Below are 52,389 nucleotides of genomic sequence, written 5' to 3'. Positions count from 1 at the left end.
TGTGGTTTCGGGGTTAGCCCACGAGGGGTACGGGGAAGGGTATAGGCCTGCTGGTGGGCCTGATTTCGGGCCGGAGTTCCGGAGTAGGCAGAGCGCGTCAGGGGATTTCACGTGGGCCAAAAACTTCGTTTTAACGTAAGAAGATTATCTAGGGTGTACGGATTTATGGGATTTTTGAAAAGTGCCCTACACTAAAATAGACTCTCTTAGCCTATCCGTACACAGGGATAGATTATAGGCTATAAAAGTGTATATGAGGATGTAGCAAAGCATGCTAAAGGATTTTAGAAGTGGATCAGATTTTTGGAGTTACTCTTCTTGCTCTTCAGCTTTTATCCTGTGTCTTGATATATAAGAGTATAAAAAATAAAAATTACACTACTTATAGATTTCCTCGTTGTGGAAGAAGGGCATACACCATTGAAAGCTTTGCAAAATTTGGGCTGATGTGTTGCTTTATTTTGACGTCTATAACGGTTCTTTCAGTATTATTTGACCCAGAATTTGGTGGTGCATTTGTTATGTTGCCTCTAGGGTTTTTGGGCTGGTATTTATGTTTGTTTATATATTTGGACTGTAAGAATTTTTATTTGCAGACAACACCAGAGGGTATGATATGGGCAAACTTCTTAGCAGTTTCTCATCAGGCATCTTATAAGGATATTTTAAAATTCTCCTATGATCCACGAGGAGACTTTGATACAGACCTTACGTGGCTTGTAGTGAAAACTAATCATGGAAAAACCTTGCGTTTTGACCCTTTACTAACAGGTGCTGGTCTGTTGATTCCACAACTGGCATTTCGGGTTGAGAATGGTTATTGGGCAAAAAATGCAGATCCAGAAGACCAACAACTGCTTCAGAACTTTATTGATAAGCCTGAGAAGGCTCGTGAACTTCTTATGAGTTGTTCCCCTTGTGTTATAGAACGGTGATATAGGTATAGCTATGGAATTGACAGATTTAATACGAGCCCTTATACCGGTTCTTCCTGTTGTCATCATATCATTGGCAGCTTCAGTAATAACTCGATTTATTAGCACAAAACCTCCTGTTTTTGAGCTAAAGAAAGAGGTGATATTTCGGCTCCATTGGATATACAAAATTTCTGTAGTGGTCATTGATATTACTTGTTTATTGGTCGCTGTATTCTTGATATGGGGATCGATAACATCAGGTCCTAGAGTGCTTGTTGCTCCCATGTTTTGGGTTATCATAGCTATTTTCTCTATTCTTTTCATGTATATTCACAAATCTTTCAGTGATGTGTATGTGCGCATAGATTCCCAAGGTATAACCACGAGAAAATTCTATGGGCGCATGAAGAATGTACCCTATACAGATATTTCTGAGTACATCTTTAAACCACACAGCGATAAGCTCATCATTAAAGACTTTCGGGGCAGAAAAACTCTTATCCGCCCCTTAAAAACCTCTACGCAGTTATCCCTTTTCCACTTGGCTTTCCGCATGACTGAAGGGCGCTGGGCTCAACCGCATAGCACCGATGACCGGCGAAAACTTGAGGAATCTATCGAAACCAATAGTGGAGTACAGTATCTTCTCGACCACCCGCACGACAAACTGTAGTAACCGGCAAACAGCACTCGCTACAGTAGGCAGAGTAAACTGAGAGTATGCGTATTAAGATTCTTGATCACCCGCTGGTGGCGCACAAGATTAGTGTGCTCCGCGATAAAAACACTCCCTCACCCACGTTCCGCCAGCTCGTCGATGAACTCGTTACCCTGCTCGCCTATGAGGCTACCCGTGAGATTCGGGTTGAGCAGCGCCCTATCGAAACCCCGGTGGCGCGCACGATGGGAACCGTTATCGCTAACCCGAAGCCTCTGGTCGTGCCGATTCTGCGCGCCGGACTGGGCATGCTCGAAGGCATGACTCGTCTAGTGCCCACCGCTGAAGTCGGGTTTTTAGGTATGGCCCGTAACGAAGAAACCCTCGATATTGTCACCTACGCCGAGCGTCTGCCCGAAGACCTGACCGGTCGTCAGGTGTACCTGCTCGATCCTATGCTCGCTACCGGTGGCACCTTGATTGAGGCTATTAAATTCCTGCGCGAACGTGGCGCCGAATCCATCACCTGTGTCTGCCTGATTGCCGCCCCCGAAGGTATTGCGGCCCTCGAAAAGGGTGTTGAGGGTCTGCAGAATGTCGACCTGTTCCTTGCCGCCAAAGATGAGCGCCTGAACGAAAGGGCGTATATTGTGCCCGGTTTGGGCGATGCGGGCGACCGTCTCTACGGGCTGGCGCAGTAGCGCATCCTTAAGGGTCTGACGATTGCGCGTGGGCGGTCTTAGACGTCGGGTGCCGCAAACATGTGCTTTGGAGGCTTGATTCTTGAGATTGCACGCGGAGCGTCGGTTCCTTGTCACCTTCATACTGCGGTGTGCCCCCTTCACCACATGCATCTGCGAATGCGGCGAAAAACACTAGTAGTGCACGAGCTAACGGTACCCTTGGGAGCCTCCGCTCCAGAACGTGGAAATTGCGCCCGGTTCGTATGCGGTCAGGGGCTCTGAGCGCGCGGCTTTTTGGGGTATCGGTTCCGAATCTCCATGTATAATATGAGGGAGAAACGGTGCTTGTCAGCGTCGTTTCCCGGCACTGAATCAAAGTTCACGAGGGTGTGAAGCTGCGAGCAGAACGTCGCAGATACCCCAAGTTGCTTGATTTATGAGTCAAATAATAGAAATATTGATAGCAAAGGAAACGCCGCCTGTATCGTGCGGTGTTTGAGCATTCCGCATCATGCAGAATCAAGGGACCCGTACGCAACAAATCTTGAGAGAAGGTTGAACAATGTCAGGTGCAGTACCTGGATACGTCCACATCTCCCAGCGTGGTCGTGCTGCAAAGCGTCAAGTGCCGCAGCAGAACCGCACACAAGGGTCCGCAGCTACTTTGCGCCCGATGACCTTCTCCTCCGGGGATCAGCAGGGCACCCAGAAGGCAGGAGCTCAGGAGAACGAGGCGCGCGGGTTTGTGCTGTATGTGGGGCTCAATGAAGAACTTGCCGCAGCCAACGGCACATCGCTGGTGCGTATTGTGCAGGATTTGCGAACCTATGCACACCATCTGGCACCTGAGGCCGAATCCTATGCCGCCGTTGCTTTGGCTCCCGTCCATGCGGAGGGCAGCGATCTTGAGGTTGTGCGCAATGCGCTTGGCGATCCGACTGCCGTGTTCTACCAGGCGGAGCTGCACAAGCAGGCGCGGGAAGCCGAGCAGCCCGCAACTCCTAGTTCCAATGGCGTTCTGATCGATTTGGCACGTCGTGAGGTGTTCCTTGATGGGGAACAGCTGATGCTCACCTTCAAAGAGTTTGAGCTTCTGGCGCATCTGGTTGAGAACTCCACCCGCACCGTGGGGCGCGACGAGCTTTTGGAGTCGCTCTGGAGCGCCGGGGACGAGCATCCCCACGAACGCACCATTGACGTGCATATTCGGCGTCTGCGCTCGAAGTTGGGGCGTCTTTCGGGAACCGTGCGTACCGTGCGCGGTCAGGGGTACCGGTTCTTTGAGCATCCCGAAGTTGTGGTGTGGGCAGCCCCCGAATACTCCATCTAGTCTTTTTACGCTCGAAACCCCGCGTTCTTTCTTAAGAGCACGGGGTTTTCGCATGCCGATTTTGTGGCGCGCTATCACGCGGCAACCCGGCGTATCGGGGCGCCTACGTTGTACTATGAAGGTATGGTTGAGAACTCACTCCGAGACGTTAAGCGCCTGATTATCATGCGTCATGCCGAAGCCGACTGGGGTATGGATGATTTCGATCGCCCACTGACTAAACGCGGGCATCGTCAGGCTGCGGATGCGGGCTCCTGGCTCAAACAGAAGGGCTATATTCCCGAGCAGCTGATGTCCTCGGCGGCGCTGCGCACCCGGCAGACCACCACTTGGATATCTGATGCGCTCGGTGAGCAGGCACCTACTCCGCACCTGGACGAGGGGCTGTACGAGGTTCCTGCATCCCGGGTACTGGCGCGCATTAACGGGGTTTCTGAGAGCGTGCGCACGCTTATGGTGGTGTCGCATCTGCCTGCGGTGCAAGATGTGACCTTACAGCTTGCGAGCCCCGACTCTGACTACAATTCCCTGATGGACGCTTCCTATGGCTTCTCGCCTTCGTCCGTAGCAGTCTTTGAGGTGCCGGGGGAGTGGGCGCTTCTTGACGGTGCGGATGCGCGTCTCATCGACTTTATGAGCTTCTAAATTCCTACCCGCAGTCGGCACACTGCGCCCCCGTTCTTTCTTCCGCTGAACCGCAGCTTTTTCGACTGGGAGGGCAAGGTTAGCCAGGCGGAAACAAAGCTGCATCATAAGACAGACTGTAAAAATCTGATGCCCTACGCCCCTAGGACGCAGCGAACCCCCGCACCTTTTACAGTGTGGGGGTTCGTTCTTTGGCGGAGACGGGGGGATTTGAACCCCCGGTCGAGTTCAACCCCGACCCTTCATTAGCAGTGAAGTCCATTCGGCCGCTCTGGCACGTCTCCACGGTGCACGAAACGAGTGCATCCCTATAAGAATATCGGGAGTAAGCAGGCTGGTCAATTCGGAATTGCCGACCAAACTTCCCCCATGAGCGAAAAACAACGCGCTATAGTTAGAGTTATTGCCACGCCCATTCACGCAGGCTGAAAACGGTTCCCCAGATATTTCCTACAGCAGGTAGACAGTGGGCAGGTCTAGTTGTCGCTTCTTGTCACCGAAAGGAATAGCTATGTCTGAGCATCACGCGGGAGAGCAACCGTCTCAGTCGCAAAACCCCCATCAGGGTGAGGATGCCTACGAGAAAACTCGCCCTCTCTCTGACTCTCTGCCCGAATACACTAAGCTTTATCAGAACCAGCAGCAGCCCGCTCCTAGACAGCAGGACTATCAACAAACTGTTCCTCAGCAGTACTATCACCAGTCCGCCCCTCAACAGTATTACCAACAGCCTGCTCCTCAACACTACTATCAGCAGCCGGTATATGTGCAGCCCGTGCCCATGATGACTGTTGTCCCCAAAACCCCGCAGCAGATTGCCGGTGAGCAGGCGGCACAGACCTCTTTAGCCCTGGGCATTGCTGGTTTGGTGCTCGCCCTCTTCTGGGTTACGAGTGTGATTCCACTGGGTTTGGGGATCTGGGGCGCGGTTAAAGGTGCTCAGGCTTCGCGCGTTGGAGTTCCCGCCGGAGGCGGTCTGGCTACTAGCTGGATTGCCCTGTCGCTGGGGGCGATTGAGACTCTGTTCTTCTTTATTCCGATGGTGGCGTTCGTGATAGCCGCTATAGCCAGCACTCGGTAGCAGCTGTGGGCTTACAAGATGCAGCCCCGCGGAATATCCCGATGTCGGGAGGACAGCGGGGCTTTATTGTGCATGATCTGGGCGCTTTAACGTGTATGCCGTGTTGGTACGGATTTGTTAACACGGCATGTTGGAAAGCGTGTACTTATCTTTAACCCTGTACAGTAAATAAAGCCGATAATAAAACTGATCTTATGTGCAACGATAGGATCCTCTACCTCGAAGGATAGTAATGTCCGAAAACTATAACTTTCAGCCTCAGCAGAACCCGCAGGGCGGATACCCTCAGCAGGGTTACCAGCAGCCGTACCCGCCGACAATTGATCCTGAAGCAATCAAGGCAGAGAAAAACGCAAAAATCTATTCCATTACTTCCCTTGTTCTAGGTGCTCTCGGTATTGGGATTTTTACCATCGGTTTTGGCATTGTTGCCGTAGTTTCCTGTATTAGGGGTCTTATTGCTAATAAGGGAAAGAATGCTGGCTATACTGCTATGGCGCTTATCGGGGGTATCCTCGGTGCCTTTGATATTGTGCTGTGGTTCCTCTCGAGGTTGGTCTCGTAACCTGCAGATTCTACGCCGAAAAACCCCGCGATATACCTGAAAATTCAGGCACATCGCGGGGTTTTAGTGTGCGGATGGTAAGGGATTTGAACCCTTGAGACGGGGTTACCGCCTACTGGTTTTCAAGACCAGCTCCTTCGGCCGCTCGGACAACCATCCCGGTATTTTCCGCCCTTGAGCGGAAAAGGTACCCGCCGATTATCTCATGTTCTATGCTTTTCTGTAAATCTGAACATTGCGGTATGCCCCGAGAACACATGCTAATCTCGGTGCAGGAAGATACAGATAAGAAGGTTGTTGAGGCTACTATGCGCGCCATTGTCGAGAAAGAACATGGAGATCCAGAGGTTCTAACGCTCTCTGAGGTTCCGATTCCTGCCCCTGCACCCGGGCAGGTCTTGGTGCGGGTGCAGGCCGCCGGGCTGAACCGGGCGGATTCCCTGCAGCGGCGCGGGCATTATCCGCCTCCCGCGGGGGCAAGCTCCGTATACGGTCTTGAGATCGCGGGTGTGGTAGAGGCTGTGGGCGAGGGTGTTGATCCCACTCTGGTGGGCGAGCGCGTCATGGCGCTTCTTGCTGGCGGCGGTTACGCCGAGTATGCGGCGGTAGATGTGCGCCATACCCTGCCCGTTCCTAAGGGTATGAGCATGGTTGAGGCGGCGTGCATCCCGGAGGTCGCCGCGACGGTGTACTCGAATCTGGTGCTTCTGTGCGGAATGAGCCTTGATCCCGCGCAGAATAAACCGGCGGAAGATGAGCAGACTTCGCTCCTGGTGCATGGCGGTACTGGGGGCGTGGGTATGCATGCTATTCAGCTGGCGCGCGCCGCCGGTGTGCGGGTTTTTGCGACGGTCGGTGATGACGAGAAGGCTCAGGTGGTGCGGGCGTTGGGGGCGCATCCGATTAATTACCGCACGGAGTCTTTTCGTCAGGTGATTCAGCGTGAGAGTGCCGGTCACGGCGTGAATTATATTCTTGATGTGGTGGGCGCGAAATACCTGGAAGATAATCTGCGGTCTTTGGCCGATGGCGGGCATCTGGCGACGATTGCCGTGCAGGGCGGCCGCCGCGCGGAACTTGATCTGGGTCTTATGCTAACAAAGCGCCTGTCGGTGCACGGTACGTCTTTGCGGTCACGGTCTGCGGATGAGAAGGCAAAAATTATGGCGGGGGTACATGAGAACGTGTTACCGTTGCTTGAGCGTGGCGTTCTTTCGGCGAATCTTGATCGTGAATTTCCGTGGTGGCAGGCGCCGCAGGCTCATGAGTATTTTGATGCGGGTCAGCATCGCGGCAAGGTTGTTTTGCGCGTGATGTAAGTCGTATTGTGCCGGTTTAACTGGACTAAATGCGTGAATTTTTCGAGAGCTTAATCCCATATCAACATTTTTTGTACGACATCCTGTCACCAAAACGAGGTTTAGGGTACCCTAAGTATATAGAGCTTTCTAGACGCACGACCTGCTGAGTATGAGGAGAGGCTATGGGACTCAAAGATTTCCTGCAATCACGGCGTGATGATGCGGAACTTGGGCGTGGTCTCTGGCGCCGTGCGCATGACCGGTTTATTCGCGGTATTGATCGTTTCCATCAGGTTCTTGAACGCCTTGCCGATACCGAGATGATCGAACTTATCGTGCCGGATGCGAATACTCTTGCCGATCTTATTCCGCGGGTTCGTACCGTCGCGATGGAGGCGCAGCGTATTGCCCCCAGTGATGGCATGGATATTCCTGCCTCCCCTGAAGGCACGTTCTCGGATCTGCATCGGGCGCTCTCAAAAGCTGGTAATGCGGTAGCCCTCTGCGCTGAGGCGCTGGCGATGGCGCGGTGCTTTGGCGAGTGCAGTGTGCAGTGCCACCGCAAGATTACGGTAGAGCGCCGCGTGCAGAGTGTGGTTGAGCATGTCGAAAATGCGGAACGCCTGATCGCCCGCGCGCGTGATGAAAAAGCTGCACAGGCGCGCAACGAAAACCTGTCTCTGCAGACAACCTCGGTTTAACGTCATAAACGTGAAACTAGCGGCGATGTGCGAATAGTTGTGTAGTCGCGGGCTCCGTATAATTTCCCCGGTAATTTCGGGGGTTTAGTGTCTTTTGAGGGTTTCATGCCGCGAATTATCCAACATAAAACCATATAAATCCGCGTAAAAACCCACACGATATAAGGTAACTAGAACCTTAACTAAGGTTGAGCTTAGTATAACCATCATGGATCAGACACCTACACTAAAAGCTCGGACACCAGCACATCAGGGAAAAGACCAACCAATGCTCGAATTCCATCGCAATGAACGTGCACGCCAGCTACGCCCCAGTCTCTCTCGCTCCTGGCTTCTTGTACGCCCTAATTCAGCCGAAAAAGACTTTGAAGAAGCATTCGCCAGTGAAGCAGACTCCATTATTCTAGACCTCGAAGACGGGTGCCCCGAAGACGAAAAAGACGAAGCCCGCAGTCGAGTCGTCAAAATGCTCAACTCCGGCGTGGTCGCGTGGGTGCGCATCAACGCTATCACCACCGAGCACTGGTGGAAAGACGTTAAAGCCCTCAAAAACACCAAAGGTCTGCGCGGCGTTATGCTCGCCACCGCAGAGCACGCGACCGATATCGACCGTACCGCCTCCGAACTGCCCGCCGGAACACCCATCATCGCGCTTATCGAATCGGCTCTCGGGGTGCACAACGCCGTCGAAATCGCCAGCGCTATCGGAACCTTCCGCATCGCCTTCGGAGCAGGCGATTACCGCCGCGATACCGGTTCCAGCGACACCCCCATGGCGCTCGCCTATGTGCGCTCGCAGCTCGTGATCGCTTCAACTCTGGGTGGTATCCCCGGTCCTATCGACGGTCCATCCGTGGGAAAGTACAAGGCGGCTCTCACTGAAGCCTGCACCTACGCCACGGCCCACGGCATGACCGGCAAACTCACCCTCGATTCCGATCAGGCAGACACCATCAACCAGGCATTCTCACCGAGTGACCACGAAATCGCCGAGGCGCACAAAATGCTTGACGTGCCCATTGACGGGCCGCACGACGGCTCATATCTGCCGCGTTACCTGCGCGCCAAGAAGGTCAAAGAACTCGCCAAAGTCTACGGGCTGTGGGGAAAGACCGAAAGTGACGCCCAGCGCGCCAACGTCTAAAGTCTTGGTACAAGAACGTGAGCCGCGCATCCTGCCTCTGGTTAGGATGCGCGGCTCACGTGTTCTCTGTGCGGTACAGCTTCGCTGCGGGCGGCTAGTTGTACGGAGTCCTGCCGCCGGTAAAGGCATAGGCGCAAATATAGGAGGTCACAACCCCCAGCACGATGGGGACGGCAATAATGGTATCTTCACCGAAAATCCATCGATAAAAGAACCACAGCGCACAACACGGTATCAGCAGAAGCACGAATACCAACCCAAAACGCTGGGTCTGTTTTTTATGACGCATGATGCCCCTCTCGAACTGCAAACAAAACGGTAAAACTCTTTTCCTTATTGTACGGGTTTTCAAGGGTAATCCGTAGATGGGAAACACAAAACCCGCCGCACTCTGCCCGCTGGCAGAAGACGACGGGTTACGCTGAGCCCCCTGTGGGATTCGAACCCACGACCTTTTCTTTACGAGGGAAATGCTCTACCCCTGAGCTAAGGAGGCACACGATATACGACCTATATGGCGCGTATACCATCGCCAATATTAGCAGAGATTACAGGGCAGAGCGAATATGACCCATAACTCGAAAGGGGTGCGTTCCCCCGCAATATATGGGAGGATGAAAAGAAGATCTATTATCTTTACGGTAAAGGAACCCTCATGACATCTATGCTCAATCGCCGTACCGCGCTTTCGCTCGGGGTACCCGCTCTCGCAGTCGTATTCTCCGCATGCGCTAACACCACCTCAAATTCCGGGTCGAGTGCATCCGCAAGCGGTAGTTCAAGCTCTAACGCCAGCCCAAGCGGCTCAGCAAGCAGTGCTTCCTCGAGCGATGCTTCCGGCAGCGCTAGCGCCGGGGGAGAGACAAGCGCATCCGGTTCGGCTTCGGCCTCGGGTGACTCCGCCAAAATGACCGCCACCAAAGTTGGTGAGCGTGACGAGGTTGGATACCACCTCAACACCCCCAAGCAGGGTGCGCCCACCGTGACCCTGTACACCGACTACCAGTGCCCCTACTGCGCCAAGGCCGAACCCACCTATGAGAAGGTTGCCAAGGACCTTGAGGGCACCATGAATGTGACCGTGCGCAATATGCCGCTGTCCCAAATTCACAAGAATGCTATTGCCGCCGCGCAGGCCGTGCAGGCGGCAGAACTTCAGGATAAGCACCTGGAGATGGCGAATAAGCTTTTTGAAACTCAGGACAGCTGGAAGGATATTACCGAGCAGACCGAGTTTGCGGGAGTTCTCCTCAGCTATGCTCAGGAACTCGGGTTGGATGAGGAGAAATTCAAGACTGACCTGGTCGATCCAAAAACCATTGACTTGATCAAGGGCGATTTTGAGTACGGCCAAAAGATCGGCGTGAAGGGCACCCCCCAATTTGTGGTGAACGATAAGCCTCTTGAGAATGTGGATTCTTCGACCTCCGCTGAGGATATGGCCAAAGAATTCAAGAAAGCCGCAGGGCTGAACTAGTCTTTCGTGATGGATGAAAGACAGCGAGAGCGTGCCGCGCTGGGCGTTCACCTGAGTGTGAGCGGTCAGCGCGCCCGCATTCTTGAGGACGGATTCAGCGAGCACGGCTATGTGCTTGACATCGGTGGTGCCGAACAATCCCATGTTGATGCTGCTGATGCGACCGTCGTGTTTTACGAGTATCTGCGACGCATCGCCAATGTGCTGGATGTACTCGCACCGCCGCGCGAACCCGTGACGGCTCTTCACCTGGGGGCCGGGGCGCTCACGCTCGCCCGCTATGTGCAGGCCACGCGCCCGGGGTCTTCGCAAGTGGCCGTCGATTATGAGCCACAGCTGATGGGGTTTGTGACCGAGGTGCTGCCGTTGCCCGCAGGTACCCGGTGCGAGTTCGTGGTTTCGGATGCGCGCGCCGTGCTCCCCGAGATTCCCGCGCTTTTCGGCGCTCATGCCGCATCCGACGGCGGCGTTTTTCGCGGGATCGACGCTATTATTCTTGATATTTTTACGGGTATGGATGCGCCCGCCCACCTTGCCAACGCCGACTACTACGCCGAGCTGCGTGAGCTTCTGAGCGCCCGCGGGGTACTCGCCGTGAACGTGGGCGATGATGCCGGGCTGCCCTTCTTCCAGGGGCAGGCGCGCGCCCTATTAGACACGTTCGAGCATGTGTGGTGCCTGTGTGATTCTTCCATGCTGAGCGGTGAACACGAGGGGAACCTGGTGCTGATCGCAACCGCACGTGAACTCGACGAGGACACCGCCGATGCGCTGTTCGCGCGGGGACCGCATCCGGCGGAGGTGCTGGGTACCGAAGAACTGCGGGATTTTCTGGGGTACCTGGCCGGGCAATAGCCGCCCACGCTGCTCGCCGCAGAACCGACCCGGCACGCAGTGTAGTATCCCGCAGTCTATTCCGGCAGCGGCAGGGGAGAGGTTTGCTCGGGAGGTTCGTTCCTCTGGTAAGAATCAGAAGTTTCGTCCGCAGGCGCCGAACCCCCGGTTGTCTGGGTAATTCCAATACTTGCCGTGATCAGCAGGATAATCGCAACCCAGCGCATCAGACCGGTTTCCTGGCCCAACAGCGCCCATCCCGCGAGCGCCGCAATCGCCGGTTCCAGGCTGAGAAGCACACTGAAGACCTGTTCGGGAAGGTGCCGCAGGGCTGCCAACTCGCTGCTGTACGGTACGACCGATGCCAGCAGGGAGGTTCCGATGATGAAGAGCACCAGTTGGGTGTCGTGCGTAACGCTCCAGAGCGCCACGGGGCCGGGGAAAAGCAGGGCCCCGGGGGCCACGCAGGTGGCTCCCACGGTCATTGCTACGGCGAGTCCGCTTGCGCCGGGCACGAGTTCGCCGACCGAGGCGCTTGAGCGAATGTAGAGCGCCCAGAATGCGCCTGCGATCAGGGCGTATAGTACGCCCAGCAGGTCTGTTTCCTGCCCGTGTACTGCCTCGAAGCCGAGTACCGCCATGCCTGCCGCCGCGCAGAATACCCACACTAGGTCGCGTTTACGCCGCGTGAGGATAGAGGCCAGTACGAGTGGACCGGTAAACTCGATAGCCACCGCTAGCCCGAGCGGGATGCGAGCCAGCGCATTGTAGAAGAAGCCGTTCATGAGCCCAAGCGTGACACCAAAAATAAGCATGGCACGCCACTGGCGGGAAGACCAGCCTAAGAACCCGTCGGATGTCTTCGCGGGTACTGCCATATATGCGGTTTGTGCACCTGCCCGATGCGCCCGCCAGCGCCCGGCAATCCAGACCGCCGCACCCACCGTGATCGCGGCGAGAAGCAGGCGCAGAACTGTGACGAGCCACGGACCAAAAAGCGGAAAAAGGTGCACCGCGAAAGCCGCACCGAATTGCAGAGAAAGGCATGAGATGACCACAAAAATGATGCCGACGGTGGGGCGCTTGCGGTGACTATGATGGCTGAGGCTGGTCAAGAAACCTCCTAGATCACAACGACAACAGGCGGCGGTACCACGTGAGAATAATGGTAACGTAGCCTGCGTACTGTTGTAACCCAGGGCATACCCCAAATGTGAAGGATATTCTACGTTTGGGAGGAACCTTCTGGCCGGGTTTCCTTAGCCTGCCGGTCGAGCTTGATCTGCTCGGTGGTGGGCAGGGTAATCACCCCGGTCTTCTGCACAAGGTCGGCACCGATGCTGTCAACCGCGCCAGGCAGGAAATGCGTAATTGTCTCTGCCGTACCTTCCTCAAGGGCTCGGCGTTCCACCCGAGCGTGCGATATCGTAATCCCGATACTCGCCGTAATCAGCAGGGCAATTGCAACCCAGCGCACCGCATCGGTGGGTTCTTGCAGAATAATAACGCCCACCAGTGCCGCCGCCGCAGGTTCCAGCGAAAGTACCACGCTGTATACATTCGAGGGGAGCATGCGAAGCGCCGAAATCTCGCCCAGTGCGGGAAGCGCAGAGGCCAGAAGACCCATCGCAAAACCAAGCGCCAGTAAGGCGGGATCGGTGATAACTTTCCCTAAATTATTGCCCGTGATGAAGAAAGGGAAAGGGATAACCAAGAGTGTGGAGACAAGATTGCCCATCACCATACCGCCCATCCCCGGAATTGTGGCGCCCACACGCTCTGTAGCCAAGATATAGGCGGCACGAGAAACGGCGGTGAGAATAGCGAAAAATATACCTATCAGTGCGAAATCTTCGGGTTTTGACTGCGACTCTGCCGTCAAAATAGCCATACCAGTAAAGGAAAGGAGAATCCAGATCAGGTCGAGTTTTCTTCGTGAAAGAACCGTTGCCAACACGAGCGGACCCATAAACTCTATAGCCACCGCGATCGCCAGCGGAACCTGCTGAATTGCCACATAGAAGAAAGCGTTCGCGCCGAAAAGCGCAACCCCCAAGACGATCACGGCAAGCCACTGCGGGCGCGTCCATTGACGAACTTGCGGGCGGAAAAAGAGATACAGCAGAAGCGATGAGGTGATCATGCGCAGAGCCACCACGCCCCACGCGCCCAGATCGCCCATCATTGTCTTTGCGAGCGCAGAACCGAACTGTGCCGAAATGATGGCGCCGATAGCATACGCCATACCGAGGCCCTGAGTCGCCAGTGGCGAGCGCGCCGAAGCAGGAGCAGACATATAGGTTCCTTACTGTGTGAAGGCCGGTGTTAGTGCCATTGCTGAACACCGCAGAAGACGCGTCGGAGCGCCTGAGTGAACGAGTGTGTTGTGTAACCTAGCTCAATTCTAAGCCCTCGGGGCGAAAAGCTGAACTAAAACGTCATACCGTGAAATTTACTCCATCATAAAACCTGCCGAAGGTAAACGGCGGAAAGAGCTATGCCGCTTTGAGATACCAGGTCTGGGCTTGGGCGTATATACCGTACCGATGGGTTAGCGGGCAAGATTTATGTCATGTGTAGTGTGCACAGGTAGAGCCGGGAAAAGTAGTTCTTGACGCACTAAAATTCCAGGCCGGGGGCGTGTCATGAACGCGACGGAATACTCGCTGGGCGGAATAAGCACCGTTTCTGCAGGATGCGGTACCTACTTTGAGTCAGAACGTGCTTTACTGGCATTATGCTAGACCCGAAAAAGTCACTTTTTGACGATAACGGCAATCCCCGCCCGGCACTCACCAAAACGCTTGATACCGTTCTGCGCGTTCAGCGCCCCCTAGCGCTGTCGATGGTGAAAAGTTTGCGGGCGGCGCATCCGGATGAAACCCCCGAAAAGATTCTGCGGCGCCTTGAACGCAACTATCTGCGTGACGTGACCGCGATCGGCGGGGTGACGGGCGCATCCGCCTTCGTACCCGGAATCGGAACCGTGACCTCGATGAGCCTTTCGGCGCTCGCGGTCGGCGGGTACCTGGAAAGGACCGCGCTGTTCGCCCAGGCGGTGGCTGAGCTGCACGGCGTGCACGTGGAGAACCCCGAGGTTGCACGTTCGATGGTGATGGCGATTATGCTCGGCGAAGAAGGCTCGCAGCTGATGAACACCGTGCTGCTGCAGACCGGGAAGGCGAGCGGTGTTTCCAATCGGTGGGGAACGCTGCTGGGCGGTAAGTCGGCGGGCAAGACTTTTAGTGTGGAACGCACGATTCGCAATATGTTTATCAAGCGTTTCTTGACCCGCCAGAGCGGAGCCCTGCTGGGGCGTGCCCTGCCGTTCGGCGTGGGTGCGGTGGTCGGCGGCGGCGCAAACTTGGCGCTGGGGCGTGACGTGGTTAAGAGCGCCCGTAATGCGTTTGGTGATGCTCCCGCGTTTTTCCCGGCTGAGCTGATGCTTACCCCGCGCGCCCCCAAGTTCACGTCTGACGAGCAGAAAAACTCTCACGGACCCAAGGTTACGCGAGCACTGACCAGTAAGTTCAAGCGCACCAAGGCCGATACGAAGAACCACGATGCGCACGCTCACGGGCTGCAAAATCCTGGCGCGCAGCATCGCAAGACGATGGGGAACTAGAAGAAACTAGCCCCTTGCCCCTGCCCGCCGGTATTTCGCGGGTAATAGTGCCCGTTTTGCCGCAGTTTTCACGAGACATACACGGGAGATTGTTAGATTATCAGCCTGCTAATCTAACAGTTTTCCGTCAAAGTGCGAAAAGTTGTTAGATTAGAGCCTCCTTAATCTAACAACTTTTCGTGTTTTTAGGTAGACTTGATGGTGACGTTGGTCAAGAAGAACACTTTAACCACCCTGAAACCTACTGTTGTGGAGACGGCATGATACTTTCAGAACGCAGGCGAGACCTTGAAAAACAGGTCGCCGAAATCCTTGCTTCGTATCGAGACGGGCAGCTTCACGCGAATCGGGAGAGCGCATCCATAGATTTCAAAGAGGAAGCAGGACGCCGAGGCGCTGGCGGTATTCTTCTGCCCGGCGAAACACGCAACGCTGAAGCAGCATCAAAACTTGCAGATGAAGTCGCGTGCTTTGCCAATACACCCGGCGGAGGCGCCCTGATCCTAGGCGTTGAAGACAGCCATGGAACGGTACTCGGTACCGAGCTCGATACTGAATGGCTGCGCCAGCGTATTGATGAGGCGGTACAGGTCGCCCCCGATATTGTGGAACACCACCTTGGTGGAGCCCAGGGTCTGCGCGTGCTGGTTCTCTACGTACCCCAGGCCAAAGAGCCTGTGTATGATACCGGTAATAAGCTGCGGTGGCGCGTTGGGGATCACTGCAAGCCTATTGACCGTTCCCTTTGGTGGGAACACCGTGAAAATATGCGGGAATACGACGAAATGGCTCAAAGCACCCGCTACGCGCCTGAAGATATTCCACGCTCCACCATGAACTATGTGCGCGCCCTGCTCGGAGCCGATGCAGCCCTCACGGACCGCGAGGTCTTGCAGCGTTTGGGCGCACTGCGTTCCGATGGAAAGCTCTCGCAAGCCGCCGCGCTCACCCTGTGCCCCGCATCCCGAACCCTGCTTGAACTCACTATCTTCGACGTTCCCGCCGGGTCGATCCTCAATACTGTGCGGCCCGACGCCGACCTGTCTCTACTGGAACAAATACGGCAGATCGAGCAGGCTCTGCAAAACGTGAATACACAAATTACGCTTCCCACCGGGTTTGCGCACCGCACAGTCCGGCAGGTTCCCGAAAATGCTGTGCGTGAGGCTGTTCTCAACGGCATTATTCACCGCGACTGGAACAGCTCTGAACCTACCGATATCCGCTGGATCACACTCGATACTACCCTCGTGGTGCGAAGCCCAGGCGGATTTTACGGTGGAGTTACTGCGGATAATGTGCTCAGCAATCGTTCTGCACGATACCCCGCGCTCGCCGATTTGTTCCGTGCCCTGACCCTTGTTGAGAAACAGGGAGTGGGGGTTGATCGGATGTACCAGTCCATGATGGTTCTTGGGCATCTGCCCCCTATCTTCGAGGAGGTGGCGGGTCCGCATATTGAATGTACGCTCGTGGGAGGAACACCAGTACTGCCTGTACTGGAAGTCGCCTCTGCGATTGTTCCCACCGCACGTCAGAAAGACGTGGGAATCGCTATTATTCTCAGCTATTTGATGCAGCACCCTTTTATCACATTGAAAACTTTGGCCGAACGTCTGCAATCTTCTGAAGAATCAGCGGCGCTCACGCTGCGGGCTGCCGAACAGACCGTTATTGAGGGTGTTCCGCTGGTAGCCCGTCTTAAAGAGCAACAGGTGTGGGTTCTGGGCGAGGGCGCGCTTAACCTTGCTCAGAATGCTCGGGGTGAGAACGACCACTATGTGCTGCCCTATCTGTCACGATCCTCGCAGACTATGCACGATGTGATTCGGGCGTGGTGCGACCTCACCGGTGCAATCACAACGGGAGATTTGATGGAGCTGACGCATATAGCCCGCGGTACTGCCAAAAGAGCTTTAGATGCTCTAGTCGATGAAGGTACTCTAAGGCAGGAAGGACAGGGCCGTTCCACAAGGTACGTTATGGTTTATCAGGGGCGGTAATCTGCTGAATTTCTGTAGGTGGAGTAGTTGATGTTAGATTATCGGGATGCTAATCTAACAGTTTTCCGTCAAAATGCGAAAAGTTGTTAGATTAGAGCCTCCTTAATCTAACAACTTTTTGTGTTGGGAAGGAAAACTGGCGAACAAATGGGTGTTCTATAGCTCCTGCCGGAACCGTAAAAAGGCTCTTTATTCACATAAAGCATTGGAAAACCGCTTTATGTGAATAAAGAGCCTTTTTAGAACGTAGAGAGCGGGCGAAAGGAGTCGAAGGAATTTAGCCCTGCGCATCCTTCGCGTGATCCACCAGCTGCGCGGCGATGCCGTTGTACGTATGCGGGGTCAAGTTCGACAGCCGCTCCTGTGCCTCGGACGACAGACCCAGGGTGCCCACAAATTCCTTGAGGCGCACCGCATCTACCCGATGACCGCGCGTAAGCTCCTTCAGACGCTCATAGGGGTTCTCCATGCCGGGGGTGCCCGCGATTGCCTCTGCGCGCATAACCATCTGAATGGCCTCTGCCAGAACCTCCCAATTGGACTCCAGATCGGTGGCAATAACGTCGGCGGCAATATCGAGGCGCTGCAGACCCTTAATCACATTGGAAATCGCCAGCACCGAATGCCCAAACGCCACGCCAATATTGCGCTGCGCCGAAGAATCGGTCAAATCACGCTGCCAACGCGAAGTCACCAGCGTGGACGCCAGCGAATCGAAGACCGCGTTTGAGAGTTCAAGATTAGCCTCCGCATTCTCGAAGCGGATCGGGTTTACCTTATGCGGCATCGTCGAAGAGCCCGTTGCACCAGCCACCGGAATCTGGCGGAAGAAGCCAATCGAAATATAGCTCCACACATCGGTGCACAGATTATGCAGCACACGGTTGAAATGCGCCACATCAGAGTACAGTTCCGCCTGCCAGTCATGCGATTCGATCTGCGTGGTCAGCGGGTTCCAGCTAAGCCCCAGATGCTCCACGAAACCCCGCGAAATAGCCTGCCAGTCAGCCCCCGGAACCGAGGCGTAATGCGCCGCATAGGTGCCCGTCGCGCCGTTAATCTTGCCCAAAAATTCGGTGGCGGCAACATGGGAAATCTGGCGTTTTAGACGGTATGCCAGCACAGCCATTTCCTTGCCCAGCGTGGTGGGGGTCGCGGGCTGGCCGTGCGTGCGAGAGAGCATCGGAACATCCCTGCCGGTTTCTGCGAGATCCAGTAAAATCTGCACCAGATCGCGGGCGGCGGGAAGCCATACATTCTCGACCGCGTCCTTAATACCCAGGGCATAGGAGAGGTTATTAATATCTTCGGAGGTGCACCCAAAATGCACGAGCGGCACCAGATGCTCCAGCCCCAGCGCTTCGAGGCGGCGACCGATATAGTACTCGACGGCCTTCACATCGTGAACAGTGACCGCCTCAATCTCGGCGAGTTCGGTGACGGAATCGGCGTTGAACTCGGTCACGATAGCGCGTAAACCGGACTTCTGCTCATCGGTGAGCGGCGTGAGCCCGGGAAGAACGGCATGCTCGCACAGGTATATGAACCATTCGACTTCCACATGGATGCGGTCGCGGTTCAGCGCGGCTTCGGAGAGATAGTTCGTTAAAGGCGCGGTCACAGGGGCGTAACGCCCATCGAGAGGACCGAGTGCAAGATTACTGGTGCCCAGGTCGATTCTTCCCGAGGGCAGGAGCGTGTTTTCAGGGTGAGACATACCTCTATCTTCGCATGTTTTGGCGTAAAAGGTCAGATTGGGTGTCTTCTATGGCGGCTGGGGCGCCGTGTCTGTCTTGGTGCGGCGTATTGCGGATTCTGGATGTTATTTTCTTTGTTCCGCTAAGGCGTTATTTATGGGATGCGCGGTCTGCCACGCTTGTGCGGGCCCATGTCATATTCGGTCATGCGAGTGCGCGCATCCAACGAAATCGAAAGAAACAGCCTGTGGATAATCAGCGAAAGTGTCCCACTACGGCAGGTTATCCACAGGGCAACGAGAGAGCGGGTATTAACCTGTGCCGAGCCTTCTAGGGTGAAGGTAAACAGGTACAGCATCGGTCACGCGCACGGGTACTCAGGCGTACCCGTGCGGCCGCACACCGGGAGCCGCCCGCCGTACACAAAGAGCTAACGAGGAAGACATGACAGCCATCGCACCCGCACCAACGCCCCAGCCGCATACCGGCGATATTCCCCCGGGAGCGCATCCGCCCACGTCCGCAGATATTCTGCGTGCCGCCGGTGACATGGGGATCGGTACCAGCGCTGCAACCAGTTTTGCGGCGTCTTTGCAAGGGTTAGCGGGGCAGGCGCGCAGTAAGGGTCAGGAACTCGCCGCCAGCTTAGAACAACATGCCGCGAGCATTCAGACGATGCTTCACAAAGCCCACGGTATGCGTGCCGAACACTGGAAATCCTCGGCAGGGAGAGCCTATCGAAACGCATTAGAACAGCACGAAAAAAGCCTGACCGAAACTCACCAGCAAGTACAGCACGCAGCCGAGGATGCGCGCCGCGCTGGCGAAGAAGTTGCCGCAGCCTTGGAATCCCAAGCAAACACTATTTTGGGTACCGCCGCCGGATTAGACGGAATGCTCAAAGGCCTGCTGAACACCACCGCCGATACCCTCGAAAACCTGAACCCCGCAGACATCATCAAATCCTCCGGCGCACTGAACGCTCAGCATGCCTTAGATCAGTTACTCAATTATTCGCAGGTTCCCACCGGGCTCTTACAGAGCTCGGGCATTCACTAATCGCTAGACAACAGGGAAGGACTCACGATGAACACTCCGGGACAACAGATAGCAGCCGGTGGGGACGATAAAACCATTAGCGTTCTGCTGGAAGAGCTGCCGCAGCTCGCACAGAATGTACACCAGCTAGGCGGCGATTGCGGGTCATTACCCCTGCCGATGAGCGGTATCGCGGCGCAGCTCATGCTTTTTCTCGGCACCAACGAACATGGGCGGCAAGCCTCGGTCATGACCACCTCTGCCGCAGCGACGTTGGGGGAGCGGGCCGTTAAGCTGGAGGCAACCGCCAGTGCAATAGACGCCTGCTCGAAAGGCTACCATCAGGCAGAAGAAGCCGCGAAGGGACTGTTCAACCGCATCGGGCTCACTCAGGACGGGAAGATGCCTAACGGCATGTCGCAGGAAGAGTGGATGCGCAACGCGCTCATGCATCCGCAAGGCGCCTTCAACGACATGTGGTCCTGGGAAAAGTACGAGCTTGGATATAGCGCCGCAGAGAGCATTTTCGGGTGGGGTATGCGCAGCGGCAACCCCTATATTATGGGCTTTTCCGCACTGACGGCGATTACCCTCTTCGGGGCGACCGCCTACCAGGATATGCGCGCTAACCCAGAGATGGCGCGCAGACGTATAGCTCGAAAACTCGAAAAAATGGGTATTCCCCGTGAGATAGCCGAACGAATTGTGAACGGGAAAATGCCGTGGCTCGGGAAGAAAGAACAGGACAACAAGAACCGCGGTGAACTCAAGAACTGGCATCGTGATAAGGCAGAACCGACAGATAAAATGCCTCGCACCCGCGCCGAGATCGCCCAGAATATGGAGCGCGTGAGCAAGGGAGACCTCTCGAAAAAATACGAAGGCGAAGATAAAGACGGGAAGGGTTACTCGGGGATTGAGGTACAGGTATACCGAGACCCCCAAACCGGACGCAAAATCGTATACGCCTATATCCCAGGGACGGACTTTTCCAATAAACCTGGCGAACCCGACGGTATCCAAGGCACCCTGCAAATAGGCGCTGATACACCGAACGCTTCTATACAAGACAGCCATATCATGATGCGTGCCCTAGACCGTGCGCTAAGAGATCAAGGCGTAACCTCAGCCGATGATGTGATTCTTGTGGGACATTCCCAAGGCGCAGCTATCGCCTATAACGCCGCCAATAACAACGAATTTGCCTCACGCTACCACGTGAGCGATGTGTACACTTTTGGCGGCCCCGTACAAGCTTTACCAGACCGAGGAAATAAGACCTTCCGCGTGCATCAAACCAAAGATAAGGGCGATCCTATTCCCGCAATCATTAGCGGCCAGACGTGGAAGGAACGCCCAGGTGACTCGACCGTGATTACTGACCGTAGAAGTTTTCGCCAGGGCGGCGATCCTAAACCACATGAAATGACTCACGATATGAGGTTTTATCGTGAATCATTAGAACGGGATGCTAACGCGCAGAAACCTATGGCGGCTGTCCCTCAAGGTAACTACACCTACGAAGGCGGAAATGTCTATAACGCTACCTCTGAGGGAGGGCCTTCGTTATGGGAGAGCGGAGCCGCAACATTATCAAATGAGCGTGGTGTAAACCCTCAAGTACTTGGAAATATAGGGGTTGACTTGGCCCAAGATAAGGCACGGTCATGGACACCCGATTTTTTGAAACCCAGTATGGATGCGCTTGATCCACGAAAGCCCGTCGATTACACGGACCCGAAGATTTCGGGACTGCCCGCACCGGTGCAGAACCCCGGCACCACAGATACCCAACACTCACCCGCAGCATGGCATGCGCCCGAGTCGCTGGAGAACATATCGGGGCCGAAACCCATGCCGTACAGCCATCAAGGGGAAGGGATCATACCCTCCGGGGCAGGTTCCCACGCCGAACCGTATTATGCGCCGCGGCTGCTGGATGACCTGCATCTGCCCAAGCTCGGCGTACCCCACGGCACGGGCGGAGGTGAAAACCTGTTGCCGAACCTTGACCTGAAAACACAGGAAGGATACCTGCCGCCGCTGGGGGAGCACCTGCTGGGCAACCCCACCGAGGCACCGCACCTGCACATACCGCAGAATCAGCTGCAGCCTGATGGTGAGACCGTAACCCCTGCCGATACCGGCAGCCGTATGCCCACCAATACCCCAGACCCCGAGATGCGCACCTCACACGACCCCAGGCTCCTGGGCGCACCGGCATAAACACATGCGCGCCCGATCGGCAGAAACCCGCGTGACCTAGCGCGAAAATCCGGGGCGGGGAGGTTGGCGAGCACTATACTGTGGATATGAGTGAATCACACCAACCGCAGACATCACCGATTCCCCCGCGCCATATTTTTGCGAACCTTCCGGCCTATGTAGCAGGAAAACCCGCGCCGCAGGTTGCAGGACTAACCCAGTACAAACTATCTTCCAACGAGAACCCTCTCGGGCCCGTACCCAAGGTCGCCGAAATTCTCAGTACCTTCGATGCGGTACACCGCTACCCAGACCCGCTCTCAACGAAGCTGCGTGAAGCGCTCGCCAAGCGGTTCGATTTGGATGCCGAGAATATCGTGACCGGCGCCGGAAGCTTGGGCGCACTCAACCAGATTCTCAAAGCGTTTGCCGGAGTCGATGCCGACGGCGTGCAGGACGAAGTCATATACGCCTGGCGTTCCTTTGAGGCATACCCCATTCTGGTGGGGCTGCTGGGCGCAAAAAGCGTGCAGATTCCGAACCTGCCCAACGGTGCCCACGACCTGCAGGGAATGCTTAATGCGATCACCGACCGCACTCGCGTGATCCTGGTGTGCACCCCTAACAACCCCACCGGGCCCGCCGTCACCGAAAAACAAATCCGCGAGTTCTTAGCGCAGGTGCCGCCTCATATTGTGGTGGTGCTCGACGAAGCATATTTCGAGTTCTGCACGGTATCACCCGTACCCGACGGGGAAGATGCGCCGCTGGACGGTCTGCGCCTGTACCGCGAATACCCGAACGTGATCGTGCTCAGAACCTTCTCGAAAGCACAGGGACTTGCGGGGCTTCGCGTGGGGTACTCGGTATCGCATCCGCAGCTGACCCAGTATTTGCGGGTGAGTGCCACAACCTTCGCCGTCACCGCCGTGGCAGAGGCCGCCGCTGTCGCCTCCATAGAACATGAAGATCAGGTGATGGAACGGGTGCAACACCTGGTGTCCGAGCGTGAGCGCGTGGTTGCCCGGCTGCACGAGCTGGGGTACAACATACCGCAAACCTATGCCAACTTCGTGTGGCTCCCCCTGGGAGAACACACCGCAGAATTTACCGAACTGGCGCGCGCTAACGCCCTAGCGGTGCGTGCTTTCGACTCTGAGGGCGTGCGGGTGAGCATCGGTGAAGACGAGGCAAATGACCGCTTCATCAGCATCTGCGAGCAGTTCCCGCACAGAGTCTAAACTCCCTCAACTCGCGGGGTTGAGCTATGTCGCCGAGGGCTCGGGAAGAGACCGTGTGGGTTCTCGGCGACAACACTTAGAATGCTCCCCGCCCACGTAAGTATTCCGCGAACCAACATGCACACAGAAACGGTGCATTACGCCAGAAGGAAAGCATAGAAAACCGCACAATAAACCTTCACTTCGTTCTTAAGCGAGTAAAATAAGAGGAAATATGCCCAAGCCTTCCGCCCCGCGTGCCGAAACTCTCTGCGTGCGCTCGGCGTGAAGGACAGCTCGTATCTGCGTGGAGGATTGATGCACGAGAACGAAAAATATCCGGGAGTACCCGAACGCATCCAGCTGATGGATGAGAACGGCAAGGTACACGAGAACCCCACCTTCAGCTCTTATGTGCAGGACGTAGACGCAGAACAGCTTCGCGAGGCCTACCGCCTGATGTACATCACCCGCCGCATTGACGACGAAGGAACGGCACTTCAGAGGCAAGGGCAAATGGCTCTGTGGGTGCCCAGCCGCGGGCAAGAAGCGGCACAGGTCGGCTCCGCACTGGCATTCGCCCCCAACGACTATATTTTTCCCTCCTACCGTGAACACGCGGTCGCCTTTGCCCGCGGCGTAGATTTCCGCGAACTCATCACGATTTTCCGCGGTTCACAAACCCACGGGTGGGACCCTAAAAAACATAACTTCCACGTCTACACCAAAGTGCTTGCCGCACAGATTCCGCACGCAGTCGGCTACGCTATGGGTCTGAACTTTGATGCCGATATTGCGGCGGAAACCGGGCAGCTGCAGACAGGCCAAGGGCAGGCTACCAACCCCGATAACGACACCGTGAAACCCGCCGTTGGCGTCTACTTCGGCGACGGTTCCTCCACCGAAGGCGAAGCCCACGAGGCCATGGCCTTCGCCGCATCCTACGATGCCCCCGTACTCTTCTTCGTGCAAAACAACCGCTGGGCTATTTCGGTACCCTTCGACGTGCAGTCGCGCGTGCCCATCTCAACCCGCGCCCAAGGCTACGGCTTTGAAGGACTGCGCGTTGACGGCAACGATGTGCTCGGAACCCTCGCCGCCACCCGCTACGCGCTCGATAAAATCCGCCGCGGCGAAGGACCCGTACTGATCGAGGCGGAAACATACCGCCTGGGCCCGCATACCACCGCCGATGACCCCACCAAATACCGTGACGACGAAGAACTCCAGCAGCGTCTGAACGCAGACCCGCTGATTCGCCTGGAAAAATATCTGCGCGAGAACGGGCACGCAGATGATGCCTTCTTCGAAAAACTCGCCGAAGAAGCACAAGAGCTTGCCAACGGGGTGCGCGAGGCGGCGATTGCCTCCGAACCCTATGAATTCGACCGATTCTTCGACCGCGCCTACGCCGAAGAACACCTTCAGGTAGAAGAAGAACGCGAGTTCTACCGCAACTACGTCGCAGGTTTCGAGGAGGACTAAGAATGAGCGAGCAGAATGCACAGGTTGAGCGCCTGACCCTGGCGAAAGCGATCACTCGCGGCCTCGACGACGCAATGGCAGATAACCGCAAAGTCGTGCTGATCGGCGAAGATATCGGCAAACTCGGCGGCGTATACCGCGTAACCGAAGGGCTTCTGGCGAAGCACGGGCAGAAGCGCGTGATGGATTCTCCCCTCGGAGAGGCCGGTATCGTGGGCACCTCTATCGGCATGGCGATGCGCGGCTATCGGCCCGTAGCCGAGATTCAGTTCGACGGGTTCGTCTTCCCTGCCTACAACCAGATCACTACACAGCTCGCCAAAATCCACAACCGCAGCGACAAAAAATACATTGTTCCGGTTACGATCCGTATTCCCTACGGCGGCGTAATCGGGGCGGTCGAGCATCACTCGGAATCGCCCGAGGCACTGTTCGCGCACACCGCCGGGCTGCGCATCGTAACACCGTCCTCACCGCATGATGCCTATTGGATGACCCGTAAATCCATTGAATGCGACGACCCAGTGATTATTTTCGAGCCCAAACGCCGCTACTGGCTCAAGGGCGAGGTGAATTTTGCGGATACCGATTTTGATCCGTTCCAGGCGCAGGTGGTGCGCGAAGGCACAGACGCGACCATCGTGGCATACGGTCCGCTGGTGCCGGTAGCGCTCGCCGCCGCAGAGGCTGCCGTCGAAGATGGGCGCTCGATCGAAGTCATTGATCTGCGGTCGATCTCTCCGATGGATGTACCCACCGTCGCCGCATCCGTGGTGAAGACCGGGCGCCTGATTGTTGCTCACGAAGCGCCGACCTTCGGGGGTATGGGCGGCGAACTTGCCGCCGCGATCACCGAGCGTTGCTTCTACAGTCTGCAGGCCCCGGTGCTGCGCGTGGGCGGCTACTATATGCCGTACCCGGTACCGCGCACGGAGGACGAATACGTGCCCGATATTGACCGTATTCTTGAAGCCGTTGATCGCTCATTTGAATACTAAACCGTATATTCCATATTCCTTATATAACCCGCGAAGAATATTCCCGATAGGCTATATTCCCTAGCGAAAGGCATAAAATGTCCCAGATTTTTAATCTCCCCGATGTGGGTGAGGGTCTTACCGAGGCTGAGATCCTCACCTGGAAAGTCAGCGTTGGCAGCGAGGTCAGCATCAACGATGTTCTCGTCGAAATCGAGACCGCCAAATCCGTTGTGGAACTGCCCTCGCCCTACACCGGCACCGTGGAGAAGATTCTGGTGAGCGAGGGCGAGACGATCGAAGTTGGGACACCCATTATCGCGATCTCCGGCAGTGCCGCATCCACCGCATACGAACCGCAGGATGCGCCCGCCGCATCCGCCGATGAGGGCGAGAGCGGTAACCAGGCACTCGTAGGTTCGGGACCCAAGGCCGATTCGGTGAAGCGCCGCGCCCGCAAGCGCCCCGCATCCGCAAGGGCCCAGAACGCCGCGCCGCAGACCCCGGCATCGCCCGCTCAGGAGATGCCGGTGGCGCATACCCCCTCGTCACCCGAGCCACGCAATCAGGGGCTTTTCAGCGAGCTTGCCGAACGCGCCTCCAAATTCGTAGAGAACAGCCCGTTCAATACGGTTGTGCAGCGTTTCCAGGGCGGGGCTGAGGTACCCGTCGTAACCGCACAGCCGACGCAGGAGCCGGTGCCGCATCGTCCGTCGCTGGCGGCGCCACCCGTGCGTTTGGCGGCAAAAGAGCTGGGCGTCGATCTGGCGAATGTGACCGCGACCGGCTCGCGCGGACAGGTGACGAAACAAGACCTGTTGAACTATGTGGCGCATCTTAACGACGTGCAGGAGTCCACGAGCCAGCGTTTCTGGCAGTCTCCGTCCGCACAGGGCGACCGCATGCAGCACATTCCGGTGCGCGGGGTGCGCAAGGCAACCGCGAAGGCTATGGTTTCTTCGGCGTTTAGCGCCCCGCACGTGTCAATTTTCGTGGACGTCGATGCCTCGCGCACCATGGAATTTATCAAGCGTTTGAAGAAGTCCCGCCACTTCGAGGGTGTGAAGGTAACTCCGCTGCTGGTGCTTGCCGCCGCCGTAATTTGGGCGGCTGAACGGAACCCCCAGGTGAACGCTACGTGGACGGACAGCGAGATTCAGATCAAGCGTTTCATGAACTTGGGCATTGCGGCGGCGACCCCGCGCGGGCTGATGGTGCCGAATATCAAGGACGCGCAGGAGCTCTCTCTGCGCGAGCTGGCGATCGCTTTGAATAACCTGACGACTCGTGCTCGTGAGGGGAAGACCCAGCCCGCCGAGATGGCAAACGGAACCCTGACGATTACGAATATCGGTTCGCTTGGTATCGATACAGGCACCCCGATTATCAACCCCGGCGAGGTGGCGATCGTTGCCTTCGGCACGATTAAGCAAAAGCCCTGGGTGGTTGATGGTGAGGTTATTCCGCGCTGGGTCACCACACTGGGCGGTTCTTTCGATCATCGCGTGGTAGACGGCGACCTCTCGGCGCGTTTCATGGCGGATGTTGCCGCAATTCTCGAAGAACCCGCCATGCTTCTGGATATGTAGCGCTTACAAGTACAGTAACGCTCAAGGGCGCCGAAGGAGACACGAATCCTTCGGCGCCCTGGTGTATTTTTTGGGTCTTGAAACCACACATATTCTGTTTCTGGAATATTCCCGAGTTGGCATATAGCCATATCGTGCACACAAAAATGGGGGCAGGGTTCTCATGTCGTCACGAAACCCTGCCCCAATCACTATATTCCCTATGGGTTATATGCCTGAAACGTTATAACTCCTGGTCCACATAGTTTTGTGCGTAGCGTTCCACACGACGGTGATAGATGCCGCCCATCAGGCCGCCCAGAACCGCAGCGATGAAGGTGATGCAGAGAACCAACGCAACCGAAAGAATAGCGCTTGCCGTACCGTGCTGCGTATACCACTGCACGGAAAGGTTTGCGGAGCCTCCCTGGAAAACCTGGGGCGTGAAATAGGTGAGCAGGCTTGCCGCAAACATGATCATGACCTGCCACAGCCACACCGAAATGCCCTGCTTTGCGCTGGAGAACCGCGCCATGCGGCCAGCCACATACCCGCCAATGCAGTACGCCACCAGGTACGCGGCACCGGTTCCGATACCCTGCCAGAGGGCGAGCGCATCGTTCCCCGAGAATAGCCCACGCACAATAGGAGCCATGGAATCGTAGGGGGACCCGTGATTAGCCTCGACCACGGTTGCCGTAACCCAGAGCAAAAACTGCAAAACGCCCATTGCGGCGAACCAGCCCATCAGCCCGGGAATAACCTGAAGTCGCCCGTAGCGTGCTTTCTGAAGCTCGAACGCAGTTGCCGCCGTGAGAATGGGGGCGTGCTCGTCGGTATCTTCACCGTCTTCTATAAGGTAATTTTGCGCGGGGGAAGGAGCAGACACGGCCACAATGGCATCGCTGTCGCCGACTTCCCTGGGCGTTGTGGGATGTTCGGGGAGCGGGGGAAGCGCCTCCGTACTGTAGGTAACCATGCTGCTGGGCACGGCGGGGCGCAACTGATCCACGGAGTCGCTGCTGGCAGACTCGTCGGAATCTTCTAACCAGCCGAAGGAAGAATCGCCATCGCGTGAACGTTCCTTGGCGGTACCCGCATCAGTCTTCACCTGCGCATTGGCGGATGAAGAGCTTTCCTCAAGATATTTCTGCTGGTCGGCGGCAGAGAGAGGACGGGTTTTCTCTTCGGATATATCATCGACCGGTACATCCTTGGGGGAGAGCACAACGGTCGGGTCGTCGCTCTCAAAAGCGGCGTCCCATGCGTCATGAGAGCTCTCCCGAAGCTCACTCTGGTTCGTTTTATCCTTCGCGTGCGCGGTATTTTCTTCAGCAGGGGTATTGCGATGGGGACCTGAGGTATTCTTTGGGGTAGATGTCATGGTCTCCTCCATATCGGTGGTTGGCATCTGAGAATTTTTATCTATATATGCTCATAAAAACCGTGGCGCTTGTGGCGCTCAGTTTAAGGGTCGGAAGTTGAGCGATATTAAAAGTTATCAGCTTCAAGGCGCGCATAAAATTCCTGCGCCTGCGTCATTTCCTGTTCACTGTATTGGTGCGGATGCGCCGGTCGCTGTTGCGGGTCAATTGTGCGGATAATGCGCGCCGGATTACCGGCGACGATCGTGTTCTCGGGAACGTCTTTCGTGACCACAGACCCCGCCCCGATCACCGCGTTTTCGCCGATTGTGACGCCTCCAAGAATAATGGCTCCGCCGCCTATCCACACGTTATTGCCTACCGTGATCGGCAGGGCGCCCTCCCAAAAATTGATGCGATCCTGAACATTAATCGGGTGGGTGGGGGTGAGGAACTGGCAGCCGGGGCCGACGAACACGTAGTCGCCGATGGTAATGGGGGCTACGTCTAGGAACGTGGTGTTGAAATTGAAGAAACAATACTTGCCGATATGGGTATTGACTCCAAAATCGAAGGCAACCGGCGGGCGCATCTGGGTATGCTCACCCAGGCTGCCCAAGTAGTCGCGGAGCACATGCATGCCGTGGGCGTGCTCGCCGCGCGCATAGTACTGCTCGAAAAACTTGACCGCTTGGTAGATGGAATCGCCGACCTGCTTATTCTCCTCGGTAGAGCGGTAGGCTTTGCCCGCCGTCATACGTTCAAAAGCCTCGCTGAGGTTCTGGCGGTTGGGCTTGCTCATGAGTGAGCCCCTCCCATCCAGAAGTACATGATGAGGATAATTGCTAAGCCGATGAGAATCACGATGCCGCCCAGAATGGCGAAGCGTTTCGAGATTTCTCGGAGCAGCTTTTTAAACTGCTCGTCGGTAATGTCATGCCTGTTGCTCATACACCTAGTATCTCAGAAAGGCCCCATCGGATGCAGGCTTGCTGCATAGTGCCCTCAACTAGGGCTTGAACGCAGGGAACTGGCTAGGCGCTAGAACTGAACATTGCTCTGGCTGCGGCGAGAAAACACACGCATGAGCACGATGATAAAGACAATGCAGAGCGTAAAGTCGATGAGGGTAACAGCCTGTCCGAGCCAGTAAGCAATTATATATACAGCGTTTGCCCCTTCGAGATAATGACCGATACCGTCCGGATGATACAGAAGCCCCAGGAAGATAAGCATGAAGAGGTCAAGCCCATGATGCAGCGCACCCACGATATTGGCTCCGAGGATAAACCCTAAATACCGTGACCGCAGATAAAATACTGTCGCGGTGATCTGCAGAGCCCAGTAGAGCACAGTAACGAGGATAGGTGAGGATGTATATATTGAGAGAACTCGGATAAAAGATGGCAAGAAAAGTCTGAGCTATGAGCGCAAGCGTTATACCTGCTAATCCCAAACGCATACCGTAGAGTTTCCGGAGAGGAAGAGCCGGGCGTGCGGTGCCCGCTGCCAAGATCTGCGAGCTCGAATTCTGCTGTGTGGGATTATTGCCGAAAGACTTCTCACTCATATTTTCCACCGTAACATTGCGATGCGTGCTGATGCACGGGGTGTACGTCGTTGTATATAGAGACGTCGCAAGTGGGAGCGAGTGTATAGTCGAAGAAACCTCGAATACTGCTCGCGGAATGGGGCGGAATGCTCGCCGAATGGGAGCACACAGCGCGTCGCGGGTTGAGCGAAACAGGTCTCAACAGGCACAATCGAAGCATGACTGACCCGCAATATCACGACTCGCATCCGCATGATGCCCAGGCCCCCGCGCAGGAATCTCAAAGACCTGCACCCGTTCAAACTACGCCTGATACCGCTTCCGGGCAGAACCCGCTGGCGCATCGCCCCTGGCTCAAAAATTATTCACCCGGCGTCGCCGTAGACGTTCACCTGCCCGAAACCTCGCTGAGCCACCTGATTGACGATGCCGTCCGCGAGGTTCCCCACAAGGTCGCCCTCGAATTCTTCGGCGCAACCACCACCTACGCCGAACTCGGCAGTCAGATCGACCGCGCCGCCGAAGGGCTGCGCCTGGCCGGGGTGCAGGCGGGGGATCGGGTCGCCCTGATTCTGCCCAACTGCCCGCAGCATATTATTGCCTTCTACGCGATTCTGCGCCTGGGCGCGATCGTCGTGGAACACAACCCCCTCTACACCGGGGCCGAACTGCGGCACATGTTTGAGGATCACGGCGCGAAGGCCGCCATCGTGTGGGATAAAATTTCCGGGCATATTACGGGCCTGCCCGCAGACATCAGACCGGCGCATATTTACGCCGTGAACCTTATTAAAGCGATGCCCGCCCTCACCCGTGCGGCGCTCAAACTGCCGATCAAAAAGGCACGCAAATCCCGCGAAAAACTTGAAGGAGCCGCCCCCGGAACCACAAGCTGGGCGCAGCTGCTCAAGACCCCGCCGATCGACCCCGACTTTAAACGGCCCACCGCTCACGACGTAGCGCTCTTGCAGTACACCTCCGGCACCACCGGACTGCCCAAAGGCGTGATGCTCACCCACCGCAACCTCGAATCGAACGGGCGCATGGGCGAAGCCTGGATTAAACCCAGCGACGACGAATGCATCTACTCGGTGCTGCCGCTCTTCCACGCCTACGGCATGACCCTGGGTGTAACGATTGCGGCACTGTGCCGCGCCCGGCTGGTGCTCTTCCCAACCGTCGATATGGGCCTGATTACTAAGGCAATGAAGAAGACCCGCCCCACGATTCTGCCCGCAGTACCGCCGGTCTACCGCCGCCTGATGGATGTCGCCAAAGAGCAGGGCATATCGCTGCAGGGCGTTCGCTATGCGGTTTCGGGAGCCATGAACCTGCCGCCCGAGCTGGTGGCTGAGTGGGAGGAGGCATCCGGCGGGTACATGGTTGAGGGGTACGGGCTGACCGAGTGCGCGCCGCTCGTCTCATGCAATCCGCTCAACGATACGCGCCGCGCCGGGTCAATCGGCATTCCCTTCCCCTCGACCGATATTCGCGTGGTAGACCCCGAAACTCTTCAGGATGTGCCGCTCGGCGACGAGGGCGAACTGTGGGTTCACGGCCCGCAGTGTTTCGCCGGGTACTGGAAACGTGAGGAAGACACGCAGAAAACCATCACGGCTGACGGCTGGCTGCGCACCGGCGATATTGTGCGTTTGGACGAAGACTACTTCATCCAGATCGTGGATCGTATTAAGGAAGTCATCATTACCGGCGGCTTCAACGTCTCACCCACCGAAGTGGAAACCGCCCTGAAACAGCACGATTCCGTGGCGGATGCGGCGGTCGTGGGCATCCCGCAGGCCAGCGGGGGAGAGACGGTGGTCGCCGCCGTGATTCCCGCCGAAGGGCACGCGGTTGATGAACATGCGCTGCGCGAGCACTGCTATGCGCGCGTGACCCGCTATAAGGTGCCGCGCAAGATTGTGGCGGTGGACGATCTGCCCCGGTCGATGCTCGGCAAGATTCTGCGCCGCAAGGTACGTGAACAGTTAATTGCCAGCGGGGAGCTTGATTAAAAACACACTCTGGCACAACTGCGAGTTCGAGCGTCAAGGCAGAAGGCTGTCTGTTATACCTCTTGTATGACTCTGAATCCTTAGTTACGGTGGGGACCGGAACCTCTTAATGAAATCGTAATTATTCTTCAGAGGAGTTGATACCAATGCATCAGATATCACCTGAAGGAATTGCCTTCTTGAAAGAGAAAGAAGGGTTCAGGAGTGACGCCTACTACGATGTGGCGGGCGTTCTCACGATCGGTTACGGGCATTCGATCTATGCGCCCAGTATTGAGGAGTACCCCATCCATGAGGGGCAGCATATCACTGAAGAAGAAGGGGAGAAGATCCTTCGCGCAGATTTGAAGCCTACCGAAGCTGCTGTGAATTCTGCTGTTACTCGTGAAATTACTCAGAAGCAATACGATGCGCTCGTGTCATTCACCTTCAACCTGGGCGCGGGTACCTTTAAGTCGAGTGATGTTCTCGAATTCACGAACCAGGGAAATTATCAGGCTGCCGCGGATGCTCTGCTGCAATACTCGCACGCTGGCGGAAAATTCATAGAGGGGCTTTATAAGCGCAGGTCTGAGGAACGGGCTATGTATCTTTCTTCACTTCCCCAAGCATAAGATTCAGTGCGGTACGATGTCGGGCGTTAGCTACCATGACGGGTTCTTCAGGAAAAGCTCTAAAGCTTCCGAATCGGTGAAGACCCTGACTGGCTACTCAGAATAAATAGTGCGTGATCTGGTCTAACGGATACGCTCTACAAGACTACGAGGTTCCAGAAACACTCACTATGAGCCCATAGATTCTAGCGAGGGAGGAACAGACTTCGGTTTGTTTCTCCCTCGCTTCGTAGTGCATAGCAGACGGACACACCGAAAATTTTGGGGCGTAACGCATCCCACACAAGAAGCTCTCAGTGTGTGCTCGCCTTCGCTGCAGACGGCGAACGGATCGTAGTGAATGGGGTGGATTATGCTACACGCTCAACACAGCGCGAGAGGTTTATGTGATAATCGTCGGGGAATTTTGATGAAAGTATTTACAAGGAAAACATAAAAACTAAACCTTCACTCTCTCAATTCTTTCAATAATTTACATCGACACTAATTTTGTTTCTCGGGTGGCAATAAATATATGTGAATAATTGACCTGTAAATAGAGAAAATAAACGATTGACAGACCTAATTTGAACTGTATACTTGAGACATCACTGTTACATATAGTTATGTCTTCCAACCACTTCAAGGACCAAAAATGAGCGTGACTACACCCCACCCCAAGCGCTGGGCCATCCTCGGGTTTATGTGCCTAGCGCTGGTTGTGACCGGGCTGGACTCGCTCATTGTCGCGGTCGCTATACCGTCTATGGAGACTGGTCTACAGGCAACGGGTGAACAATTGCAATGGGTTGTTGCAGCCTATTCACTTGCATTTGCCGCACCGCTACTTTTCTTTGGCGGCCTCGCCGACAGAATCGGACATAAACTAAGTTTTCTAGCCGGTATGTTTATTTTGCTGCTTGGTTCAATACTGGCGGCTTTCTCTATTAATGCAGAAGTACTTATTTTTTCACGAGTAATTATGGGTCTCGGATCAGCATTTATTATGCCTTCGACCCTAGCACTTATTCGTGATATTTTTCCAGACCATGAACGTGCTAAAGCTCTCGGAATTTGGGTAGGAATGTCCTCGTTGGGTATTCCGCTCGGTCCCATCGTGGGCGGACTGCTGCTTAAAAGTTTTTCGTGGGGATCAATTTTCCTGATCAACGTGCCTATTATTGCCGTGGCATTCCTGGCATGCCTGATGCTCGCCCCGGAATCCTCAAAAAAGCACTCTTCCCGCCTGGACTTCTTCGGGCTGATCCTCTCGATTTTCGGTCCCGCCCTGCTGGTGTACGGTATTATCGCCGCCCCGGAAGCAGGCTGGACCTCAAGCTTGACGCTGACCCTGCTGATTGCGGGTGTGGTGCTGAGCCTGATCTTCATCGTGTGGGAGCGCCGCAGCGCATCGCCCATGCTCAGCCATGAGGTTTTCCGTAACCGTCGGTTCGGTGGGCCGCTGCTGACGATCTCTTCGGTATTTTTCGGGGTCTTCGGCGGGCTGTTCATCATGACTCAGCATTTGCAGTTCGTCCTAGGGCTTGACCCTTTTACGTCCGGTCTGCATATGCTCGCCATGTGTTCGGCGGTTCTTGTGGCACCGATCTCGCCCAAACTCGTCGAAAAGTTCGGGCTGGGTCCCGTCTCCGCCACCGGCCCTCTCATGGTCGCCCTCGGCATGGTGCTTCTGGCTATCAGTCCCTCGCCCAAGAGCGGGCAGGTTGTGGTAGCGCTCTTCACGTTCGGTCTGGGTGTGGGTTTTGGCGCCCCGGCCTCCGTGAACTCGATCATTGAATCGACCCCCAAGAAACAAACCGGCGCGGGCTCGGCGGTTGCCGATGTTGCTATGCAGCTCGGCGGCGCCCTGGGTATCGCGCTGATGGGAAGTATCGGAATCGCCACCGCAACGGCACAATCGCCCCGAGGCGTAGCCGCTGCGTGCTGGGTAGGTGCGGCAGTAGGTCTTTTGGGTGCTGTTGCCGTCTTCACCGTGCTTCCCAAAACTGGCGAACCCGCCGTCGAACGAGCGGTCGCGCCAGAACCCGCAGCTAAGTTGCCCTAGACCAGCTGCACATATTTTTCAACCAACCACAGACAACCATCAGAACCTAACTCAAACTTCCGAAACGTTCCGATGGTATCTCCTACCCACACGGTAGGGATGAAAAAGGAATGAACGCTATGAACACCGACGAAATCACCGGATTCCAGAACAGACGCCAGATAACGCACGATGCGGTGCGCTGCCTGAGCAATAGAACCCTTCCGACACTCAGAGCCTCGCTGACCCAACCTCACGGGCAGCGGTGCACCCCCAGGTATACGCCGGGATAGACAAACGCTACGCTTTCGGTCTTTCGCAGCCCATATCCACCGTGAATCCGCAGGAATATCAAGGGATCATCGCACCTTCACGGTACAGTGACTGTACTTATATTTTCTTGACACTGAGAATCTATATCGAATAATTTACATATCCAGCGGTAGGGCATAACAACACCGATAACGCACACCCAAGGAGCTTACTCACCCGCACGTAGTAAGCCCCACGGGATCCCGTAACCACGTGCAACATACACCAACCACAGCCAAAGGAGGAGGGCATATGACCCTCATATACGAGTCGGTACCAGAGCTCGACGAAACTATCACGATAGACCCGGATATAGAAGATCTGCACTATGACCGTACCGTCGATCGTCATAAGGTACACCGTGCAGCGGTTTCCGAAGTTTTCCTCACGGACATTCGCCGGCAGAGCGCGCAGCATGTGCTCGTGGCGGCGCAGCTGCCCTCATCGCACAGCTTCTTTCACGACAGCATCTACAACGATGCCGAAGGAACCCCCGATGCGCTCCTGCTGCTCGAAATTGCGCGGCAGGCGACTATTGCCAGCGCCCACGAAGTCGGTGTAGACGCCGGAAACACCCTGATCTCCAACGAGTTTGGGCTCACGATTTATCCGCATGAAATCGCTGCGCTAAACCCCGAAGATACCAACCTGCTGATTCGCAACTACTTCGACTGGACCTCCATTCGGCGTGGCGCCCCGCGTTCCGGTCGGTGCTACCAGCAGCTCATCATGGGCAACCGGGTGATCGCCGAGCACTTTAGCGGCGGGCGCATCCTCACCAAAAACCAATTGCAGGCGCTGCGCAGCGAATACCGCGGCACCCCGCCGCCCACGACCGCGAACCTGCACGAGCTGACCTTCACAGACGTGCAGGATCCCATCGCCCCCGAGCGTGTGGGCAGGCGCAACCCCCTCAACGTGGTGATCTCGCAGCTGAACACCACCGGAACCCCGACGGCGCAGGTGACCCCGAACGTGTCGAATAAGGCACTTTTCGACCACGCCTACGACCACATCACCATGCAAATTTTGACCGAGGCGGCACGGCAGCTCTACCTGGCAACCCGCCCGGATAGCGAGCGCGCCCCCGAAATTTCCTCAATACGCGGGAATTTCCTGGCATTCGCAGAACTCGATTCACCCGTGCAGATCCGTGCAACCGCGCCCGGGGAATTCGTGGTTGAACAAGATAACCGGCAGATCGCGGATTTCGCGCTCAAAAGCTAGATGACAAGGACCTTTATGTCGCCCGACTACAACACCACGAAATATGTGTGGACGGACTTCGGCGGAGTACTCACCCCGCCGGTCAGCCACACGATGCGCGTCTTCTGCCAGAAATACGGGCTCACCGAGTCCCAGCTGCGCGCGGGATTTGAGGCGGTCGCCCGCAACCACAACCTCACCGACCCGCTAGAACTCGTCGATACGCCCCTGATGAGCGAAAAAGAATGGCTGAACGAGATTTCCGAACAGGTCGGCGGGGCATTCCAGCTCGACACCCTCGCCGACGACTGGTTCCGCGACCGCGAGCCCAACGCATCCTGGGTGGCGTACCTGCACGAGATCAAGGCGCACGGCGTGAAGGTAGGGCTGATCTCAAATATGGTGCCCACCTGGGATAGCCACTGGCGCGCCATGCTCAACGAACCCGACCTTTTCGACGATATCGTGCTCTCCTTCGAGGTTGGATACCGCAAACCGCAGCGCGGTATCTACGACTACGCCGCAGAACTTGCCGGGGTGAACCCGGCGCAGTGCATCCTCATTGACGACCTTGCGCGTAACTGCGAAGGCGCCCGTGCAGCCGGGTGGGATGCCATCGAATTCACCACAACCGAAGAGTGCGTGAAACAGCTGCACCCCCTGCTCTCACCGGCAGAGGAAACAGTTTAAACCCCGTGACCGGCAGGTCACCCAACGAAAGGAAAACCCATGGGCAAGTGGGGAAATATTATCGAAGACATGATGGCGCAGATGCCCGAAGACCTGCGCACCGTTGCCCTCGGCGTGGCTGAGATTTTCACGAACATGGATATCGAAACCGCCCGCAAATACATTCATCCCGACTTCGTCGATCATGAGGCGAGCGAAGGCGTTGGCGGCGGCCCCGAAGGGTACCTGGCAACCGCGAAATACATGAACCAGGCGTTCTCCGATGCCTCGTGGAAGCCCCAGAAGATCGTGGCAAGCGCGGACGGTCAGCACTACACCATGGTGATCAAGTTCAGCGGCGTTCATACCGGCGAGTTCATGGGTATTCCCGCCACCGGTAAGCCCTTCGAGATTCACCACCTGCACCTATTCCGTGTTGAAGATGGCAAGGCAATCGAGCACTGGGGCGGGCGCGATGAGCTCGGCCTGCTGCGCCAGATCGGTGTTCTCAACTCCGAGTACCCCACCCCCGCAGACGCCGGGCAGGCCGCCTTCGCCTAAAACACGGGCGAAACACGCATTCACGCATCCCACGTAACGCTATTGAGCACCGCGCGGCGAACTACCACGGCATATGATACGCCGTAAACCCGCCGCAGCATAAGAACCAAACCTAAGGAGTCAGATGACACACCAGAAGCGCCCAGGATGCGCCCTCGTCACCGGAGCGTCGGGAGATATTGGCGCACAAATCGCGCTCAGACTGGCGCAGGACGGATGGAATATAGCCGTCGGCTACGCCACCGGAATCGAGCGCGCCGAAGAGGTTGCCGGGCGCATCCGCGAGTGTGGCGTGTCAGCGATGCCCATCAAAATTGACGTCACCAGCACCACCTCAGTTGATGACGCCTTTGATGCACTCGAAGACTCGTTAGGGCAGGTCACCGTGCTAGTTAATAACGCCGGAATTCGTTCCGACGGGCTGGTTGCGGGGCTCAGCGACGACGAATGGGATGCGGCGATTTCGACAAACTTAAGCTCGGTTTTTCGTACCTCTCGGCGGGCGTTGGGACCGATGATTCGCGCACGTTTTGGGCGAATCATCAATATTTCCTCGATTCTCGCCGGGAGGACAATCGCCGGAACCGGCAGCTATTCCGCTGCGAAAAGCGGAATTTTAGGAATAACCCGCGCGATTGCTATCGAGGTGGCGCGACGCGGGGTGACCGTGAACGCGGTATGCCCCGGACTCGTTGAAACCTCCATGACCGAAGAGGTTGAAACCTTCACCCAGTCGGTGCAGCGCGCCGTGCCGATGGCTCGACCCGCGCAGGCACGCGATATTGCCGAGTGCGTGGCGTTCCTCGCCAGCGACCGCGCCGACTACATTACCGGGCAGAGCATTGCGGTAGATGGTGGGCTGAGCGCTCAGGCGTTTTCGCTGAACTAGGTTCGCGCTCGCCCCGAGCAAGCCCGCCGTTCGCCGTATGAGTTCACGGGTACCCGCCGTGAACACAAGATAACCAACCACAGAAAACACCAGATAATCCATGAGGAGAGAACCATGACTGAGACCCCCGTCAACACCGCATCCCTGGAAGAGTTCGTGACCCAGCAGGTGATCGACATGGGCGTGCCCGCCAGCACCGTCAAACTCGACGCCAAAATCGATTCGATGGGGCTCGATTCCCTAGACGTTGTTGAGCTCACCCAGGCGGTCAAGAAGCAGCTGATGATTCCCGTCAAGCCCAAGGATTTTGAAAACGCCGCCACCCTGCAGGATGCCGTAGATATTATTCGTGAAAAGGCACAGGAGAAGTGAGTACGAGAGTAGTCATCACGGGAATCGGTGCCGTCACCCCGCTGGGTGTTGGCGCCGAGGCGCTGCATGAGCGTGCCGTGGCGGGCCTGAGCGGGCTGAACGACGAAAACGAGAACGGGCTGGGCGGCAAGGTTGGGCGATGCCTCGACTTTGACGTGAAGAACCCGCTCAGTCGCCGCGAGATGCGCCGCATGGACCGATACACCCAGCTTGCCGTGGCGGCGGCCGATGAGGCTATCGCGCAGGCGGGCTGGGGCGGCGGACTGCCGTGCGATGCGCGGCGCATCACCTGCTATATCGGCACCGCTATCGGCGGGCTGGACACCCTCGAAACGCAGCATTTAGTGATGCACACCGAGGGCGCCGAGGAAGTCTCGCCGCTGACCGTGCCCATGATGATGGCGAACGCCGCGCCCGCGCATATTTCGATGCGCCACGGGCTGCACGGCGAAACAACCGCAATCGTCACGGCGTGCTCCTCGGGGGCGCAGGCGATCATCGCCGGTGTGCGCAGTATTCTGCTGGGCGAGGCGGATGCGGCCGTCGTAGGCGGCGCAGAGGCGGGAACCACCCGGTTCACCCGCGCTATCTTCAACGCCGCCGGGGCGATCTCGCCCGACGGGAACTCGACCCCCTTCGATGAAGAGCGCAACGGCTTCAACCTGGGGGAGGGAGCCGGTATTCTCGTGCTCGAATCAGCCGAGAACGCCCGCGCCCGGGGCGCCGAGGTACTGGGCGAAATCGCAGGGTACGGGCTCTCCTCAGACGCCCACCACATTACGGCGCCGAACCCGGACGGCAAGTATGCGGCCTATGCGCTCAACCGCGCGCTTGAAACCGCGGGGGCAACCCCCGAGCAGGTGTCGTATGTGAACGCTCACGGCACCGGAACCGAGCTGAACGATACGACCGAAGTGAACGTGCTGCGGCAGGCGCTCGGGGATGCTCTTGAGAACATCCCGGTTTCCTCCACGAAATCGGCGATCGGGCACCTCTTCGGGGCTGCGGGCGCCGTCGAAACCATCGCCACGCTTCAGGCGCTTCGGCACGGGCAGGCACCGCCCACCCTGGGGCTGAAAAACCTGGATAAGCGACTGGGGCGGGTGCGCATCAGCGGCGAACCGCAGGATTTAGCACCCGGCACGTTCAGCGCGGCCGACGGCACACCCAAAAGGCTGGGACTCTCAAACTCCCTGGGCTTCGGCGGGCACAACGTGACCCTGGCGATACGCGCATGAGTACTCGGCAGCCTCCCGAGGATGCGCCACTGGCGGCGGGACGTGCATCCGCAGACCCGCGATATGCGGCGTATCTCGGATGCGCCTACCATCCTGCCCCCAGCACAGCACCCGATGCGGACCTCACGCACGCGGAAAAACCCTCCGCTGAAGACCCGGCGAATGGCGGGGAATACCGCGTGTTCCTGCGGTACGATACGCGCATCGCCCCCGATGTGAGCGGGCCACTCAAGCTGAGCGTGACCGATGTGGAATACCTGCAAGACCTGCACCGCCAGGGGATCGAGGCGCTCGGGCGCGAAGCGCTCGGCGTGAAATCCGCCGACCATTTCGTGCTTTGCGGCGCAGGGCTCACCTTCACCCCGCATGTTCTGGGCGGCGACGTTCGCGGCCCCGACACAACCGGCGCAGACGAGCCGATCGAGCTGAGCCTGCACGTTCCCGTGAGCACCATCCGCCGCAGGCGCGGGCAGCCGTGCTATGCGATCAGCGGGGCGATCACCCTCTGGGTGGGCGATACCTGCCTGGCTAAAAGCGACGGCGCGGCGCTCTTCCTCACCGCCGATACCTTCGAGGAACTGCGCGGTGAACTCGGGAACACCGCAGAAATCCAGGATGCGGCTTCCGCCGGTGGCGCATCCGCCGGACTCCCGAAGGCTGTGCGTGTGTGGGGAACGCCGTACGGGCACGTGCAGGCTGCCCCCGCGCGCCTGTGCGGGGTGAGCGACGCATCCCAGGTTTTGATCGGAGACGTGCACCATAACGATACGGCTCACGGTACCGAAACCGCCCAGGAACAGGTGGAAGAGCCGCGGGAGAAAACCTCGGAACTGTCCCCTCAGAACCCGCAGGGAACCCCCGCACTAGCCCAATGCCGCATCGTGCCCACAGCCCCGCCACGGCATTTCGACCGCCCGCTGGACCACTATCCGGGGCTCATGATGGCAAGCGCAGCCCGGCAGTTCGCGGTAGCGGCGCTCGCGCATCGTACCGGGGCAGACCCCGCAGACTTGCGCGTGGCAGAAGAATCCCACGAATTTTTCGAGTTCGTGGAGCTCACCGAGATTCCAACCCTCAACCTGCTGCGGTGCGAGAAACACCGCGATACCTATCAGACAGAGATCACCGTGAATCAGGGCGGTGCCGTTAAGGCACGCAGCCGATTCACCTTTATCTAGAAATTCAAGAAAGGCACCATGAGTGTGACAATTTCGGGCGTTGGCGCCGCCGTGCCCAATGACCCCATTCCAAACAGCGAATTCGCCGCGCTCGGCGTGGACGACGAATGGATTGCCAGTCGCACCGGAGTGCGCCAGCGCCACCACCTGCGCCAGGAGCAGACTCTCGCCGAGCTGGCGCTTGAAGCGAGCGAGAAGGCGCTTGCGGATGCCGGTATAAGCGCCGAAGAAATCGACTTTGTGCTTGCCGCAACCACAACCGCCGACCAGGTTTCGCCGGGGCTCGCGCCCGTCGTTGCCGCAGGTTTAGGCGCCCCGCAGGTGGGCGCGGTTGATTTGAACGCCGCATGTTCCGGGTTCCTGTACGCCCTCGACTACGCCGCCTCAAAAATCGAGCAGGGCAGTATCGACCGGGCGCTCGTCATCGGTGCCGATGCAATGTCACGCCTGACCAACCCCGAGGATGCGGGCACGGCGGTACTCTTCGCCGACGGTGCCGGTGCCGCTATCGTACAGGCGGCCCCCGAGGTGAGCGAGGACGAATACCCCTATATGTGTTCGTTCGGTTCCGATGGCAGCCAGGCGCAGGCACTGTATATATCTGACTCCACGCAGCAGGTGGTGATGGACGGCGCCGAGGTCTATATGGCGGCGGTGGATGCGATGTCCGAGGAAATCACCTATGTACTCGACTCGTGCGGTATTGATCCGGAGAGGATCGACCAGCTGGTCTGCCACCAGGCCAACGGCAGGATTATGGCGGCGGTCGCACGGCGGCTGCGCTGGGATTCCTCCAAAGTGCTCTCATATATCGACCGGTACGGGAACACCTCTGCCGCCTCCATCCCGATTACCCTAGCCGTCGGGCAACAGGAGGGGCACGTGAAACCGGGAGACTTGCTGGCGCTGACCGCCTTCGGGGCGGGATTCACCTGGGGCGCGGGCGTAATCGGATTCAAAACCACCGCCTGAGCGCTGGCGGCCAGGGCGCATCCCGGTTGCGCGCAGCTAGAATCCGCCACCGCATTTCACTCTTATGCAACCCACACCCCTCATAAAAAGAGCCTTTTATGAGGGGACCGACAGATAGGCGTTAACATGCCCAACAGAACACTACAATCCCCGCCGCAGCAGGTGCAGAACGGTGTGAGCGATGACCTGCTCATCACCGCCCACGCCGCCATAATCGCGGGCAGGCACTTTAATCAGCAGGCGAGCAACCTCGCCAAACAGGGATATATGGGGGCGTACCCCTCATCCCTGGGGCAGGAGGCATGCCAGGTTGCCGCCGCCCTCGCCTTAGAACCCGCCGACTGGCTTTTCCCTACCTACCGCGATTCGGTCGCCGTCATGAGCCGGGGTATCGATCTCGCCGAAGTTCTCTCGCCCTTCCACGGGTCTTCGCACTGCGGGTATGCCCCCACGAAAACGCATACCGCCCCGGAGGCAACCCCGCTCGCCACGCATACCGCCCACGCGGTCGGTCTGGCAATGGCAGCAAAATTCGCCGGTGACTCCACGGTAGCCCTCGCGATGTGCGGCGACGGTTCCACAAGCGAAGGCGACTTTCATGAGGCGCTTAACCTCGCCGCCGTCTTCGAGGCACCCGTCGTCTTCCTCGTGCAGAATAACGGGTACGCTATCTCAACCCCCGTATCCCGGCAGATGCGCGCGGCAAGTATCGCCGCGAAGGGTGAAGGGTACGGCATGCCCGCATACCGGGTTGACGGCAACGATTTTGAGCAGGTGTACCCCCGGCTGCACGAAGCCGTCGAGCGCGCCCGCGCCGGTGGCGGCCCCACCCTGATTGAGGCGATGACCTACCGCATGGGGCCGCATACGACCTCCGACAACCCCGATCGGTACCGCAGCCGTGAAGAAGTTGAGCAGTGGCGCGGGCGTGACCCGCTCACCCGCATTCAGCATCAGATGTACCAGCGCCTGCCGAACGCGAAGACCCATATCGAAAACGCGATCTTAGCCGCAGAAAAGATCGCCTCCGAGGCTCGCACCAGCATGATGCAGCTGCAGATGCCCGACCCACAGGATCTTTTCGCCCACGTGTATGTGAACCCGCCGGCAACCCTGAGCGCCGTCGCCGAGGAGTACGCACAACAGCACGCCGCGCAGAATGGAGAAAACGCATGAGCCAGCAGGCAGCAGATACTCAGGTACGCGACGCGAAGACCGCATCTGACACCGCACCTCAGGCGCCGAAATCGACCCAATCCCGCTCGGATGCGGTGCAGCGAACCTCAATGGTGGGCGCCCTCAACCTGGCCTTGGGCCACGAAATGCAGCATAACGACCGCGTGGTGATGTTCGGCGTGGACGTAGGCACCCTCGGCGGTGTTTTCCGTGTGACCGACGGGCTGACCGAACGGTTCGGTGAGGAACGCTGCTTCGACACCCCTATTTCTGAGGCGGGAATTATGGGGGCTGCGATCGGCATGGCAATGTACGGGTTCCGCCCCGTGATCGAAATGCAGTTTGACGCTTTCGGCTACCCCGCCTTTGAACAGATGGTGAGCAATCTGGCGAAAATGCGCAACCGCACGCGCGGCGACCTCTCCATGCCCGTGGTGGTGCGCATGCCCTACGGCGGCGGGGTGGGTGCCGTGGAGCATCACAGCGACAGTTCGGAGGGGTACGCCGCGCATACTCCCGGGCTGCACGTGTACACCCCCTCCAACCCTTCGGATGCCTACCATATGCTGCGCCAGGCGATTCGCAGCGACGACCCGGTGATTTTCTACGAACCCAAGCGTCTGTACTGGGAAGAGGGTGACCTTGATACCTCGGCGAACCCTCTGCCGATTGGGCAGGCACGAATTTGCCGCCCCGGCGAGGACGTAACCCTTATCAGCTACGGGCCGACGGTACCGATGGCGCTTGCCGCCGCCGAAACCGCCGCCGAATACGGGTACAGCGTTGAGGTGATCGATCTGCGCACCCTCACCCCGTTCGACGAACACACCGTATGCGAAAGCGTGATGCGCACCGGCCGCGCCGTCATGGTACACGAGGCCCCGCAGACCGGCGGATTCGGCGCCGAGGTGGTGGCGCGCATTACCTCACGCTGTTTCGATTACTTAGAACGCCCCGTAGAGCGTGTGACCGGCCTGGACGTGCCCTATCCGCCACCCGGGCTGGAACACCTGTATTTGCCAAACGAAGAGAAGATTCTGGGCGCTATCGCAACCCTCTACGCCGAGAACGACTAGGAGAAACACGCCATGACTGATACACCGCACGCTTCATCCGCCCCGAGCCCCGAGCCCTTACCGCCCGAGGGTTCCGACGCTTCCGGCTACCCCTTCACCTTTTATCTGCCGGATTTGGGGGAGGGGCTTCGCTCGGGCGAGATTATCGAGTGGCTCATCAGCGAAGGGCAGCAGGTTGAGCTGGATCAGGTGCTCGTAGTGGTCGAAACCGCCAAATCCACGGTCGAAATCCCCTCGCCGGTCGCGGGCGTCGTGGTGCGTCTGCTCGAACCGGTCGGTCAGGTTGTCGACGTGGATGCGCCCCTCATCGAGCTGCGCACCCCCACCCCGCAGACCCAGGCGCCCATGGCTGGTGCAGAAGCCCCCGCGAAGGATTCAGCCGATAAGCTCCCCGCCAAATCCGGCGCGGGAGAGAGCAAACACCTGGTGGGCAGGGGCAAAATGCCCATCAAACCCGGCGGCACCGGTACCGCGCTGCCGCCAAAATCCGCCAAAACTCAAGGCGGTAAGGCCCGTTCGGGTGCCAAAGTTTCGCCCGCCGTGCGCAGGCTCGCCCGCTCCCTCGGAGTCGATCTGAAAACCGTCACCGGAACCGGCGCAGGCGGCGCTATCACCCCCGAAGACGTACAAACCGCCGCCGATCACGCCGCCGGAGGCGCATCATGACTGCGGAACGCACCGCCGACCTGAGCGCGCGCATCGGCGAACCCCTGGGCGAGACCCCCTGGATGCGCATCAGCCAGCAGAACATCAACCGCTTCGGCGATCTCACCGGCGACACCCAGTGGATTCACACAGACCCGTACCGCGCGGCGCACACCCCCTTCGGCGGCACCATCGTGCACGGGGCGTATCTGCTGAGCCTCGCCATCACCTTCGCCGGGCAGCTGCTCCCCGCAGAGGGTACCTCTATGCTTGTGAACGCCGGGGTGAGTGCCGCCAGGTTCCGCAGCGCCGTGCCGGTGGACTCGCAGGTATGCGGCAGCGCATCAATCGTGAGCGCCGAAGATTTTGGGGATGCCACCCTCGCCGAAATTCGTGTTGCCGTTCATGTTAAAGGCCAGAGCAAACCCGCCACAACAGCCACAGTTCGGATGGTACTTCATGACTAACAACACCGCAGATAACCCCGCCGTACTCCTCGAACGCCGCGGCAGCATCGCGTATGTGACCCTGAATCAGCCCGAAAACCGCAACACCCTCAGCCGCCACCTGGCGACCGAGCTGCGCGAGGTGCTCAACCGGCTGCACGAGGACGATACGCTCAAAGCCGCCGTGCTCACCGGAGCTGGGCAGGACTTTAGCTTAGGCGGCAGCTATGACGACTTCGCCGAAGGTATGTCGCGCGAAAAAGAAGAATCCTTAGCGTACAGCCGTGAACTCGCGCGCCTGCTCGAAGACATTATTCTGGGTATCGTTGCCGCGCCCATCCCCTTTATCGCCGCCATTAACGGGCAGGCGGCGGGGGCGGGCATGTCCTTAGCGCTCGCATGCGATCTGCGTGTTGCCGAACCGCGCACCAAACTCAATATTGCCTACGGCATGATCGGGGCCTCCACGGACGGCGGGATGAGCTGGTTCTTACCGCGCTACGCCGGGTTCAGTGCCGCCACCGAGCTGTTATACACCCAGCCTGTTCTGCGTGCCGCGCGTGCGCAGGAGCTTTCGCTGGTGCATCGGGTGTCTGAGCCGGGTGGGCTGAATGCATGCGCCGAACAGCTTGCGGAGCAGGTTGCCGGTTCGGCCTCTCATACGGTGCGCGCCGCCAAGTCTATGCTGGCCGCGCGCTATGTTGTGGAACTTGAAGAACATATGCACGCCGAGCACGAATTCTTCGCCCGTGGTGTGCTTACCGAGGATTTCCGTAATGCGGTGCACGCCATGCAGCGGGACGAAATTCCGTCCTTTGACTAGGCGCAATACCTCAGCGGGCGCGGCGGTGATGCTATGGTGAACCGCGTGAATGCAGCGTTTGACGATATGAAGGGCGCCGAGAGCTCGGACGGCACCGAAAATTCGCGGGAGTTTGAGCATATTAGCACCGCCGAGAACTCGGGCGAATCGCTGATGCGAAGCCTGCTCCCGCCGGACATATGCGTGGCAGAGACCACCGGCGATTTCGGGCACCTTCGTGATGCTGAACGGGAGTATTTCGCCAGTGCCGTCCCCAAGCGCGTGCGCGAGGCGACTACGGCGCGTTCCTGCGCCCGGCTAGCGCTCAAGCGGTTGTACCTGCGGGAGCCTGAGCTCACCGAACCGCCGACTGAGCCCGTGTTCGTGCCGCGCGCCGATGGTTCGCCCGCCTGGCCTGCCGGGGTTGTGGGGAGCATGACCCACTGCGCCGGGTATCGTGCGGCGGCGGTTGCCTCGGCACACCGCTATGCGGGCGTCGGGATCGATGTTGAACCCGCGGTGCCGCTCTCTGCCGCCGTGCACGAGCTTATTGTGCGCGACGAAGAAAAGCGGTTTGCCTTTGGGGTCTACTCGAAGGTGCTGTTTTCTGCAAAAGAGGCGGCGCTCAAAACCTGGTACCCCCTGGGTTTTCGCGGTTTTGACGTGAGTGATATTTCCGTAGCCTGCGACGTCGAATCTGGGGCGGGGCGCAGGGGAGAGGATGCGCGCGGCACCTTCACGGCGCGCATCCCGACTATGCCGGATGCTCCGGTTCTGCCCGGCGGTTGGGCTATTGGGGGCGGGTTTGTGGCGACTGCCGCTTCCTTGTCGGTATCAAACCTACCCGCGAGCCGGTAGGGTACGGCCGAACAGGTCGGAAAATCCTACCTGCTCGGGGTAAAAACTACCTGCTCGCGGAGCCGGAAGGGCGCGGAACCCGAGCCTGAGAACCCGCCCGAGTCCTGACTCACACCCTGCATGCTCCGAAATGTTAAGAAATATGACGAGGTTGACGGAGTGTGTCACAGTGGGGTCAAATAACTACCATCCACACCCGGGGGCATGCTCTAATGGGTAAACACCCCCGGAAACTCGGGAACCACCCGCACAGGAGTTAGACCGTGCACGTGGTGGCGCATCGTAAACCCAAACAACAGAAAGTTTCATAGCCGTGAAAAAATTTGTTGCTGCACTGGCAGTTGTACCTCTCGTCTTCAGCCTCGCCGCCTGCGGTTCCTCCTCGAACAACGGTAACGGTAACAAGAAGGTCACCATCGGCGTGGTCGGCACCGAGAAAGCTAACGACGTGCTCAAGGAAGAAGCCGCCAAGCAGGGTATCGACATCGAATACCAGGAATTTACCGACTACAACCAGCCCAACCCCTCCGTGGAATCGGGCGATACCGACCTGAACCGCTTCCAGCACATCGCATACCTGGCGAGCTACAACGTGAACTCGGGTAAAGACCTGCAGATCGTCGGTTCAACCAATATTTACCCCATGGCTCTCTTCTCACAGAAGCACAAGAAGGTAGACGAAATTCCCCAGGACGGTACCATTGCCGTCCCGAACGACCCCGTGAACGAGGCACGCGCCATTCTGCTGCTGAAGGCTCAGAACCTGGTAACCCTCAAGTCTGACGTACACAGCCCCACCCACGACGATATTGACACCGAGAAGTCCAAGGTCAAGGTTACCCCCGTGGACGCATCGCAGACCGTGGTCTCCCTGGACTCCGTGGACGCTTCCGTCATCAATAACACCTTCTTGGCGGATGCGGGCCTGAACCCCTCGGACGCCCTCGCGCAGGACGACCCCAACACCCCCGACGCCCGCCGCTACGTGAACCTGTTCGTGGCGCAGAAGGATAAGGTAGACGACGAAACCTACAAGAAGGTCGTCGAAATCTTCCACACCCAGCCCGTGCAGGACGCCGTGAAGGAAGACTCCAAGAACACTGCGGTTGAGGTGAACCTCTCCCAGGACGAACTGAAGCAGGCGCTGCAGAAAGAAGAATCGGCGCTTCGCAAGTAAAACACACACGTGCATGAGTGCACACGGTAAATGCGGTAACCCGGAATTTCCCTGAAAACCAGGCGAAAACCGGCTTACCGCCTTTGCCGTCCCTGGGGTGAATACATGCGGATGCGCGCCGCCGAGCACAAGCGCATCCGGCGTATTTTGCCCCAGCCCTAAAACACACGAGAGCAAAGAGAGCGTACAGTGAGCGAACAGGCAGCCCCGTGGGCGAAGAACCCAGAGCCCGGCGCCACCACACCGAAGGGTACTAACACCCTCATCAGCCCCGGCGCAGCGGACACCGGCGCCGAGCCCATGGTCACGATCGATAACGTCTCCAAAATTTTCGGCAAGGGCAAAAAAGAAGTTGCCGCCGTCAAAAACGTTTCCCTCACCGTTAAGAAGGGCGAGATCTTCGCGATTATCGGCTACTCGGGTGCGGGCAAATCCACCCTGGTGCGCCTGATCAACGGGCTGGAGAGCACCACCAGCGGTACCCTGACCGTGGACGGCTTCGAGATTTCCGGTAAAAGTGACCTTGAGCTGCAAAAAGTCCGTACCAATATCGGCATGATCTTCCAGCAGTTCAACCTCATGAACTCGCGTACCGTAGCCCAAAACGTGGAGTTCCCGCTCAAAGTCGCCGGGTGGAGCAAAGGAGAACGCACCAAACGCGTGCAGGAGATGCTCGAATTCGTGGGCTTGGCAGACCGCGCGAAATACTATCCAAGCCAGCTTTCCGGCGGGCAGAAACAGCGTGTGGGTATTGCCCGTGCGCTCGCTACGAAACCTTCCCTGCTGTTGGCAGATGAGGCAACCAGCGCCCTTGACCCGGAAACCACGCATGAGGTGCTTGAGCTGCTCAAAGAGGTCAATCGTGAGCTTGGGATTACGGTCATCGTGATTACCCACGAAATGGATGTTGTTTCCTCGATCGCCGATCGTGTGGCGGTCATGGAAGAAGGCCGCGTGGTCGAAACCGGAAGCGTGTACGAGGTTTTCTCGAATCCGCAGACCGAGGTTGCGCAACGATTCGTGGCGACCACCGTCAAGCAGAGCCCCACCGGCGATGCGGCTGCCGCGCTGCGCAAGAACCACAAGGGCTACCTGGTGAATGTCGAGATCGTGGAAGGCAACCAGGAACTCGGCAAAATCCTGGCGTACCTGGGCTCGCGGAACGTGCGCTTCAATATTGTGCATGGTGGCATTGAGACCTTGCAGGGGAAAGCCTACGGAACCCTCACCCTCGAACTTCTTGGCGATGTGACGAGTATTGATGCCGCGGTTGCCGAGCTGAAGACCGTAACCCGCGTACAGGAGGTGCGCTAATGTCTGCACTTGTGACTACTCTGCCGTTAGCGGCATCAACCCGGTCGGTGAATTGGGATACCTTCATTCCCGATAAGTTGGTTCCCGCCATCTTCGATACCCTGTATATGGTCTCTGTAACGATGGTGATTGCCGGTCTTCTCGGTCTGATTATGGGTGCCTTGCTGTACACCACGCGCACCGGAAATATCTTCCAGAACCGGTTTGCTTACACGGTGCTGAACGTTCTGGTGAATATCGTGCGGCCTATCCCGTTCATTATTCTGATTGCGGCTTTAGGTCCGCTCACCAGCGCGGTAGTACAGACCCGTCTAGGCATAAACGCGGCGATCTTCGCAATGACCTTCGGCGCATCCTTCGCTATTGCGCGCATTGTGGAGCAGAACATGGTCTCGATCGACCCTGGCGTGATTGAGGCTGCCCGCGCGATGGGTGCCTCCAAGCTGCGGATTCTGTTCACCGTGATGATCCCCGAATCGCTCGGACCGCTGATCCTGGGCTACACCTTCATCGTGATCGGCGTGGTCGATATGTCAGCCATGGCCGGGTATGTGGGCGGCGGCGGCCTGGGTAAGGTCGCTATCGTTGACGGCTACCAGAGGTTCCAGGACCAGATCACCTGGGCTGTGGTTGCGGTCATTATCGTGCTGGTGCAGCTCGTGCAGCTCATCGGCAATATGCTGGCGAAGAAGGCTCTGCGCCGCTAAGTCTCGCCGGATTAGGCACACTCAAGGGGTTTCCCGTGAAGCAATCGCTCTTCGTGGGAAACCCCTTGAGTTATGTTTGGGCTTATGAATGTATAGTGCAGCCCGAGCCTGGTTCCTTCCTATTTGTGTTTCTCGCGTGTGCCGGGTGAGCGGGTTTTTCTCGAAAATGCCACAGAGGTAACGGGGAACTGTCGGCCCGTGGAATGTTGTTGGCGCAGCCCGCATCATCCCATGCGAGTTGCGAGTTTTGCGTCGTGAGCGTCAGCGAACGCGCAATGTTTGAGCTGGAGCATGGTGGTGATGCGGGCGTCCAATCACGCGAGCATCCGGTCGCTCACTGGCTGAGGCGGGAAACCAGCCGCCTGTGCCCATCACAACATCCGTAACCGCATCCGCTACGACGAGGAATCGTCTTTATGACGCGGGTTGAGCATCCCCGGGCGGTACCGCGGAATCTGCGGTGCATCGCCGGTTGTACCCTTCTGCTGGGCGTAGTCGGTGGGGCGCAGCACCCGTTCGTCGTCGTCCTGCTGTGTGTATTCGCCGAGCGCCATCATGCCGTATATGAGCGCCGCGAAAATCAGCAGGGTCGTGCCGATCTCGCCCCACATGACGATGTGATTGCGCCTAAGCGTATCGTCCACATGCGCGTAAATAATCGGCACCACCGAGAAACACCCCAGAATGGATGCGGTTCCCGCCGCCGCAAGCACGTGCGGCAGTATCCACCAGCGGCTTCGTTCGCCGCGTTTGAGCGCGCTCTCCCCGGGCAGGCGCAGCCAGGCGAAGAGACGACGGCGCACCGCGACCCAGCCGAAGATGCCTGCCCCGAAGGCGAGAGCACCGGGGAGTGAAAGGTACAGGGCACCTGAGAGCATGCCCGAGAGCGTGAGGGTTACCCCGACCGCCACGGCAATCAGGCTGAGGGCGTTCACCAGGCGGCGGCGCGCCCGCACCTTCAGGTGGTCGATGAGTTCGGGGGGAACCGCATCCGGGTCAGGTTTTTCTTCCCAGAACGGGCGGTAGTATTCGAGCTCTTCGGCGCTCATGTTCTCAAAGCGCAAACCGTAGCGCCCCTGCCCACTCTGATACTGCCCGCGCGAGGTTTGTTCATGCTGATTCGGGCGAGCCTGTTCAGCCCGGTTTCGCTCCGAGTTCTGCCCCGGCGAGTTCTCGGGCCGGTCGCCAAAATTCTGCTCGTTGCGGGCATCTTTACCCGAGTTCTGAGGTGTCATTTTAGCTCTCCATCATCAGGGTTGTGGATGCTTTCACCGCCGAATCCTCCAGCCGTGCCACCCAGTCGCGCGCCGTGCGCCAAAGCTGCGGGTCGGTAAACGTGTCGAAGTGCCCAAACCCGCGCGGTGCCGTCGCAAAGTCACCGTGGGGCACGTAAATAAGAACCTTAGTTCCGGCGTCTCGTGCCGCCTGCGCGCCCGCCGGTGAGTCTTCGATCGTGAGCGCATCCGGCCCGGCGAAGCCTAGGCGACGTGCCGCCTCCCGGTAGATATCGGGTGCGGGTTTGCCGTGGGGAACGTCGTCGCAGCTGACCCAGGTGCGCACGAGCGGGGCGTACCCGTAGGTGTGCATTTTGGTGTCGAGAATGCCTGCCGTGGAGTTGGATGCGACGGCCACGGGCATATGCTCGCCCAGGTAGCTGAGGAATTCTTGGGCACCGGGTACGAGGTCCACACCGGCGTTGATAATATCTGCTTCGATGCGCGCAAGTTCAGTGAGCGTATTGTGCTGATGCTGGGCGTATTCCTGGGTGCTGTTAGGGTCGCCGGTATATGAGAGACGCGCGAGCGTTTCGGCAACCTGATGCGCAGAAAGCCCGGTTAACTGCTCTTCGAGGTCGTCGCTGAAGGGGATGTTCCAGCGGTTGAAGAGTTCGCGCTGCACGCGGTTCCAAGCGGTCTCGGAATCGAGAAGAACCCCGTCGCAGTCGAAGATTGCGCAGCGGGGGAACCAGGATGCGGGCACGGTGTGTTCAAACATGTCTCCATCTTCTCACACCCGCCCTCCTATTACTCCTATTCCGCGAGCAGGTAGGATTTTGCCGACAAGGTAGG

General features: G+C 57.7%; 51 protein-coding genes and 3 tRNA genes. 41 read left to right on the top strand and 13 right to left on the bottom strand.

All coding sequences use genetic code 11. The features are described 5' to 3' along the window. Nucleotides 1–290 precede the first annotated feature (290 nt). The 5 genes from HMPREF3016_RS06410 to HMPREF3016_RS06390 all read left to right on the top strand — a co-directional run bounded on the left by HMPREF3016_RS06410 (nucleotide 291) and on the right by HMPREF3016_RS06390 (nucleotide 4,233). Nucleotides 291–935: a hypothetical protein gene (locus HMPREF3016_RS06410; RefSeq protein WP_070741077.1), complete on the top strand. Its 645-nt coding sequence runs from the start codon at nucleotides 291–293 to the stop codon at nucleotides 933–935. A gap of 13 nt (nucleotides 936–948) precedes the next feature. Further along, nucleotides 949–1,590 carry a hypothetical protein gene (locus HMPREF3016_RS06405; RefSeq protein WP_070741073.1) on the top strand — a complete coding sequence of 214 codons (642 nt, stop codon included), beginning with the start codon at nucleotides 949–951 and terminating at the stop codon, nucleotides 1,588–1,590. A gap of 47 nt (nucleotides 1,591–1,637) precedes the next feature. Beyond that, nucleotides 1,638–2,276, top strand: a complete 639-nt coding sequence (gene upp / locus HMPREF3016_RS06400; RefSeq protein WP_048751824.1) for a uracil phosphoribosyltransferase — start codon at nucleotides 1,638–1,640, stop codon at nucleotides 2,274–2,276. A gap of 544 nt (nucleotides 2,277–2,820) precedes the next feature. Beyond that, nucleotides 2,821–3,588: a winged helix-turn-helix domain-containing protein gene (locus HMPREF3016_RS06395; protein ID WP_004005657.1), complete on the top strand. Its 768-nt coding sequence runs from the start codon at nucleotides 2,821–2,823 to the stop codon at nucleotides 3,586–3,588. 123 nt (nucleotides 3,589–3,711) lie between these two features. Beyond that, nucleotides 3,712–4,233: a SixA phosphatase family protein gene (locus HMPREF3016_RS06390; protein WP_004005656.1), complete on the top strand. Its 522-nt coding sequence runs from the start codon at nucleotides 3,712–3,714 to the stop codon at nucleotides 4,231–4,233. Nucleotides 4,234–4,425: 192 nt separating this feature from the next. Here HMPREF3016_RS06390 and HMPREF3016_RS06385 read toward each other — a convergent pair. Further along, a tRNA-Ser gene (locus HMPREF3016_RS06385) sits at nucleotides 4,426–4,517 on the bottom strand. Between the two features lie 227 nt (nucleotides 4,518–4,744). Here HMPREF3016_RS06385 and HMPREF3016_RS06380 point away from each other — a divergent pair. Then, nucleotides 4,745–5,314, top strand: coding sequence for a cell division protein FtsK (locus HMPREF3016_RS06380; protein WP_048751820.1), 570 nt, complete (start codon nucleotides 4,745–4,747; stop codon nucleotides 5,312–5,314). Between the two features lie 232 nt (nucleotides 5,315–5,546). Further along, nucleotides 5,547–5,879: a DUF4190 domain-containing protein gene (locus tag HMPREF3016_RS06375; protein ID WP_048778316.1), complete on the top strand. Its 333-nt coding sequence runs from the start codon at nucleotides 5,547–5,549 to the stop codon at nucleotides 5,877–5,879. A 71-nt stretch (nucleotides 5,880–5,950) separates the two neighbouring features. Here HMPREF3016_RS06375 and HMPREF3016_RS06370 read toward each other — a convergent pair. Further along, a tRNA-Ser gene (locus HMPREF3016_RS06370) sits at nucleotides 5,951–6,038 on the bottom strand. Nucleotides 6,039–6,187: 149 nt separating this feature from the next. Here HMPREF3016_RS06370 and HMPREF3016_RS06365 point away from each other — a divergent pair. The 3 genes from HMPREF3016_RS06365 (at nucleotide 6,188) to HMPREF3016_RS06355 (ending at nucleotide 9,025) form a co-directional block, all read left to right on the top strand. After that, entirely contained in the window at nucleotides 6,188–7,198 is a 1,011-nt protein-coding gene (locus HMPREF3016_RS06365; RefSeq protein WP_070741147.1) for an NAD(P)H-quinone oxidoreductase, read from the top strand. A gap of 164 nt (nucleotides 7,199–7,362) precedes the next feature. Further along, nucleotides 7,363–7,881, top strand: a complete 519-nt coding sequence (locus HMPREF3016_RS06360) for a dehydrogenase (RefSeq protein WP_070741070.1) — start codon at nucleotides 7,363–7,365, stop codon at nucleotides 7,879–7,881. A 268-nt stretch (nucleotides 7,882–8,149) separates the two neighbouring features. Continuing rightward, on the top strand, nucleotides 8,150–9,025 hold the full coding sequence (locus HMPREF3016_RS06355) for an HpcH/HpaI aldolase/citrate lyase family protein (protein ID WP_004005648.1): 876 nt from the start codon (nucleotides 8,150–8,152) through the stop codon (nucleotides 9,023–9,025). 94 nt (nucleotides 9,026–9,119) lie between these two features. On the opposite strand, the gene HMPREF3016_RS06350 is transcribed toward HMPREF3016_RS06355, so the two are convergent. Then, complete coding sequence (locus HMPREF3016_RS06350; RefSeq protein WP_013397915.1) at nucleotides 9,120–9,314, bottom strand: hypothetical protein; 195 nt, start codon at nucleotides 9,312–9,314, stop codon at nucleotides 9,120–9,122. A 135-nt stretch (nucleotides 9,315–9,449) separates the two neighbouring features. After that, nucleotides 9,450–9,521: transfer RNA gene (locus HMPREF3016_RS06345), tRNA-Thr, on the bottom strand. Between the two features lie 159 nt (nucleotides 9,522–9,680). Between HMPREF3016_RS06345 and HMPREF3016_RS06340 the strand changes: the two genes are divergently transcribed. Both HMPREF3016_RS06340 and HMPREF3016_RS06335 read left to right on the top strand, forming a co-directional pair. Continuing rightward, the gene (locus HMPREF3016_RS06340; RefSeq protein WP_070741067.1) at nucleotides 9,681–10,502 is read left to right on the top strand and encodes a DsbA family protein; all 822 of its coding nucleotides are present in this window, start codon (nucleotides 9,681–9,683) and stop codon (nucleotides 10,500–10,502) included. Between the two features lie 9 nt (nucleotides 10,503–10,511). Next, on the top strand, nucleotides 10,512–11,357 hold the full coding sequence (locus tag HMPREF3016_RS06335; RefSeq protein WP_070741064.1) for a spermidine synthase: 846 nt from the start codon (nucleotides 10,512–10,514) through the stop codon (nucleotides 11,355–11,357). 56 nt (nucleotides 11,358–11,413) lie between these two features. Here the strand turns inward: HMPREF3016_RS06335 and HMPREF3016_RS06330 are convergent, their stop codons facing one another. Beyond that, nucleotides 11,414–12,451 (bottom strand): EamA family transporter, encoded by a 1,038-nt coding sequence (locus HMPREF3016_RS06330; RefSeq protein WP_070741061.1) that lies wholly within the window; start codon nucleotides 12,449–12,451, stop codon nucleotides 11,414–11,416. A 110-nt stretch (nucleotides 12,452–12,561) separates the two neighbouring features. Continuing rightward, nucleotides 12,562–13,632, bottom strand: coding sequence for an EamA family transporter (locus HMPREF3016_RS06325; RefSeq protein ID WP_070741058.1), 1,071 nt, complete (start codon nucleotides 13,630–13,632; stop codon nucleotides 12,562–12,564). A 441-nt stretch (nucleotides 13,633–14,073) separates the two neighbouring features. Here HMPREF3016_RS06325 and HMPREF3016_RS06320 point away from each other — a divergent pair, with 441 nt between their 5' ends. Together HMPREF3016_RS06320 and HMPREF3016_RS06315 are read left to right on the top strand one after the other, a co-directional pair. Further along, a complete protein-coding gene (locus tag HMPREF3016_RS06320) occupies nucleotides 14,074–14,961 on the top strand; it encodes a di- and tripeptidase (protein ID WP_070627191.1) in 888 nt (295 codons plus the stop codon). A 260-nt stretch (nucleotides 14,962–15,221) separates the two neighbouring features. Next, complete coding sequence (locus HMPREF3016_RS06315; protein WP_070741054.1) at nucleotides 15,222–16,964, top strand: DUF5635 domain-containing protein; 1,743 nt, start codon at nucleotides 15,222–15,224, stop codon at nucleotides 16,962–16,964. 277 nt (nucleotides 16,965–17,241) lie between these two features. Here HMPREF3016_RS06315 and purB read toward each other — a convergent pair whose 3' ends face one another. After that, nucleotides 17,242–18,681: an adenylosuccinate lyase gene (gene purB, locus HMPREF3016_RS06310; RefSeq protein ID WP_070741051.1), complete on the bottom strand. Its 1,440-nt coding sequence runs from the start codon at nucleotides 18,679–18,681 to the stop codon at nucleotides 17,242–17,244. Nucleotides 18,682–19,105: 424 nt separating this feature from the next. On the opposite strand from purB, the gene HMPREF3016_RS06305 reads away from it, so the two are divergent. The 6 genes from HMPREF3016_RS06305 (at nucleotide 19,106) to HMPREF3016_RS06280 (ending at nucleotide 27,175) form a co-directional block, all read left to right on the top strand. Continuing rightward, nucleotides 19,106–19,720: a hypothetical protein gene (locus HMPREF3016_RS06305; protein ID WP_070535309.1), complete on the top strand. Its 615-nt coding sequence runs from the start codon at nucleotides 19,106–19,108 to the stop codon at nucleotides 19,718–19,720. 27 nt (nucleotides 19,721–19,747) lie between these two features. Then, nucleotides 19,748–21,925 carry a hypothetical protein gene (locus tag HMPREF3016_RS06300; RefSeq protein WP_070741048.1) on the top strand — a complete coding sequence of 726 codons (2,178 nt, stop codon included), beginning with the start codon at nucleotides 19,748–19,750 and terminating at the stop codon, nucleotides 21,923–21,925. 86 nt (nucleotides 21,926–22,011) lie between these two features. Further along, complete coding sequence (locus HMPREF3016_RS06295; RefSeq protein WP_210399790.1) at nucleotides 22,012–23,145, top strand: histidinol-phosphate transaminase; 1,134 nt, start codon at nucleotides 22,012–22,014, stop codon at nucleotides 23,143–23,145. Between the two features lie 297 nt (nucleotides 23,146–23,442). Next, nucleotides 23,443–24,609 carry a thiamine pyrophosphate-dependent enzyme gene (locus HMPREF3016_RS06290; protein ID WP_070741042.1) on the top strand — a complete coding sequence of 389 codons (1,167 nt, stop codon included), beginning with the start codon at nucleotides 23,443–23,445 and terminating at the stop codon, nucleotides 24,607–24,609. A gap of 2 nt (nucleotides 24,610–24,611) precedes the next feature. Further along, nucleotides 24,612–25,607 carry an alpha-ketoacid dehydrogenase subunit beta gene (locus HMPREF3016_RS06285; RefSeq protein WP_070448791.1) on the top strand — a complete coding sequence of 332 codons (996 nt, stop codon included), beginning with the start codon at nucleotides 24,612–24,614 and terminating at the stop codon, nucleotides 25,605–25,607. A 77-nt stretch (nucleotides 25,608–25,684) separates the two neighbouring features. Beyond that, entirely contained in the window at nucleotides 25,685–27,175 is a 1,491-nt protein-coding gene (locus HMPREF3016_RS06280; RefSeq protein WP_070741039.1) for a dihydrolipoamide acetyltransferase family protein, read from the top strand. A 223-nt stretch (nucleotides 27,176–27,398) separates the two neighbouring features. Here the strand turns inward: HMPREF3016_RS06280 and HMPREF3016_RS06275 are convergent, their stop codons facing one another. From HMPREF3016_RS06275 to HMPREF3016_RS11320, 4 genes are all read right to left on the bottom strand, one after another. Beyond that, the gene (locus HMPREF3016_RS06275; RefSeq protein ID WP_070741037.1) at nucleotides 27,399–28,565 is read right to left on the bottom strand and encodes a voltage-gated chloride channel family protein; all 1,167 of its coding nucleotides are present in this window, start codon (nucleotides 28,563–28,565) and stop codon (nucleotides 27,399–27,401) included. Nucleotides 28,566–28,645: 80 nt separating this feature from the next. Next, a complete protein-coding gene (locus tag HMPREF3016_RS06270; protein WP_070741034.1) occupies nucleotides 28,646–29,320 on the bottom strand; it encodes a sugar O-acetyltransferase in 675 nt (224 codons plus the stop codon). Further along, nucleotides 29,317–29,469 (bottom strand): hypothetical protein, encoded by a 153-nt coding sequence (locus tag HMPREF3016_RS11065; RefSeq protein WP_168165982.1) that lies wholly within the window; start codon nucleotides 29,467–29,469, stop codon nucleotides 29,317–29,319. Before HMPREF3016_RS11065 ends, HMPREF3016_RS06270 begins: the two co-directional genes overlap by 4 nt. A gap of 90 nt (nucleotides 29,470–29,559) precedes the next feature. Continuing rightward, nucleotides 29,560–29,871 (bottom strand): hypothetical protein, encoded by a 312-nt coding sequence (locus tag HMPREF3016_RS11320; protein ID WP_246828496.1) that lies wholly within the window; start codon nucleotides 29,869–29,871, stop codon nucleotides 29,560–29,562. A 417-nt stretch (nucleotides 29,872–30,288) separates the two neighbouring features. Here HMPREF3016_RS11320 and HMPREF3016_RS06260 point away from each other — a divergent pair, with 417 nt between their 5' ends. The 21 genes from HMPREF3016_RS06260 (at nucleotide 30,289) to HMPREF3016_RS11420 (ending at nucleotide 50,706) form a co-directional block, all read left to right on the top strand. Continuing rightward, on the top strand, nucleotides 30,289–32,085 hold the full coding sequence (locus tag HMPREF3016_RS06260; RefSeq protein WP_083315897.1) for a long-chain-fatty-acid--CoA ligase: 1,797 nt from the start codon (nucleotides 30,289–30,291) through the stop codon (nucleotides 32,083–32,085). Between the two features lie 146 nt (nucleotides 32,086–32,231). Further along, nucleotides 32,232–32,699 (top strand): lysozyme, encoded by a 468-nt coding sequence (locus HMPREF3016_RS06255; RefSeq protein ID WP_070741031.1) that lies wholly within the window; start codon nucleotides 32,232–32,234, stop codon nucleotides 32,697–32,699. A 634-nt stretch (nucleotides 32,700–33,333) separates the two neighbouring features. After that, the gene (locus HMPREF3016_RS06250; protein ID WP_070741028.1) at nucleotides 33,334–34,743 is read left to right on the top strand and encodes an MFS transporter; all 1,410 of its coding nucleotides are present in this window, start codon (nucleotides 33,334–33,336) and stop codon (nucleotides 34,741–34,743) included. A 543-nt stretch (nucleotides 34,744–35,286) separates the two neighbouring features. After that, on the top strand, nucleotides 35,287–36,261 hold the full coding sequence (locus HMPREF3016_RS06245; RefSeq protein WP_070741025.1) for an AfsA-related hotdog domain-containing protein: 975 nt from the start codon (nucleotides 35,287–35,289) through the stop codon (nucleotides 36,259–36,261). Nucleotides 36,262–36,276: 15 nt separating this feature from the next. Beyond that, on the top strand, nucleotides 36,277–36,930 hold the full coding sequence (locus tag HMPREF3016_RS06240; RefSeq protein WP_246828495.1) for an HAD family hydrolase: 654 nt from the start codon (nucleotides 36,277–36,279) through the stop codon (nucleotides 36,928–36,930). 39 nt (nucleotides 36,931–36,969) lie between these two features. Next, the gene (locus HMPREF3016_RS06235) at nucleotides 36,970–37,470 is read left to right on the top strand and encodes an ester cyclase (RefSeq protein ID WP_048751785.1); all 501 of its coding nucleotides are present in this window, start codon (nucleotides 36,970–36,972) and stop codon (nucleotides 37,468–37,470) included. 124 nt (nucleotides 37,471–37,594) lie between these two features. Continuing rightward, nucleotides 37,595–38,359 carry an SDR family oxidoreductase gene (locus tag HMPREF3016_RS06230; RefSeq protein WP_070535335.1) on the top strand — a complete coding sequence of 255 codons (765 nt, stop codon included), beginning with the start codon at nucleotides 37,595–37,597 and terminating at the stop codon, nucleotides 38,357–38,359. A 114-nt stretch (nucleotides 38,360–38,473) separates the two neighbouring features. After that, nucleotides 38,474–38,731 (top strand): acyl carrier protein, encoded by a 258-nt coding sequence (locus HMPREF3016_RS06225; RefSeq protein WP_004005620.1) that lies wholly within the window; start codon nucleotides 38,474–38,476, stop codon nucleotides 38,729–38,731. Next, the gene (locus tag HMPREF3016_RS06220; RefSeq protein WP_070741019.1) at nucleotides 38,728–39,969 is read left to right on the top strand and encodes a beta-ketoacyl-[acyl-carrier-protein] synthase family protein; all 1,242 of its coding nucleotides are present in this window, start codon (nucleotides 38,728–38,730) and stop codon (nucleotides 39,967–39,969) included. Before HMPREF3016_RS06225 ends, HMPREF3016_RS06220 begins: the two co-directional genes overlap by 4 nt. Beyond that, nucleotides 39,966–41,147 (top strand): AfsA-related hotdog domain-containing protein, encoded by a 1,182-nt coding sequence (locus HMPREF3016_RS06215; RefSeq protein WP_048754941.1) that lies wholly within the window; start codon nucleotides 39,966–39,968, stop codon nucleotides 41,145–41,147. The genes HMPREF3016_RS06220 and HMPREF3016_RS06215 overlap by 4 nt, the downstream gene beginning before the upstream one ends. Nucleotides 41,148–41,165: 18 nt before the next feature. Next, nucleotides 41,166–42,119, top strand: a complete 954-nt coding sequence (locus HMPREF3016_RS06210) for a 3-oxoacyl-ACP synthase III family protein (protein WP_004005617.1) — start codon at nucleotides 41,166–41,168, stop codon at nucleotides 42,117–42,119. A gap of 126 nt (nucleotides 42,120–42,245) precedes the next feature. Beyond that, nucleotides 42,246–43,295 carry a thiamine pyrophosphate-dependent enzyme gene (locus HMPREF3016_RS06205; protein ID WP_070741017.1) on the top strand — a complete coding sequence of 350 codons (1,050 nt, stop codon included), beginning with the start codon at nucleotides 42,246–42,248 and terminating at the stop codon, nucleotides 43,293–43,295. Then, nucleotides 43,292–44,371 carry an alpha-ketoacid dehydrogenase subunit beta gene (locus HMPREF3016_RS06200; RefSeq protein ID WP_210391450.1) on the top strand — a complete coding sequence of 360 codons (1,080 nt, stop codon included), beginning with the start codon at nucleotides 43,292–43,294 and terminating at the stop codon, nucleotides 44,369–44,371. The genes HMPREF3016_RS06205 and HMPREF3016_RS06200 overlap by 4 nt, the downstream gene beginning before the upstream one ends. A gap of 12 nt (nucleotides 44,372–44,383) precedes the next feature. Continuing rightward, nucleotides 44,384–45,037 carry a biotin/lipoyl-containing protein gene (locus tag HMPREF3016_RS06195; protein WP_070741013.1) on the top strand — a complete coding sequence of 218 codons (654 nt, stop codon included), beginning with the start codon at nucleotides 44,384–44,386 and terminating at the stop codon, nucleotides 45,035–45,037. Further along, a complete protein-coding gene (locus tag HMPREF3016_RS06190; RefSeq protein WP_070521891.1) occupies nucleotides 45,034–45,483 on the top strand; it encodes a MaoC/PaaZ C-terminal domain-containing protein in 450 nt (149 codons plus the stop codon). The genes HMPREF3016_RS06195 and HMPREF3016_RS06190 overlap by 4 nt, the downstream gene beginning before the upstream one ends. Next, nucleotides 45,476–46,285 (top strand): enoyl-CoA hydratase/isomerase family protein, encoded by an 810-nt coding sequence (locus tag HMPREF3016_RS06185; RefSeq protein ID WP_070741011.1) that lies wholly within the window; start codon nucleotides 45,476–45,478, stop codon nucleotides 46,283–46,285. The genes HMPREF3016_RS06190 and HMPREF3016_RS06185 overlap by 8 nt, the downstream gene beginning before the upstream one ends. A 45-nt stretch (nucleotides 46,286–46,330) precedes the next feature. After that, the gene (locus HMPREF3016_RS06180) at nucleotides 46,331–47,122 is read left to right on the top strand and encodes a 4'-phosphopantetheinyl transferase family protein (RefSeq protein WP_141757707.1); all 792 of its coding nucleotides are present in this window, start codon (nucleotides 46,331–46,333) and stop codon (nucleotides 47,120–47,122) included. A 313-nt stretch (nucleotides 47,123–47,435) separates the two neighbouring features. Continuing rightward, the gene (locus HMPREF3016_RS06175) at nucleotides 47,436–48,299 is read left to right on the top strand and encodes a MetQ/NlpA family ABC transporter substrate-binding protein (protein WP_070741009.1); all 864 of its coding nucleotides are present in this window, start codon (nucleotides 47,436–47,438) and stop codon (nucleotides 48,297–48,299) included. Nucleotides 48,300–48,488: 189 nt separating this feature from the next. Continuing rightward, on the top strand, nucleotides 48,489–49,613 hold the full coding sequence (locus HMPREF3016_RS06170) for a methionine ABC transporter ATP-binding protein (RefSeq protein WP_070741007.1): 1,125 nt from the start codon (nucleotides 48,489–48,491) through the stop codon (nucleotides 49,611–49,613). Further along, the gene (locus tag HMPREF3016_RS06165; protein WP_013397874.1) at nucleotides 49,613–50,320 is read left to right on the top strand and encodes a methionine ABC transporter permease; all 708 of its coding nucleotides are present in this window, start codon (nucleotides 49,613–49,615) and stop codon (nucleotides 50,318–50,320) included. Before HMPREF3016_RS06170 ends, HMPREF3016_RS06165 begins: the two co-directional genes overlap by 1 nt. A gap of 254 nt (nucleotides 50,321–50,574) precedes the next feature. Next, nucleotides 50,575–50,706 (top strand): hypothetical protein, encoded by a 132-nt coding sequence (locus HMPREF3016_RS11420; protein WP_256370663.1) that lies wholly within the window; start codon nucleotides 50,575–50,577, stop codon nucleotides 50,704–50,706. 9 nt (nucleotides 50,707–50,715) lie between these two features. On the opposite strand, the gene HMPREF3016_RS06160 is transcribed toward HMPREF3016_RS11420, so the two are convergent. After that, nucleotides 50,716–51,555, bottom strand: coding sequence for a DUF1109 domain-containing protein (locus tag HMPREF3016_RS06160; protein WP_048754934.1), 840 nt, complete (start codon nucleotides 51,553–51,555; stop codon nucleotides 50,716–50,718). Nucleotide 51,556: 1 nt separating this feature from the next. After that, entirely contained in the window at nucleotides 51,557–52,315 is a 759-nt protein-coding gene (locus HMPREF3016_RS06155) for an HAD family hydrolase (protein WP_048751768.1), read from the bottom strand. Nucleotides 52,316–52,389 lie beyond the last annotated feature (74 nt).

The sequence above is a fragment of the Rothia sp. HMSC065D02 genome (genome assembly GCF_001815285.1).
Lineage (GTDB): Bacteria > Actinomycetota > Actinomycetes > Actinomycetales > Micrococcaceae > Rothia > Rothia dentocariosa.
Note: the sequence above shows the minus strand (reverse complement) of the source record. Positions and strands in the feature narration are given on the sequence as shown.

Coding starts and splice junctions, on each gene's coding strand:
- HMPREF3016_RS06375 (WP_048778316.1), top strand. CDS start 5,547: ATGTCCGAAAACTATAACTTTCAGCCTCAGCAGAACCCGCAGGGCGGA.
- HMPREF3016_RS06190 (WP_070521891.1), top strand. CDS start 45,034: ATGACTGCGGAACGCACCGCCGACCTGAGCGCGCGCATCGGCGAACCC.
- HMPREF3016_RS06230 (WP_070535335.1), top strand. CDS start 37,595: ATGACACACCAGAAGCGCCCAGGATGCGCCCTCGTCACCGGAGCGTCG.
- upp (WP_048751824.1), top strand. CDS start 1,638: ATGCGTATTAAGATTCTTGATCACCCGCTGGTGGCGCACAAGATTAGT.
- HMPREF3016_RS06155 (WP_048751768.1), bottom strand. CDS start 52,315: ATGTTTGAACACACCGTGCCCGCATCCTGGTTCCCCCGCTGCGCAATC.
- HMPREF3016_RS06340 (WP_070741067.1), top strand. CDS start 9,681: ATGACATCTATGCTCAATCGCCGTACCGCGCTTTCGCTCGGGGTACCC.
- HMPREF3016_RS06185 (WP_070741011.1), top strand. CDS start 45,476: ATGACTAACAACACCGCAGATAACCCCGCCGTACTCCTCGAACGCCGC.
- HMPREF3016_RS06250 (WP_070741028.1), top strand. CDS start 33,334: ATGAGCGTGACTACACCCCACCCCAAGCGCTGGGCCATCCTCGGGTTT.
- HMPREF3016_RS06355 (WP_004005648.1), top strand. CDS start 8,150: ATGCTCGAATTCCATCGCAATGAACGTGCACGCCAGCTACGCCCCAGT.
- HMPREF3016_RS06315 (WP_070741054.1), top strand. CDS start 15,222: ATGATACTTTCAGAACGCAGGCGAGACCTTGAAAAACAGGTCGCCGAA.
- HMPREF3016_RS06245 (WP_070741025.1), top strand. CDS start 35,287: ATGACCCTCATATACGAGTCGGTACCAGAGCTCGACGAAACTATCACG.
- HMPREF3016_RS06275 (WP_070741037.1), bottom strand. CDS start 28,565: ATGCCAACCACCGATATGGAGGAGACCATGACATCTACCCCAAAGAAT.
- HMPREF3016_RS06320 (WP_070627191.1), top strand. CDS start 14,074: ATGCTAGACCCGAAAAAGTCACTTTTTGACGATAACGGCAATCCCCGC.
- HMPREF3016_RS06365 (WP_070741147.1), top strand. CDS start 6,188: ATGCGCGCCATTGTCGAGAAAGAACATGGAGATCCAGAGGTTCTAACG.
- HMPREF3016_RS06380 (WP_048751820.1), top strand. CDS start 4,745: ATGTCTGAGCATCACGCGGGAGAGCAACCGTCTCAGTCGCAAAACCCC.
- HMPREF3016_RS06270 (WP_070741034.1), bottom strand. CDS start 29,320: ATGAGCAAGCCCAACCGCCAGAACCTCAGCGAGGCTTTTGAACGTATG.
- HMPREF3016_RS06165 (WP_013397874.1), top strand. CDS start 49,613: ATGTCTGCACTTGTGACTACTCTGCCGTTAGCGGCATCAACCCGGTCG.
- HMPREF3016_RS06390 (WP_004005656.1), top strand. CDS start 3,712: ATGGTTGAGAACTCACTCCGAGACGTTAAGCGCCTGATTATCATGCGT.
- HMPREF3016_RS06210 (WP_004005617.1), top strand. CDS start 41,166: ATGAGTGTGACAATTTCGGGCGTTGGCGCCGCCGTGCCCAATGACCCC.
- HMPREF3016_RS06300 (WP_070741048.1), top strand. CDS start 19,748: ATGAACACTCCGGGACAACAGATAGCAGCCGGTGGGGACGATAAAACC.
- HMPREF3016_RS06260 (WP_083315897.1), top strand. CDS start 30,289: ATGACTGACCCGCAATATCACGACTCGCATCCGCATGATGCCCAGGCC.
- HMPREF3016_RS06325 (WP_070741058.1), bottom strand. CDS start 13,632: ATGTCTGCTCCTGCTTCGGCGCGCTCGCCACTGGCGACTCAGGGCCTC.
- HMPREF3016_RS06235 (WP_048751785.1), top strand. CDS start 36,970: ATGGGCAAGTGGGGAAATATTATCGAAGACATGATGGCGCAGATGCCC.
- HMPREF3016_RS06160 (WP_048754934.1), bottom strand. CDS start 51,555: ATGACACCTCAGAACTCGGGTAAAGATGCCCGCAACGAGCAGAATTTT.
- HMPREF3016_RS06215 (WP_048754941.1), top strand. CDS start 39,966: ATGAGTACTCGGCAGCCTCCCGAGGATGCGCCACTGGCGGCGGGACGT.
- HMPREF3016_RS06280 (WP_070741039.1), top strand. CDS start 25,685: ATGTCCCAGATTTTTAATCTCCCCGATGTGGGTGAGGGTCTTACCGAG.
- HMPREF3016_RS06225 (WP_004005620.1), top strand. CDS start 38,474: ATGACTGAGACCCCCGTCAACACCGCATCCCTGGAAGAGTTCGTGACC.
- HMPREF3016_RS06200 (WP_210391450.1), top strand. CDS start 43,292: ATGAGCCAGCAGGCAGCAGATACTCAGGTACGCGACGCGAAGACCGCA.
- HMPREF3016_RS06285 (WP_070448791.1), top strand. CDS start 24,612: ATGAGCGAGCAGAATGCACAGGTTGAGCGCCTGACCCTGGCGAAAGCG.
- HMPREF3016_RS06360 (WP_070741070.1), top strand. CDS start 7,363: ATGGGACTCAAAGATTTCCTGCAATCACGGCGTGATGATGCGGAACTT.
- HMPREF3016_RS06335 (WP_070741064.1), top strand. CDS start 10,512: ATGGATGAAAGACAGCGAGAGCGTGCCGCGCTGGGCGTTCACCTGAGT.
- HMPREF3016_RS06195 (WP_070741013.1), top strand. CDS start 44,384: ATGACTGATACACCGCACGCTTCATCCGCCCCGAGCCCCGAGCCCTTA.
- HMPREF3016_RS06240 (WP_246828495.1), top strand. CDS start 36,277: ATGTCGCCCGACTACAACACCACGAAATATGTGTGGACGGACTTCGGC.
- HMPREF3016_RS06295 (WP_210399790.1), top strand. CDS start 22,012: ATGAGTGAATCACACCAACCGCAGACATCACCGATTCCCCCGCGCCAT.
- HMPREF3016_RS11065 (WP_168165982.1), bottom strand. CDS start 29,469: ATGAGCAACAGGCATGACATTACCGACGAGCAGTTTAAAAAGCTGCTC.
- HMPREF3016_RS06255 (WP_070741031.1), top strand. CDS start 32,232: ATGCATCAGATATCACCTGAAGGAATTGCCTTCTTGAAAGAGAAAGAA.
- HMPREF3016_RS06395 (WP_004005657.1), top strand. CDS start 2,821: ATGTCAGGTGCAGTACCTGGATACGTCCACATCTCCCAGCGTGGTCGT.
- HMPREF3016_RS06205 (WP_070741017.1), top strand. CDS start 42,246: ATGCCCAACAGAACACTACAATCCCCGCCGCAGCAGGTGCAGAACGGT.
- HMPREF3016_RS06305 (WP_070535309.1), top strand. CDS start 19,106: ATGACAGCCATCGCACCCGCACCAACGCCCCAGCCGCATACCGGCGAT.
- HMPREF3016_RS06290 (WP_070741042.1), top strand. CDS start 23,443: ATGCACGAGAACGAAAAATATCCGGGAGTACCCGAACGCATCCAGCTG.
- HMPREF3016_RS06405 (WP_070741073.1), top strand. CDS start 949: ATGGAATTGACAGATTTAATACGAGCCCTTATACCGGTTCTTCCTGTT.
- purB (WP_070741051.1), bottom strand. CDS start 18,681: ATGTCTCACCCTGAAAACACGCTCCTGCCCTCGGGAAGAATCGACCTG.
- HMPREF3016_RS06350 (WP_013397915.1), bottom strand. CDS start 9,314: ATGCGTCATAAAAAACAGACCCAGCGTTTTGGGTTGGTATTCGTGCTT.